Consider the following 57166-nt stretch of genomic DNA (forward strand, 5'->3'; position numbering starts at 1 on the left):
GAAGTGGCCTCAGCGCCGTTCCCGTGTGCTGCGAAGTTTCCTTCGTAGCGAGCCGCCCATTATGCCAGACTTTTTCAGTCCGTCAACACCTTCGTTCGATCATCTCGTTCGGCGGTGGTGGGCGCCCTGATGTCGCTGAAGCCCCTTGGTGGCGACCCCTGCGACGGGGGAGGAGAAGTATGTCCCTATTCCCACCGTTTGTGAAGGGGGTGTGGCGATTTTTTTCAACGGATGTTGCATCCATTCATCCATCGCGCTGCGGTAGGAACCCGCGAAGCGCAGCCAAGCATGGGCTTGGCTCTACAAGAGCATAAGGAAGGGCCGGCTGCGCCGGCCCTTCCTTTGTCTCAGGCAGCGACCAGGCGCACGCGGGCGAAGGTGCGCTTGCCGACCTGCAGCAGGCCTTCGAAGCCCGGCTGCAGCACCTGCTGGCCATCTTCGACCACTTCACCGTCCACCTTGACCGCGCGTTCCTTGAGCTTGCGGTTGGCTTCGGAGTTGCTCGGGGTCAGTCCGGCCGCGGTCAACAGTGCGGCGATACGCAGGCCTTCGGCCGGGATCGCCACGTCCTGCAGCGGCAGCTGGGTGATGTCGCCCTGCCCGGTCACCGCCGCTTCCCAGCCGGCAATGGCCTGCTCGGCCGCCGCGGCGTCGTGGAAGCGGGTCGCCAGTTCACGCGCCAGGCGCAGCTTGACCACGCGCGGGTTCAGGCCGCCATTGGCGACCTGCTCGCGCAGCTGCACGGCTTCGGCCTGGCTGATGTCGAAGGACAACAGCTCGATCCAGCGCCACATCAGGGTGTCGTCCACCTTCATGGTCTTGGTGACGATGTCGATGGCCGGCTCGCTGATACCAATGTAGTTGCCCAGCGACTTGGACATCTTGTTGACGCCGTCCAGGCCCTCCAGCAACGGCATGGTCAGCACCACCTGCGGCTTCTGGCCGTGGTGTTCCTGCAGGCCACGGCCCATCAGCAGGTTGAACTTCTGGTCGGTACCGCCCAGCTCGACGTCGGCTTCCAGGGCCACCGAGTCGTAGCCCTGCACCAGCGGGTACAGGAACTCGTGGATGGCGATGGACTGCTGGGCAGCGTAGCGCTTGGCGAAATCATCGCGCTCGAGCATGCGCGCCACGGTGTGCTGGCCGGCCAGGCGGATCATGTCGGCCGCGCCCATCTTGCCGAACCACTCAGAGTTGAAGCGGACTTCGGTACGGCTGCGGTCCAGCACCTTGAACACCTGCTCCTCATAGGTACGGGCGTTGGCCAGCACGTCCTCGCGGCTGAGCGGCTTGCGGGTGAGGCTCTTGCCGGACGGGTCGCCGATCATGCCGGTGAAGTCGCCGATCAGGAAAATGACCTGGTGGCCGAGGTCCTGGAACTGGCGCATCTTGTTCAGCAGCACCGTATGGCCCAGGTGCAGGTCGGGCGCGGTGGGGTCGAAGCCGGCCTTGATCCGCAGCGGGCGGCCTTCCTGCAGGCGCGCACGCAGATCCTCGAGCTTGAGGATCTCGTCGGCACCGCGGCCGATCAGGGCAAGGGCTTCTTCAATCGAGGACACGTGACTACTCCCGGCAACGCCGATTCTTGTGTGGGGTGTTAAAGCAAAGTTAACCCGATTGGCTTCACAAAAGCCAATGGGCACAAGGGTTTGACGCGGTTTTCTCAGGTGTCTATGGTAACCGGCGATCAGGCCCGCGCTCCCGGGCTGCCAGGAAAAAACCGCCGATGCACAATTCCGAACAAGGGCGCGCACGCAAGCAGCGCTTCCAGGAACGCCTCCACGTCCTGCACGACAACGCCCTGCATCGGAAGCTCAGGCAACATCTTCCCGCCGCCTTCAATGAACGCTGGACCCGGCGCCATTGGATGCACGCCAGCCTGTTCGCGACCATCGGCGCCCTGGTGGCGACCATCGTCCCGGGCTTCTCGCACACCATCGACGCCCCCTTTGCCGACAGCCATACCAGCCTGGCGCTGCCGTTGCCGCCGCTGACCATGGCCCGCCAGCAGCAGGTGCCCGGTGACAGCTGGCAGGTGCTGCGCGTGCAGCGCGGCCAGACCCTGAGCGATCTGTTCGACAAGGCTGGCATCCCGGCCACCACCCTGCACCGGGTACTGGACCACCCGGGCGCGCGTGAGGCGCTGACCAAGCTGCGCCCGGGCGCCGAGATTGCCTTCGACATGCCGCTGTCCGGCGACCTGCGCAGCATCCGCTTCGACCGCGATGCCGACCACCGGGTGGAGCTGAGCCTGGCCGGCGATGACATCAAGGAGAAAGTGACCCAGCGCGAGACCTCCACGCGTACCGTGGTCACCAGCGGCGAGATCACCAGTTCTCTGTATGCCGCCGCCCGCCGGGCCGGGCTGTCGCCGTCGGCGATCGCGACGATGACCGACGACATCTTCAAGTACGACATCGACTTCTCGAAGGACCTGCAGCCGGGCGACCGCTTCAGCGTGGTGATGGATGAAACCTGGCGCGAAGGCGAGAAGGTGGACACCAGCAAGATCCTGGCGGCGACTTTCACCACCGGTGGCAAGACTTATTCCGGCTTCCGCTTCGACCGCAACGGCAAGTCCGAGTACTACGACATCAACGGCCGTTCGCTGAAGAAGAGCTTCATCCGCATGCCGATCCCCTTCGCGCGCTTGAGCTCGACCTTCGGCGCGCGCAAGCACCCGGTGCTGGGCAAGATGCGCATGCACAAGGGCGTGGACTACGCCGCGCGCACCGGCACCCCGATCATGGCCGCCGGCGATGCCCGCGTGCAGTTCGCCGGCGTGCAGCGCGGCTACGGCAATGTGGTGATCCTCGACCACGGCCGTGGCCACACCACCCTCTACGGCCACATGTCGCGCTTTGCGAACATCAAGACCGGCCAGCGCGTGGCCCAGGGCACGGTGATCGGCTATGTCGGCTCGACCGGCCTGGCCACCGGCCCGCACCTGCACTACGAATTCCGCGTCAACGGCGAGCATCGCAATCCGCTGACTGTGACCATGCCACCGCCGGAGCCGCTGAAGGGCGCCGAGCTGGTCGCCTTCCGCTCGCAGACCGCACCGGCGATGGCCCGCATCCAGGGCATGGAGAAGCTGATCTACGCCGACGCCAGCCCGGCACCGACCAGCCGCGACGAGGCCGCCCCCGAGGTTGCCAGCGCCAAGGACAAGCAGCCGACCGGCCGCAAGCGCGGCTGAGCGCCCTGCGTTGACGAAGAAGGACGCGGCAGCCCAAGCTTGCCGCGTCCTTTTTTTATGCCTGCCATGAACACGACTGCCGACGCTGACGCCCCCCTGTACCTTGGCCTGATGTCGGGCACCAGCGCCGATGGCATCGATGCCGCGCTGGTGCAGTTCCCCGCCGGCGGTGGCTGCCGCTTCGTGCACGGGCTGACCGCCCGCTGGGAGCCGGTGCTGCGTGCGCGGCTGGTGGCGCTGGGCGAAGGCGGACCGCTGGACTCGCTGGAAGAACTGGGCGAGCTGGATGCACGGATCGCGATCAACTTCGCCGAAGCCGCCAATCAACTGCTGGCCGAGGCCGGCGTGGACCGCAGCCAGGTGCGCGCGATCGGCTCGCACGGCCAGACCGTGCGCCACCGCCCGCTGGCCAACCCCGCCTTCACCGTGCAGCTGGGCGATGGCAACCGCATCGCGGAGCTGACCGGGATCACCACGGTGTCCGACTTCCGCCGCCGCGACGTGGCAGCCGGTGGCCATGGCGCACCGCTGATGCCGGCCTTTCACCTGGGCATGCTGGGCACCGCCGACGAAGACCGCGCGGTGCTCAACCTGGGCGGCATCGCCAACCTGACCCTGATCCCGCGCGAAGGTGCGGTGCGTGGCTTCGATACCGGCCCGGCCAACGCGTTGATGGATGCCTGGTGCCAGCGCCATACCGGCCGCACCTTTGATGCCGACGGCGCCTACGCCGCCAGCGGCGCGGTGGACGAGGGCCTGCTGGCCGGCTGGCGCTCGGACCCGTGGTTCGCGCTGCCGCCGCCGAAGAGCACCGGCCGTGAGCAGTTCCACCTGGCCTGGGCCGAGGCCCACATGGGCGAAGGCCAATACGCTGCCGCCGATGTGCAGGCGACCCTGCTGGAGCTGACCGTGGCGACGGTGGCCGATGCGCTGCTGGCGCAGCAGCCGCAGACCCGGCGCCTGCTGGTCTGTGGCGGCGGGGTACGCAACCGGCAGCTGATGAAGCGCCTGGCGGCGCGGCTGCCGGGAGTGCAGGTGGAGTCCAGCGCGGTGCACGGGCTGGACCCGGAGTACGTGGAAGCGATGGGCTTTGCGTGGCTGGCGCAGCGGACGATGGACGGGCTGGCCGGCAACCTGCCGAGCGTGACCGGGGCGAAGGGGCCGCGGATCCTGGGAGCGATCCACCTGGCGTGAGGTGGCGCCATCCACGCATGGCGTGGATCTACCGGGCAGCCGAGCGTGGGCTCGGCCCTACAGCATTGCGGCACGGCCGCTAATCGAAGCCCTGCCCTGCGGGCAAGGCCTGCAGGGCCGCGATGGCGTCGGAGAGCGCGTCCACTTCGGGATCGCCGAAGCCGGAGCGAACCTCCAGTTCACTACTGAACAGGCCCTGCTCCAGCAAAGCGGCGCAGGTCTGTTCGTGGGTCCAGCCGCGGGCGACCGCGACACGTCGGATGCGTTCCAGCAGCAGCGGGTCCAGGTCCCGCAGCACAACGTCGGCCATGCTCACTTCCCCGTTCGCAAGGCACCGCCCCCTCGGCGCGTCGGGGGCGATGATCCCGCAGACGGGGCGGGCAGGCAATCAGGTCGAGCTGGCGGCCTGACGACGGCGCTGCTGCAGGATCAGCAGGGCGCAGAGGATCACCACCGGGATCGCCACCAGCGCGGTACCGACGAAGAACAGCGCGTAGCCTTCCAGCAGCGTCCGGCCCTGTGCGAGCGTCTGTACCGACCACCCCGAGAGCCCCTTGAGCGCCTTGCCGGGCATCGCGTAGAACGAGCTCAGCAGCGCGTACTGGGTTGCGGTGTATCCGATGCTGGTCAGGCTCGACATATAGGCGATCAGCGCCGTACCGGCGAAACCGCTGGCGAAGTTGTCGATTGCCATGGCCACGGCGAAATGGGTCGTGTCCGGGCCCGAATAGGCCAGCCAGGCAAACGCCAGGTTCGAGGCCGGACCCAGCACGGCACCCACCATCAGCGCCGCCAGCACCCCCCAGCGCACCGAGACCAGGCCCGCCGCAGCAATGCCGACGAAGGTCGCGACCAGGCCCACCGAGCCTCGCACAGCGCCAACGGTGTCCTCGTCCAGGCCGAGATCGACGTAGAACGGGTTGGCCATCGGCCCCATGACGAAGTCGGCCATGCGATAGACGCTGATGGCCACCAGGATCAGGATCGCGCCGCTGCGATGCTCGCGGACAAAGGCGATGAACGGCCCCGCCACGGCATCGAACAATCCGCGCGGCGTCCATAGGGAAGTCGCCTGTGCCTGCACGGCAGCCACTTCCCGCGCGGGTTCACGGGCCATGACCACGGCCACGACGCCAAGCGCCATCAGCACGGCCATGATCTCGTAGGAAACCTGCCAACCAACACGGGCTGCGATGATCAGGATCAGCGCATCGGTAACCAGCAATGCAGTGCGGTAGCCCAGTGCCGAGGATGAGGTCAGCAGTCCAAGCTGCTCGCTGTTGTCAGCACTTTCAATGCGCCAGGCATCGATGACGATGTCCTGGGTGGCCGAAGCAAATGCGACGATCACGGCCATCACGCCGAACACGACGATGTGCTGCCAGGCGATACCCAGGAACTGGATCTGGCCCCCCTTGGGCTGGACCAGCGCCATGCCGACAAGGCCCACCACCACAACCAGCTGCGACAGCAGCATCCAGCCGCGGCGGCGGCCAAAACGACCGAACAGAGGCACGTCGGTCTTGTCGACGATCGGTGCCCACAGGAACTTCATGGTATAGGCCAGCCCGACCCATGACAGGAAGCCAATCGTGCTCAGCTCGATGCCTTCCTTGCGCATCCAGAAGCCGAGCGTGTTGCCCACCAGATAGATCGGCAGGCCGGAACTGAAGCCGAGCAGCAGCATCGCCAGCACCTTGCGCTGGCTCAGGTTGGAAACCACCTGCTGCCATGGCCGGCGCGGCTTGGCAGCCTCGGTCACAGGTCGTAGTCCACGATGAACGGCGCGTGGTCGGAGAAGCGCTCGTCGCGGTAGATCGAGCAGCTGCGCAGGCGGTCACGCAGGCCCGGGGTGATGAACTGGTAATCGATGCGCCAACCGACGTTGTTGGCGCGGGCAGCGCCGCGGTTGCTCCACCAGGTGTAGTCCTCGCCGGTGGGGTTGAGCAGGCGGTAGGCGTCAGCCCAGCCACGGCCGGCGGCGACATCGGTGGCCTGGCCATGGTCGGCGCACAGGGCATTGAGCCAGTCGCGCTCTTCCGGCAGGCAGCCGGAGTTCTTCTGGTTGGACTTCCAGTTCTTGATGTCCAGCGCCGAACGCACGATGTTCCAGTCGCCGCACAGCACGTAGTCGCGGCCGCTGCGCGCCCATTCCTCGAGGATCGGCCGCAGCCATTCCATCACTTCGAACTTGAAGCCCTGGCGCAGGTCGCCCGAGCTGCCCGACGGAATGTAGAAGGAGACCACGCTGAGGTTGCCGTAGCGTGCCTCGATATAACGGCCTTCGTCGTCGAACGGGGCCCAGCCCAGCGAGGTGATGACCTGGTCCGGCTCGCGCTTGCTGTAGATCGCCACGCCGCTGTAGCCCTTCTTGGTGATGGCATCGCGGTAGAAGCAGTGGTGGCCATCCGGGCGGAACATCGGGTCGGTCAGCTGGTCTTCCTGGGCCTTGGTTTCCTGGATGCACAGGACGTCGGCGTCCTGGGACCGGAACCAGTCGAGGAAGCCCTTGGTCGCGGCGGAACGGATGCCATTGGCGTTGAAACTGATGATGCGCATGCGGGGGACCTACGGCGGGAAACCGGGCAAGCATACCGGTTGCCCGCGGGGCTGCGCAGTCCGCCAGGCCGGGCCGCGACGCCCTTCACACGGGCCCGGACGAGCGCGAAACGCCCAGCTGGATTAGGATTTGTGCTCCAAATGAAGATGAATCGAGTTTTGATGAGCGACCACCGCCACCGTTTCCTGCAGCTGGCCCTGACTGCCGACGCCCTGCGCTTCGGCCAGTTCACCCTCAAGTCCGGCCGGCTGAGCCCCTATTTCTTCAACGCCGGTCGTTTCGACTCCGGTTCGCTGCTGTCGCAGCTCGGCGCCTGCTACGCCGATGCCATCGACGCCACCGGGATCAAGTACGACGTGGTGTTTGGCCCGGCCTACAAGGGCATTCCGCTGGCCACCGCGATGGCCTGTGAGCTGGCCCAGCGTGGCCGCGACCTGCCGCTGTCGTTCAACCGCAAGGAAGCCAAGGACCACGGCGAGGGTGGCCAGCTGATCGGCGCCGACATGCAGGGCAAGCGCGTGCTGATCGTCGATGACGTGATCACCGCGGGTACCGCGATCCGCGAAGCGCTGGGCATCATCCGCGCCGCCGGTGGCACCCCGGCCGGCATCGTGGTGGCGCTGGACCGCCAGGAGATCGCTTCGGAAACCGATCGCCGTTCGGCGGCGCAGTCGGTGGCCGAGGAAGCCGGCATTCCGGTGATCGCCGTGGCATCGCTGGCCGATCTGCTTGATTTCGCCTCCGGCAACCCGGAACTTGTGGGTTACCGGCAGCCGCTGGAAGCCTACCGGGCCCAGTACGGCGTCCGTTCGATCCGCTGACCGACCCAGGGGAAAGGTCATGTCCCGAGTTCCTGCTGTGCTCTTTGCCGGCCTGCTGCTGGCCGTGCCGTTCACGCTGCCGGCGCAGTCGCGGGGTGGCGACAAGACGGAAAAGAAGCTGTACTGCTGGAACGAGGGCAAGGAGCGGATCTGCAGTGATTCGCTGCCGGCCGATGCGGTCAACCATGCCCGCGAGGAATTCAACGCGAAGAGTGGCCTGCGCAATGCGCAGGTCCAGCGCGCGTTGACCGACGAAGAGCGCGCCGCCGCCAGCACGGTGGCCGCGCAGCAGCAGCTGGACCTGATGGCCGAGCAGACCCGCCAGCGCACCGAGCAGGCGATGCTGACCACCTATGGCAGCGAGGACGACCTGCGCCGGGTGTTCGCCGAACGCCAGGAAGTGCTGGACAACAACCTGAAGACGGCCGAGTACAACGTCACCAGCCTGCGTGAGTCGCTGGTGGCCCTGTTGTCGGCGGCCGGCGACCGCGAACTGGCCGGTGCCAAGGTGGCCGACAAGCAGGCCGAGGCGATCCGCCAGCGGCACGTGCAGCTGCAGTCGCAGCAGCGCCTGCAGGCCGGGTTCCTGCAGCAGCAACAGGCGTTGAAGGCCGAGATCGACAGCACCCTGCAGCGCTATCGCGAGCTGAAGGGCGTGGCGCCGGCTGCCCCGGCGGGCTGACGACGCTCCTGCCGCCGGGCATGGCCCGGCGCTACCCGTGGCCTGGTTACGGCTTCGGACGATGAATTTATGCACTTTTTACGCGTCGGCCCAGTCCGGCGCGTAGTGCGTTTATGGGGGGCAGGACGACGATGACGGCCTGAGGTGGAGGGGTTCCACCAGGACGCTATTGCAATGTCCCCCTGGCTGTCGTTGTTGTGTGGCGTGCTGGTGCTGGTCGCCGCCGCCTATCTTCTTTATGTCGTGCTGCGGCCCGAGTCGTTCTGAGCGGAGCCGGCCATGACTGAGATGCTTGTGATTATTGCCGCCAGCCTGCTGCTGGCGTGGCCGCTGGGCCTGTACCTGGCCCGCGTGATGCGTGGCACGCCGATGAAGGTCGACGTGCTGTTCCACTGGATCGAGAAGCCGCTGTACAGGGTGTTCGGCGTCGATCCATCGCGCTCGATGTCCTGGCGCGGCTACGTGCTGGCCTTCGTACTGAGCAACGTGGTGGTCGCGGTCCTGACCCAAACGGTGTTCATGACCCAGGCCTGGCTGCCGCTGAATCCGGACCAGATCCCGAACATGCGCTGGGACACCGCGCTGCACACGATGATCTCGTTCCTGACCAACACCAACCAGCAGCACTATTCGGGCCAGGCGCAGCTGTCCTACCTCTCGCAGATGACCGGCATCACCGGCCTGCAGGTGGTGACGCCGATGATGGGTCTGGCGCTGGCGGTGGCGACGCTGCGCGCGTTGTTCTCGCGTGCGCCGCAAGCTGCGGCGGCCACCGGCAGCGGCGATGACCGCCAGATGGCGGTGGGCAACTACTACGTGGACGTGGTGCGCCTGTGCGTGCGCTTCCTGCTGCCGCTGTGCCTGGTGTGGACGCTGGTGCTGACCAGCCAGGGCGTGCCGTCGACGATGGCCGGTGGGCCACAGGCCACGCCGATCGATGCCAGCGCTGGCATGGCCGAACAGAAACTGCCGTTGGGCCCGGTGGCGGCGATGGTCGCGGCCAAGCAGCTCGGTGCCAATGGTGGCGGCTGGTACGGCCCGAACAGCAGCTTCCCGCTGGAGAACCCGACCCCGCTGTCGAACGCGCTGGAAATCGTCGGCATCCTGCTGGTGCCGATGGCGGTGATCTTCATGATCGGCGCGTTCACCGGCCGGCGCCGATTCGGCGCCCTGGTGTTCAGCTGCATGCTGGGCATGTCGCTGCTGTCCACCGGCGCGATGATGTGGAGCGAAGGGCATAGCGCCAGCGCCGCCACCCCGCTGCTGATGGAAGGCAAGGAAGTGCGCTTCGGCGCCGATGGCACTGCGCTGTGGGCGGCGGTGACCACCCAGGTCTCCAACGGCTCGGTCAACGGCATGCACGATTCGCTGGCGCCGCTGAGTGGCGGCATCGCGATGGTCAACATGCTGGTCAGCGCGATCTGGGGCGGCATCGGCTGTGGCCTGCAGCAGTTCATCGTGTACCTGCTGCTGGGCGTGTTCCTGGCCGGGTTGATGACCGGGCGTACGCCGGAACTGTTCGGCCGCAAGCTGGAGACGCCACAGGTACGCCTGCTGGCCCTGCTGGTACTGCTGCAGCCGATCACCTTGTTGGTGTTCACCGCGATCACCCTGGCCGTACCCGGCCTGGCGGGCACCTCCAACCCCGGTTTCCATGGCATCAGCCAGGTCTTCTACGAGTACGTCTCGGCTTACGCCAACAACGGTTCGGGCTTCGAAGGGCTGGGTGACGCCACGCTGTGGTGGAACCTGAGCTGCTCGCTGGTGCTGCTGCTGGGCCGCTTCCCGCTGCTGATCATCCCGCTGGTGGTGGCCGCACAGCTGGCCGCCAAGCGCCAGGCACCGGAGTCTGCCGGCAGCCTGCAGATCGAAACCCCGACCTTCGCCCTGACCCTGGTCTCGGTGATCGTCATCCTGACCGTGCTGCAGTTCATGCCGGCGCTGGTACTCGGCCCGATCGCCGACCACCTGAGCCTGGGACTGCACTAAGGACACCCCGATGAGTACCCAAGCAAGTTCCACCCGCAGTTCCCTTGCACCGCGCCCTGCCCTGCTCGATGGCGCCGGCCTGCGCCGTGCGCTGGTCGAGGCAGTGCGCAAGCTGTCACCGATGCACCTGGTGCGCAGCCCGGTGATGGCAGTGGTGATGGCCGGCACGATCGTCGCCGCCATCGTCACCCTGACTGGCAATGCACCGCTGGGCTTCGGCCTGGCGGTGACCGCGATCCTGCTGGTGACCGTGTTGTTCGGCAATTTCGCCGAAGCAGTGGCCGAGGCGCGTGGCCGTGGCCAGGCCGCGTCGCTGCGGCGTGCCCGCCAGGATCTGGTGGCACGCCGGCTGGCTGCGCCGCAGCCGGGGGCAACCGAAGCCCAGGTACCGGCCGCCGAACTGCGCCCGGGCGACCATGTGATCGTCAGTGCCGGTGAGCTGGTACCGGCCGATGGCGAGATCGTGCAGGGCCTGGCCACCATCAACGAAGCGGCGGTGACCGGCGAATCGGCACCGGTGCTGCGCGAGGCCGGTACCGACCGCTCCGGCGTGATCGGCGGCACCAAGGTGCTGTCCGACCAGATCATCGTGCGGGTGACCGCCGAGCCCGGCCACAGCTTCCTGGACCGGATGATCGCGCTGGTGGAGGGTGCCAACCGCCAGAAGACGCCGAACGAGATCGCGCTGACCCTGCTGCTGGCCGCGATGACGCTGACCTTCCTGGTGGTGGTGGCGACGCTGCCGGCGATCGGTGCCTCGGTGGGCGTCAAGGTCGACCCGCTGTTGCTGATCGCGCTGCTGGTGTGCCTGATCCCGACCACCATCGGCGGGCTGCTGCCGGCCATCGGCATCGCGGGCATGAACCGTGCGCTGGCCGCCAATGTGCTGGCCAAGTCGGGCAAGGCGGTGGAAGTGGCCGGCGACGTCGACGTGCTACTGCTGGACAAGACCGGCACCATCACCTACGGCGACCGCCAGGCCAGCCATTTCCACCCGCTGGCCGGCATCGACGCCAGCCAGCTGCGCGAAGCAGCACTGCTGTCTTCGCTGGCCGACCCGACCCCAGAAGGCAAGTCGATCGTGCGCCTGGCGCGCGAACAGGGCTGCGCCACCGCCGAACCGGACCATGCCGAGTATCTGGCGTTCAGTGCACAGACCCGCATGTCCGGCGTGGATCTTGAACATGGGCGGCAGATCCGCAAGGGTGCCGCCGATGCGATCCGTGCCCATGTACAGGCGCTGGGCGGCACGGTGCCGGCTGAACTGGCCGGCCGCGTCGAGCAGGTCGCACGCAATGGCGCCACCCCGCTGGTGGTGGCCGAAGGCCGCCATGTGCTGGGCGTGATCGAGCTGTCGGACGTGGTCAAGCACGGCATGCGCGAGAAGTTCGCGCAGCTGCGGGCGATGGGCATCCGCACGGTGATGATCACCGGTGACAACCCGCTGACCGCCGCTGCCATCGCTGCCGAAGCAGGCGTCGATGACTACATCGCCGAGGCCCGCCCGGAAGACAAGCTGGCACGCATCCGCCAGGAGCAGGCCGGTGGCCGCCTGGTGGCGATGGTCGGCGACGGCACCAACGACGCCCCGGCGCTGGCGCAGGCCGACATCGGCCTGGCGATGAACTCCGGCACGCAGGCGGCGAAGGAGGCCGGCAACATGGTCGACCTCGATTCGGACCCCGCCAAGCTGCTGGCGGTGGTGGAGGTGGGCAAGCAGCAGTTGATCACCCGCGGCGCGCTGACCACCTTCTCGCTGGCCAACGACGTGTCCAAGTACTTCGCGATCCTGCCAGCGCTGTTCGCCGCAGCCGTTCCGACCATGGCCGCACTGAACGTGATGCAGCTGTCGAGCCCGCGCAACGCGGTGCTGGCGGCACTGATCTTCAATGCCCTGGTGATTCCCGCCCTGATCCCGCTCGCCCTGCGTGGCGTGCGCTTCCGCCCGGCCACTGCAACCGCACTGCTGCGCCGGAACATGCTGGTGTACGGCCTCGGCGGCGTGCTGCTGCCGTTCGCAGCGATCAAGGCGATCGACCTCCTTCTTGTCCTGGTATTCGGCGCATGAACCGTTCCGCTTCCACCTCCACCTCCCTGTCCCGCGAAGCAAAAGCCGAGGCCCGTGTGGCCAGCCTGCAGGATGGCGCAAGCTGGCGCCCGGCCATCGGCCTGGGCCTGGCCACCCTGCTGCTGGCCGGCGCGGTCTACGCCGGCATCGCCACCGGCTTCGCCGGTCTGGCTTACCCGACCCAGGCCGAGGGCAGCCTGCTGCGCGATGGCAAGGGCCAGGTACGCGGCTCGGCGTGGCTGTCGCAGCCGTTCACCGGTGACGGCTACTTCCAGGCACGCCCGTCGGCCGCCAACTACGACCCGATGGCCGCGGCCGGTTCCAACCTGGCGCGCAGCAACCCGGCGCTGGCCGAGCGCGTTGCCGCCAGCACCGCGGCGGTGGCCGCACGCGAAGGCGTTGCCCCGGCGCAGGTGCCCGCGGATCTGGTCACCCAGTCCGCTGGCGGCCTGGATCCGCAGCTGTCGCCGGCGGCGGCACAGCTGCAGGTAGCTCGCGTGGCGCGTGCCCGTGGCCTGCCGGTGGAGCGCGTGCAGGCATTGGTGCAGGCGCATACCGAAGGACGCCAGTGGGGCCTGTTCGGCCAGCCGCGGGTGAACGTGGTGACGCTGAACTTCGCGCTAGACCACGCGGCCAAGGCGCCGTGATGCCGGCCTGCACCGGCTGCGCGCACAATGGCGGCCATGACAGCGGCACCCATGACTGATGCGCGTACCCGCCAGGCCGATGCCCTGGTCGAAGGCCTGCAACGCGAAGCCGGCGGCAAGCTGACCGTGTTCCTCGGTGCGGCGCCGGGCGTGGGCAAGACCTACACCATGCTGACCCGCGCGCAGGAACAGCTGCGCCGTGGCGTTGACCTGGTGGTCGGGCTGGTGGAAACCCACGGCCGCGCCGATACCCAGGCGCTGCTGGAGGGCCTGCCGCAGCTGCCGCTGAAGGCAGTGGCCTACCACGGCCACACCCTGCAGGAGATGGACCTGGATGCCGTGCTCGCGCGGCACCCGGCGCTGGTGCTGGTGGACGAACTGGCCCACCGCAATGCGCCGGGCAGCCGCCATGAGCGGCGCTGGCAGGATGTGATGGAGCTGCTGGATGCCGGCATCGACGTCTGGACCACGGTCAACATCCAGCATCTGGAAAGCCTCAACGATGTGGTGATGCGCATCACCGGCGTGCGCGTCAGTGAGACGGTGCCGGACGGTGTGCTCGACCGCCTGCACGACATCGTGCTGGTCGATCTGCCGCCGCGCGAACTGATCGCGCGCCTGCAGCAGGGCAAGGTCTATGTGCCCGAACAGGCCGCGCAGGCGCTGCAGGCGTTCTTCTCGCCGGCCAACCTGACCGCGCTGCGCGAGCTGGCGATGCAGGAGGCGGCCGACCGCGTCGACAGCAGCCTGCGCGAAGCACGTGCCGCGCGTGGCGAGAGCAACCTGCCGCTGCGTCGCGGCGTGCTGGTGGCCATTGATGGCGGCGGTCAGAGTGAATACCTGGTGCGGGTGGCGCGGCGCATCGCCGAACGCCGCGACGCACCGTGGACGGTGGTGACCGTACAGGGGCGACGCCAGGACGAGGCGACCCGGCGCGAGATCGATGCGGCCTTCGCATTGGCACGGCGGCTGGGCGGCGACGCCGAACTGCTGCACGGATCGAGCATCGCCGATGCCCTGCTCGACCATGCCGCACACAACGGCGTATCGACCCTGGTGCTGGGCCGGACCCGCGAACGTCCGCTGGCGCGGATGTTCAACCGCACCCTGACCCAGCAGCTGATCCAGCGCGGCGCGCATTACGAGATCACCATCATCAGCACGCCGCAGGCGCGGGCGCGCTCGCGCCGCGAGGGCCTGCTGCCGCCGATGCGTGGCATCAGCTACGAACCAGCACAGGCCCTGATCGCCACCGCACTGGCCTGCGCGGTGGCATGGCTGGCCGAGCGCTGGGTGGGCATGGCCGACCTGTCGATGGTGTTCATCGTGGCGGTGGTGTTGGTGGCCGCACGCACCCGCGCCAGTGTGGCGGTGATGGCGGCGATCCTGTGCTTCCTCGCCTACAACTTCCTGTTCATCGCGCCGCGCTTCACCTTCGCCATCGGTGCGCGCCAGGGCGTGATCACCGTGTTCCTGTTCCTGGCCGCCGCACTGGTGGCCGGACGCCTGGCCTCGCGCCTGCGCATGCAGGTGATCGCGCTGCGTGCGGCCAACCGCCATGCGCGTGCGCGCCAGCAGCTGGGCCGCCAACTGGCCAGTGCCGCCGGCAACGGCGAGGTGGCGCAGGCGGGTCGGCATGCACTGGAACAGGCCATGGACGTGCCGGCGTGGCTGCGCATCGGCGCCGATACCGCCACCGGTGGCCGCAGCCAGCCGGGCGATACCGACCTGGCCGCCGCCGACTGGGCGCTGCGCCACGGCCAGCCCAGCGGCCGCTTCACCGACACCCTGGCCGGTGCGCAATGGTGGTTCCTGCCGCTGCTCGACGGCGAGGATCGTGCGATCGGCGTAGCAGGCCTGTACCTGCCCGGCGCGCAGGCACGCCTGCTGCCCGAGCAACGGCAGCTGGCCGAAGCAATGGTCGATGACATCGCGCAGGCCGCGCTGCGTACGCGGCTGGTGGCCGAGCTGGAGCAGGCGCACGTCAGCAACGAGACCGAACGGCTGCGCTCGGCCCTGCTTTCTTCGGTGTCCCACGACCTGCGCTCGCCGCTGGCGGCGATGATCGGTTCGGCCGACAGCCTGGCCAGCTATGGCGCGGCGATGGATACGGCCGATCGCCGTGCCCTGCTGGACACCATTCTGGTCGAGGGCGAACGGCTGGACCGCTACATCCAGAACCTGCTGGACATGACCCGCCTCGGCCACGAAGGATTGAAGATCAACCGCGACTGGATCGGGGTGGACGAACTGATCGGCTCGGCGGCGCGGCGCCTGCAGCGCTACCAGCCCAAGGTACGGCTGGAGCTGGATATTCCGGCCACGCTGGCGCCGATCTGGGTGCATCCGGCACTGGTCGAACAGGCGGTGTTCAACGTGATGGAGAACGCGGCCAAGTTCTCGCCGCCCGACGCCGCCGTGCAGGTGCAGGCGCGCGAACTGGACGGCCAGCTGCGCATTGACGTGATCGATGCCGGCCCCGGCATTCCCGATGACGAGCGCGCGCGCATCTTCGACATGTTCTACAGCGTTGAACGCGGCGACCGCGGCCGCCACGGCACCGGCCTGGGCCTGACCATCTGCCAGGGCATGATCGGCGCGCATGGCGGCAGCGTGCAGGCGCTGCCCGGACGCGACGGTCGCGGTACCCTGATCCGCATCACCCTGCCCCTGCTCAAGCCAGCCTCCCACGATGAGCCCGACCCCGATTGATGCCAGCGTGCCGGCCGCGCGCGTGCTGGTGATCGATGATGAAACCCAGATCCGCCGGTTCCTGGACATCAGCCTGCGCGCGCAGGGCTACCAGGTGCGACAGGCGGCCACCGGCCAGGAAGGCCTGCAGCTGGCGGCCAGCGAGGACATGGACCTGGTGATCCTGGACATCGGCCTGCCGGACATGGAAGGCCATGAGGTGCTGGAGCAGCTGCGGCAGTGGAGCCAGGTGCCGGTGATCATGCTGACCGTGCGCGCCGGCGAAGCCGAGAAGGTGCGCGCACTGGATACAGGTGCGAACGACTACGTGACCAAGCCGTTCGGCACGCAGGAGCTGATGGCACGGGTACGGGCGCTGCTGCGCACGCGCAGCGTGCCAAGTGATGGCACGCCACCGGTGTTCGACGATGGCCACCTGCATGTGGACCTGGTGCGCCGTGAAGTGGCGCTGGACGGCGAGCCGGTGGCGTTGACCCGCAAAGAATACGCGTTGCTGTCGCTGCTGCTGCGCAACGCGGGGCGCGTGGTGACCCAGCCACAGATCCTGCAGGAAATCTGGGGCCCGACCCACCAGCACGACACCCACTACCTGCGCATCCTGGTCGGCAAGCTGCGGCACAAGCTGGGCGACTCAGCGCTGGATTCGCGCTACCTGTTCACCGAGCCGGGCGTGGGATTGCGTTTCAAGGGGTGAAGGTGTGCCGACCAACGGTCGGCACCCACGGTGTGTGGATGGACATCCATCGAAGCGCATCCACGCATGGCGTGGATCTACTGTGTCGACCAAGGTCGACACCTACCAACGGCGGTCCATGCCGTTCCGACAGATCGCGGAAATCTGTCGAAGGCGGGGTGGGTCCGGTTGCGGGGGCGTGAGCCGCATGGATGCGGCGACCGAGCTTACATGGACGTACTTGCAGCGTCCCCCGCAACCGGACCCACCCCGCCATCCCACGGATAGCCGGCCTTTGACGTTGACGTTGACGTTGACGTTGACGTTGACGTTGATTCGGCGGGTGCCGGGCGCAGCCCGGCCCCAGCTCAGAACCCCAGCGGGGTGTCGCCCAGCACCGGCTGCAGCTGGCTGCGGAACAACGCCTGGATGCGTTCCAGTGCCGCCTCGTCGTTGCCCTCGAAGCGCAGCACCAGCACCGGCGTGGTGTTGGAAGCTCGCACCAGGCCCCAGCCATCGGGGAAGTCCACGCGCAGGCCATCGATGGTCGACAGGCGACCGCCCACATACGGGTTGTCCGGCGACTGCGCCGCTGCCACCAGCATCGCCACCAGCGCGTGCGGCGTACCGTCGGCCACCGGCACCTTCAGTTCCGGCGTGGCCACCATCTCCGGCAGTTCGCCCAGTACCTCGTCCGGGGTCTCCTCGCGCTGGGCCAGGATCTCCAGCAGGCGCGCCGCCGCATACAGGCCATCGTCGAAACCGAACCAGCGCTCCTTGAAGAAGAAGTGGCCGCTCATCTCGCCAGCCAGCTCGGCGTCGGTCTCGCGCATCTTCGCCTTCATCAGCGAATGCCCGGTCTTCCACATCAACGGGCTGCCACCATTGCGCAGCACGTGGTCGGACAGCTTGCCGGTGCACTTCACGTCGTAGATCACCATCGCGCCGGGGTTGCGCATCAGCACATCAGCGGCAAACAGCATCAGCAGGCGGTCGGCATAGATGATCCTGCCTTCGCCGGTGACCACGCCCAACCGGTCGCCATCGCCATCGAAGGCGACGCCGAGGTCGGCGCCGAAGCGCTTGACCGTCTGCACCAGGTCTTCCAGGTTGGCCGGTTCGCTCGGGTCGGGATGATGATTGGGGAAGGTACCGTCGACATCGCAGTACAGCGGAATGACTTCGGCGCCGATCGCTTCCAGCAGCTGCGGTGCGAGCGCACCGGCAACGCCATTGCCGGCATCGGCCACGACCTTCAGCGGGCGGTCCAGCTGCACGTCATCGGCGATGCGCTGGATGTAGTCGGCACTGACATCGCGCTGCTGGTAGTCACCGGGCTCGGCGGCCTGCACGAGGCGACCCTCGACGATGCGCTGGTAGAGATCGGTGATGGCATCGCCGGACAGCGTCTCGCCGCCGATGACCACCTTGAAGCCGTTGTACTCGGGCGGGTTATGACTGCCGGTGACCGCCACGCAGGTGCCGGTACGCAGATGGAAGGCGGCGTAGTACACGACCGGGGTCGGTGCCAGGCCGATGTCGATCACAGCGCAACCGGCGCGCCTCAGGCCCTCGGCCAATCCTGCGGCCAGTTCCGGGCCGGACAGGCGGCCGTCGCGGCCGATCACCACCTCGCGCAGACCCTGCTCCAGTGCCACGGTACCGATGGCCTGGCCGATCAGCGCCGCCGTCTTCGGCGTCAGTTCGCTGCCAACCACGCCACGGATGTCGTAGGCGCGGAAGATACCGGCCGCCAGTTCCTCGGCCGGAACCGGCGGCGGAGGCGGCGGTGCACTTTCAGTTGTGCTGGCCTCGGCCACCGGCGGCGGCGCCATCTGCAGGCTCTCGCTCAGGGTCGGGCCATGATCCGCTTCCGCCACGGCCGCACGGCGCGGCAGCGGCAGCGACTTCGGCAGGCGGCCACGACCGACCACCAGCAGCACGGCGATGAACGCCAGCAGCAGCGCGACGATGGCGCTGGCCAGCGAACCCAGGCCCAGCGGACCGGGTTCGACATTGGGTACCGCGGCCACCAGCCGCAACGGCGTGCCCGGAATCGGCCGCGCCAATGCTTCGGCACTTTCTGCCAGGCCGGCATCGCCCTGGGCGACGAGGTCATGCGTGCCCTGGCGCAGGCCAAGGAAACCGGCCGATGGCGCACTCACCTGGTCCAGCGGCGAGGTCAGTCGCAGCAATGGCTGGCGCACGTAGAGCACTGCCGGGCCCAGGCTGCCCAGCTGCACCGGTGCCGCCAGGCCCAGGCGATTGCCACCACCATCGCGGACCACGCGCAGGCTGGGCTTGCCTTCGGCCAACGCCGCTTCCAGCAGCGCCAATCGGGCATAGCCGAAGGTCGCCGGGTCGGCATAGGCGCCGGCCAGATCGGCCGTCAATACTTCGGCGTGCTCGACGCCGGTCCAGCTCTCGCGGACAGCGAGTGCCGCCGCAGCGGCATCACCGGCCTGCAGCGCCTGCTGCACGCGCTCGTTCTTCAGCTGCTGCTGCAACTGCTTCAGCTGGCCAGCAGCAGCCTCCTGCAGGCCTTGCACGGCCTGGTCACGCGCAGCTTCCAGCGCCTGGCCGTTGGCCTCCTGGCGCCATTGCTGCACCGCGCTCCATCCGAACCAGCCGGCCAGCAGGACCAGCAGCACCCCCAGTAGTGGCGCACTGCGTCCCAACGACCGTCCCCGCTGTCCTTCCCCGATGCCGCTCATCGATGTCCCCTGTCAACGCACCCCGGTATGGCCGAATCCACCCGTTCCCCGCACGCTGTCGGTGAAAGTATCCACCACCTGCAGGCTGACGCGGGCAATCGGCACGACCACCAGCTGCGCGATGCGATCGCCCGGCTCGATGGTGAAGGCCTCGCGGCCACGGTTCCAGACGCTGATCAGCAGCGGGCCCTGGTAATCGGCGTCGATCAGGCCGGTACCGTTGCCGAGCACGATGCCGTGGCGGTGACCCAGCCCGGAACGCGGCAGGATCACCGCGCACAGGTTCGGGTCGGCGATGTGGATGGCCAGGCCGCTGGGCACCAGCGCGGTGTCGCCCGGCTGCAGGGTCAGCGCGGTATCCAGCGCCGCGCGCAGGTCCATGCCGGCGCTGGCTTCGGTGGCATAGGCCGGCAGCGGCCAGCTGTCGCCGAAGCGCGGATCGAGCAGCTTGACCTGCAGCGGTTGGGAAAGGGAAGCCTGGGTCATGCCTGGAGTCTCCGCGCGATCAGCGCCAGCAGTTGTTCGGCCAGCTCGCGCTTGGAGGTGGCCGGGAATACCTGTTCACCGTCCTGCCAGAAGGCAGTGGCGGCATTGTTGTCACTCTCGAAACCACCGCCGCTGATGCCGACCTGGTTGGCGATCACCAGGTCCAGGCGCTTGTCGACCAGCTTGCCACGCGCATATTTCTCCACGTCGTGGGTTTCGGCGGCAAAGCCGACCACCAGCTTCAGCGACTGCGTCTGCGCGGCAACTTCGGCAAGGATGTCCGGCGTGCGCACCAGCTCGATCACCAGCGACTGGCTCTCGGCGGTCTTCTTCAGCTTCTGCGGAGCCACCTGCCGTGGCGTGTAGTCGGACACCGCAGCGGCACCGATATAGATGTCTGCCGGCAACGACTTCAGCACGGCATCGCGCATCTGCGCGGCCGAGCGCACATCGACCCGCTGCACGCCGGGTGGCGTCGGCAGCTGTACCGGGCCGCTGACCAGCACCACCTGGGCGCCCATCGTCGCGGCGGCCGCGGCCAGGGCGAAGCCCATCTTGCCGCTGCTGCGGTTGCCGACGTAGCGCACCGGATCGATGTCTTCATAGGTCGGGCCAGCGCTGATCAGCAGGCGCAGGCCCTGCAGCGCGCGGGTTTCCGGCGCGGCAACGGTCGCGGCACTGCTGCCATTGGCGGCCAGCGCCGCCACGATGTCGCCGGGCTCGGCCAGACGACCCGGACCGGACTCGCCTTCGGCCAGCGGACCGTCGACCGGGCCGATCACCTGCGCGCCGCGCTGGCGCAGCAGGGCGATGTTGGCCTGGGTGGCCGGATGCAGCCACATGCGGTGGTTCATCGCCGGGCAGAGGGTCAACGGCGCGGTGCTGGCCAGGCACAGGGTGCTGACCAGGTCATCGGCGTGGCCCTGGGCCAGCCGTGCCAGCAGATCGGCGGTCCCCGGAGCGACCACGATGCGGTCGGCCCAGCGGGCCAGCTCGATGTGGCCCATGGCCTGTTCGGCGGCGCTATCCCACAACGTGGTGCGGGTCGGCTGCCCGGACAAGGCCTGGAAGCTGAGCGGAGTGACGAACTGCTGGGCACCGGCGGTCATCGCCACCTGCACCTGGGCACCGGCGTCGCGCAGGCGCCGCACCAGTTCCAGCGCCTTGTACGCCGCGATCCCGCCGCCGACGCACAACAGCAGTTTCTGACCTTCCAGCGCGCGGGCCGGCGCGGGGGAAGCGTTGGGGGAGTCAGCCACCTGGAATTCCTGTGCAAACGAGGGCGCTAGCTTACCCGATGGTCGGTAATGTCCCGGTGCAGGGCGCACATAGCGGGCGGCTATCAGCAGATGGAGTCCGCCTACGTTGACCCGGGATTCACCCGGTATCAGTTTCGGACCTTTCCTATACCTCTGCGGGTCTGCACTTTTGCAGAATCAGGCATTGGCTGCCGCCCGCCGTGGCCTGTTCGACCTTCGAGGAGCCGCGTGCATCCACGCATCATCATCGCCGACGACCATCCCGTGGTCCTGCATGGCATCCGTATCGTGCTGCAGACCTACCTGATGGACATCGTCGGCAGTGCGCGTGACGGCGCCCAGCTGCTGGAGCTGGTGGACCACCACGATTGCGATGCGGTGCTGACCGACCTGTCGATGCCGGGTGCCGGCCCGGACGGTCCGGAGCTGATCGACGCGCTGCGCATCCGCCGCCCTGGCCTGCCGGTGGTGGTGCTGACCGGCGCCCGCCATCCCGGCCTGCTGGACGGTCTGCTGCGGGAGGGCATCAGTGGCCTGGTCGACAAGTGCGCCGATTTCGCCGAGCTGCCCCACGCACTGAACGCCGCACTGGCCGGGCAGGTATTCGTCTCCCAGCAGCTGCGCCACCACCTCCAGGCGCGCGACCTGCTGTTTCCGCGCGAACCGGCGCCGCTGTCGGCACGTGAACAGGAAGTGCTGGAGCTGCTGGCGGCTGGTCTCAACGTGAACGAAGTCGCCGAACGCTGTGGGCGCAGCCCGAAGACCATCAGCCGGCAGAAGGCCGAAGCCAAGCGCAAGCTGGGCCTGCAGAACAACCAGGAGCTGTTCGACTACCTGCAGACCCGGCGCGGTTAGGGCATTGGGACTCAGCCAGCGGGAGCGGCGCAACCAGGGGCAGAAAGGACAATGGCTGCCAAGGGCACATCCGACGATACCCGCCAGGGAACCTGCTCCTCGCCTCCCTTGCGGTGCCCAAGGCCAACCAACACGCGTCCGTCCGGGCTGACCAGAGAGCCCTCCCAACGGGTATCTTCAGGGAGCTCCACAGGAAGTGCCCGCAGCCAGTCTTGCAGACGACACACGCCATTGCTGCGCGTCCAAATCAGTGCCTGATTCGAAAACGGCTCGCTTCCCAGCAAGATTCCGCCCTGCAGATCCATCCACACGATCGACATTGGCTCGTAGCGATCGATCCCTGCGGCCTGGAGCGACTGCTCCGAGGCGAACTGACCAATCTGGAGCGTGTCATCCGACATGGGTGCAAGCGAGGCAGGGTCGATTTCATCGTTTCGCCACCGGATCCGCATGGGCATCGCGGGATCGCCTGGTTCAGGCCCGTCGACAAAGAAAGTGCCATGAACGACAGCCGGATCCGGGTCGAAATGGGTAGGACGTGTACCGTCGGCTCCTTCAGGCGCCGGAAGAATGCGATAGCCCCCTGCCTCGCTCCACAGGTAGGGCTGCTCGCTATCCGGTGAGTGGTAAAGGTACTCCGCTCCCCCGACGACGGTCCCATCAGCGTTCATCGCCAGGCCTTGGTGGGATTCACTGACCGGGGTAACCGCAACCCGTTCGCCCCCAGGCAACCAGCGGAGAACCTGCATCGCGGTCGAGATTCGGGTCTCCACCAGGATGATCTGACCATCCCTGCTGATTGCCCGAGCCGAACTGTCCTCTGCCTCGTTCCGCGGTGACAGCCAACGGACGCCATCCTGACGGGACCATCGGAATGCCTGCGAGAAGCAGCATCCTCGACGCCCAGTCCCCGCCAGTACAGCGCCATCGAAGCTTGCCGCCACGACGGCAACTCCGCTGTTGGCCAACGAGGGCAGTTCCTCGTAGGTCGCCGCAGCGTCCCCAGCCCCCGCCGGACCAGGCAGCATCGAGGTTGAAAGAATCAGGATCAGGGAAAGTCGCTTCATCGGGTCTCCCAAGCACACCGTTGAAGTCTAGAGAAGGCGATCAGTGGATCCATTGAAGTTTGTTGCAAATCTGCCTGGTAGGCATCGACTGACCCCTCTCATCCCGGTTTCCTGATTTCGGTGGTGGGGCCAAACGTCCAGGATTGGGGCCATGCCCATCCACGACTGGCCCGAACAGGAACGCCCCCGCGAGAAGCTGATCGCGCGCGGGCCCACGTCACTTTCCGACGCCGAACTGCTGGCCCTGTTTCTTGGCTCCGGGTTCGGTGGCCGCGATGCCGTGCAGACTGCGCGCGACCTGCTGCAGGCGCATGGCCCGTTGCGGGTGCTGCTCGATCGCCCCGCGCGGGAGCTGGCCCGCCTGCCCGGGCTGGGCCCGGCGCGCAGCTGTGCGCTGGCTGCCGGGCTGGAACTGGCCCACCGCTACCTGGCCGCCGAGCTGGAACACGGCGAAGCGGTCGGCAACAACCCGGCCGCGGTCGGCCGCTATCTGCAGCACCGCCTGCGGGGGCAGGCCCGGGAAATCTTCATGGCCCTGTTCCTGGACAACCGCCACCGCCTGATCGCCTGCGAGGAACTGTTCCACGGCACCATCAACGCCGCACCGGTCTACCCCCGCGAAGTGGTGCGGCGCGCCCTGCTGCACAACGCGGCGGCGGTGATCCTCAGCCACAACCACCCTTCCGGCGACCCGGAACCCTCCAGCGCCGATACCCGCATCACCGACGAACTGCAGCAGGCCCTGGCGATGGTGGACGTGCGCCTGCTGGACCACTTCGTGGTCGGCGAGGGCCGTCCCGTTTCATTTGCTGAACGGGGCCTGCTGTCCCCGCCCCAGCCACGCCTGTTCGGCTGAGCGCGGCCCCTTCAGGCGCCATCGGCCGCCCCCACAGGCATGTTCTGGTCAGCGTGGGCGCGGGTATCTGCGCTAAAATGGGCGATTCCGCCGCTCATTCTCACAGCAGGCCTCGTGAAAAATCTCCTCCGCGCCCTGATCAGCCAAGGCATCGAAGCCTTGCGCGCCAATGGCACCCTGCCCGCCGACTCCCTGCCGCCGGACTTCGTGGTCGAGCGCCCGAAGACCCGCGACCACGGCGACTTCGCCACCAATGCCGCGATGCTGCTGGCCAAGGCCGCGCGCAGCAATCCGCGCGCACTGGCACAGGCATTGGTCGAGGCGCTGCCGCGCAGCGAGGACGTCAGCAAGGTCGAGATCGCCGGCCCCGGCTTCATCAACTTCCACCTGGCCCCCGCCGCGTACCAGCGCGAAGCCGCCTCGGTCATCAAGGAAGCCCACGACTACGGCCGCAACCTGTCCGGCAATGGCCGCACGGTGGGTGTGGAGTACGTGTCGGCCAACCCGACCGGTCCGCTGCATGTCGGCCATGGCCGCGCGGCGGCGATCGGCGACTGCGTGGCACGTGTGCTCGATGCCAACGGCTGGAACGCCAAGCGTGAGTTCTACTACAACGACGCCGGCGTGCAGATCGAGAACCTGGCGCTGTCCACCCAGGCGCGGATCAAGGGCATCGCGCCGGACCAGGACGGCTGGCCGGAAGGTGGCTACCGCGGGGAGTACATCGCCGACGTCGCCCGCGCCTACATGGCCGGCGCCAGCGTCGATCTGGAAGGCAGCACCGTGGTCGGCGCCAAGGACCCGGACGACATGCAGGCGATCCGCCGCTTCGCCGTGGCCTACCTGCGCAACGAGCAGAATCTGGACCTGGCCGCGTTCGGCGTCGACTTCGACATCTATTTCCTGGAAAGCTCGCTGTACGCCGACGGCAAGGTAGCCGAAGCGGTGGCCAAGCTGCAGGCCTCGGGTCATACCTATGAAGAAGGTGGCGCGCTGTGGCTGCGCAGCACCGACTTCGGTGACGACAAGGACCGCGTGATGCGCAAGTCCGACGGCACCTTCACCTACTTCGTGCCGGACGTGGCCTACCATCTGTCCAAGTGGCAGCGCGGCTACGAGCGCGCGATCACCGAACTGGGTGCCGACCACCACGGCTCGCTGGCACGCGTGCGCGCCGGCCTGCAGGCGATGGAAGTGGGCATCCCGCAGGGCTGGCCGGAATACGTGCTGCACCAGATGGTCACCGTCATGCGTGGCGGCGAGGAAGTGAAGCTGTCCAAGCGTGCCGGCAGCTACTTCACCCTGCGCGACCTGATCGAGGAAGCCGGCCGCGATGCCACCCGCTGGTTCCTGATCGCGCGCAAGCCCGATTCGCAGCTGACCTTCGACATCGACCTGGCCCGCCAGCAGAGCAACGACAACCCGGTGTTCTACGTGCAGTACGCGCATGCCCGCGTCTGCAGCCTGCTGCGCCAGGCGCAGGAGAAGGGCCTGGTGTACGAACAGGGCAACGGCCTGGCCAACCTTGGCCGCCTGGCCGACGACGCTTCGCTGCTGCTGATGAACGAGATCTCGCGGTACCCGGAAGTGGTGGAAGCGGCTGGCGTGGCGCTGGAACCGCACCTGGTGGCGCAGTACCTGCGTGAATTGGCGCACGCCTTCCACACGTGGTATCACGGGACGCCGGTGCTGGTGGAAGACGCCGCCGATCGCAACGCCAAGCTGACCCTGGCCTGCGCCGCGCGCCAGGTGCTGGCCAACGGCCTCGAACTCCTGGGCGTCAGCGCCCCGGAAAAAATGTAAGCATCAGGAGACGCAGTACACATGGCAGCACGACGCGGCAAAAACCAGGCACGACGCAACAGCAGCAGCCAGGGCACACCCGGATGGGTGTGGCTGGTCGCTGGCGTGGCGATTGCGGCCGTGGTGTTCCTGGCGGCGCCGAACCTGTTCAAGGGCGAAGGCGATGGCTTCCTTCGCGCCGGTCCGCAGCCGAACCCGAACGCGCAGCCGGCCCCGGTCGCGGATGCCGACAGCGATGTGGGCACCCAGCCGGCCGCGCAGCCGGCCACGCCGAAGCCGGCCGAACCGGAAAAGCCGGCCGCCACCCAGTACGACTTCTACACCCTGCTGCCGGGCAAGGAAGTTGAAATGTCCGACGCCGAACTGGCCGCCAGCGCGCGTGCCGAAGACCAGCGCCGGGCCAAGGCCGAAGCGCAGCGCGCGCAGGCGGCACTGGAAGGCAAGCCGGTTCCGGCCGCCGCCGCTACGCCGGCACCGACGGCAACCGCCAGCGTGGCCAGCACCGCACCGGTAACCGCCACCAGCCGTCCGCTGCCGGCACCGCTTAGCGAACGCCCGGCTGCAGCAACGCCGCCGGCCAGCACGCCGACGGCGTCGACCAGCACCGCCGCTGCCACTCCGGCGGCGCGTGCGGAAACCCCGCCGACCGCGGCCAGTACCCCGGCCGCTGCTGCACCGGCGGCCGCCGACAACGCCCGCTACATCCTGCAGGCGGGTGCTTTCGGTGCCTCCGGCGATGCCGAGGCCACCAAGGCCAAGCTGGCGATGATGGGCCTGGCGGCACGCGTGGAGTCGGCGCAGATCAACGGCAAGACCGTGTACCGCGTGCGCATGGGGCCGTATGGCAGTGCCGGCGAGTTGTCCGAAGCCAAGCAGAAGCTGGATGGCACCGGCCTGCAGGCAATGGCGATCAAGGCGCAGTAAGCCTGCCGATGTGAATGAAAAAGCCGGGCATTGCCCGGCTTTTTTTGTTTCTGTGGAGTCGAGCATGGCTCGACTGGGGGTAGAACAACAGTCGAGCAAGCTCGACTCTACAAACGGCCGTCAGCCTTCGCGGGCGACCTGGAAACCGGCGAACGACTGGCTGACCGGCATCAGCTCCAGGCGATTGATGTTCAGGTGCGGCGGCAGGCTGGCCACCCAGAAGATCTGTTCGGCGATGTCTTCGGCGGTCATCGGGTTGGCGCCGGTATAGAGCTTGTCCGACGCCGCCTGGTCGCCATGGGTACGCACCACGGTGAACTCGGTCTCGGCCATGCCCGGCTCGATCGTGGTCACGCGCACGCCGGTGCCGTGCAGGTCCGAGCGCAGGCCCAGCGAGAACTGGCTGACGAAGGCCTTGGTGCCACCGTAGGCGTTACCGCCCGGGTACGGATAGACGCCGGCCACCGACGAAATGTTGATGATCGCGCCCTTGCGCTCCACCAGCTGCGGCAGCAGGCGGTGGGTCAGGGTCACCAGCGCGGTGATGTTGGTGTCGATCATCGTGGTCCAGTCCGACAGCTTGGCGCTCTGTGCCGGCGCGGTGCCCTGCGCCAGGCCAGCATTGTTGACCAGCAGATCGATCTCGCCGAAGGCCGGCGGCAGTGCCAGCAGCGCGGCTTCCATCGCGACCGGATCGCGGATGTCGAAGGCGGCCGCATGCACCACGTCCTTGCCGTAGCGCTCGACCAGCGGCTGCAGGCGTTCACTGCGGCGGCCGGTGGCGATCACCTTCCAGCCTGCCTGGGCGAAGCGGTGGACGGCGGCGGCGCCGAAGCCGGACGTGGCGCCGGTAATCAGGACAGTGCGGGTCATCAGGCAACTCCAGGGGGAAAACCAGACCCCCATTCTGGCACCGTCGGCCGGGGGTTGCGTTGCCTGATCGGCCAGATCCGGCCCCGCCTGCCGGGGTGACCGGTACAATTGGGCCATGATCAACAACGATGTCCTGCGCAGCGTGCGCTACTCCCTGGACCTGGGCGACCACCACGTGGTCACCCTGTGCCAGATGGCCGACCCGGCCTTCGCCGTGGATCCCGAACAGGTGAAGGCCTGGCTGCGCCGCGAGGACGAAGCCGGTTTCGAAGCGATGAGCGACAGCGCGCTGGCGCACTTCCTCGACGGCCTGATCGTGCACCTGCGCGGTCGCGACGAGAGCCAGCCGCAGCGCGCGGTGGAAACCCGCATCGACAACAACCTGGTGCTGAAGAAGCTGCGCGTGGCGTTCCAGCTGCGCGACGTCGATCTGATGGAGATCTTCGCCAGCGCCGGTTTCAACGTGTCCAAGTCGGAAGTGGGCGCGCTGTTCCGCCAGCCCGGGCACACCAACTACCGGCGTTGCCTGGACCAGATGCTGCGCAACTTCCTCAAGGGCCTGAGCCTGCGCCTGCGCGGCTGAGCACGGCCTCGACGAACGCCCGCGCCGCCGGTGTCGGCAGCCGCTGCCAGACCAGGTGCACGCGGCGGGTCGGGGTTGGCTGCAGAGGAATCTGCACCACGCTCTGGAAGCCTTCGGCGATCAACGCCGGCACGATGCCAACCGCCAGCCCATGGCGGACGAAGCGCTCGATCAGTTCCATCAGATTGACCTCGAAGCGCACCGTGTGCGGCAGGCCAGCGGCGGCGAAGGCATCGTCGGTCTGCCGCCGCGCACCGGTGCCGCGCGGGAAATCGACCAGCGCCTCGTCCTGCAGTTCGGTCAATGGCAGCCGCTTGCGCCGGGCCAAGCGATGCGACGGCGCCAGCACCGCCACCAGGTCTTCTTCCAGCAGCATCTGGTGGCAGACCCCGTCCAGGCCGGCCGAGGGTGACAACCCGACCAGCGCCACATCCAGGTCACGCGACTGCACCTGCGCGATCAGGTCCTCGCTCTTGTCGACCCGCAGCTGGAACTCCACCTGCGGGTGTGCCTGCTGAAAAGCTGCCAGCATCGCCACCACATCGATATCGGTCAGCGAGGAGATCTGCCCGATCGCCAGCAGACCACGCACCTCGCCACTGACCGCGGCCACGTCGGCGCGCAGGTGACGCAGGCTGACCAGCACCTGGCGTGCGTGCACCAGCAGCGCCTCACCCGCTGCCGTCGCCCGCACCTGCCGCGGCAGGCGCTCGAACAGGGGCGTGCCCAGTTCCTGCTCCAGGTAGGCAATCTGGTGGCTCAACGCGGACTGCACCACATGGCAGCGTTCGGCGGCACGGGTGAAATTGCCCTCCTCGGCCAGGGCGACGGCAAATTCAAGCTGCTTGAGATTCATCCAACTATCTTGTTTCAAGATGACATGGATGATGATGATTCATTTCCATCATGACCGCAGCAGGCGGACACTGTGCACCCCGCTTTCTGGAACACCGCGTGAGTCCGTCCCTCCCCCCTCTGCACCGCTGGCAGGTGCTGCTGATGTCGGTGGCTACCGGCGTGGCCGTGGCCAGCAACTACTATGCGCAGCCGCTGCTGCACACCATTGCCGATGCCTTCGGTGTGCCATTCGGCCAGGTTGGCATGGTGGTCACTGCCGCACAGCTGAGCTATGCCGCCGGACTGATCCTGCTGGTGCCGCTGGGAGACCTGTTCGAACGCCGCCGCCTGATCGTGGTGATGAGCCTGCTGTCCGCCGGCGGGCTGGTGATCAGTGCCTGCGCGCCGTCGCTGACCTGGCTGCTGGTGGGCACCGCGATCACCGGCCTGTTCTCGGTGGTGGCACAGGTGCTGGTGCCGTTCGCCGCTACGTTGGCCGCGCCGGAACATCGCGGTCGCGTGGTCGGCACGTTGATGAGTGGCCTGCTGCTGGGCATCCTGCTGGCACGTACCGTGGCCGGCCTGCTTTCCAGCCTGGGCGACTGGCGGCTGGTGTACGCGATCGCCGCCGGCACCCTGGTGCTGACCGCACTGGCACTGCAGCGCGGCCTGCCGCGCTTCCACCACAGCGCCGGCCTTGGCTACTTCGCATTGCTGCGCTCGATCGGCGTGCTGTTCGTGCAGGAGCCGGTGCTGCGCCAGCGCACGCTGCTGGGCGCCTGCAGCTTCGCCATGTTCGCGATCTTCTGGACGCCACTGGCGTTCCTGCTGGCACAACCGCCCTACGCCTACAGCGACGCCACCATCGGCCTGTTCGGACTGGTCGGTGCCGCCGGTACGCTGGCGGCCGGCCTGGCCGGCCGCATGTCCGACCGCGGCCAGACCGGACGTGCAACCGCCATCGCGCTGGTGCTGTTGCTGCTCTCGTGGCTGCCGCTGGGGCTGTCGGCACACTCGCTGCTGGCGCTGCTGGTCGGCGTAGTGGTGCTGGATCTGGCCGCGCAGCTGCTGCACGTCAGCAACCAGAACCTGATCTATGCGCTGCAGCCTGCGGCACGCAACCGCCTCAATGCCGGCTACATGACCGGCTACTTCATCGGCGGTTCGCTGGGTTCGCTGCTGTCGGCACAGGTCTACCAGCGCTTCGGCTGGACCGGCGTCTGCGTGGCCGGTGCCGCCGTGGCCGTGCTGGCACTGCTGCTGTGGCTGCCCGGCGCGCTGCGCGCGCGCCAGGCCTCGGCTGCCAACTAGAAGCTGCCCTGCAGTGCCAACTCCCATCGGCCACCGGCGTTGCCCGGGAACAGGCGCTTGGCCGCGTTGTCGGTGTCATGCACGGTGGCGCGCAGCTCCCATGCCGGGGCCAGCGTGGCGACGGCACTGAGCTGTCCATGCAGGTAGTCCGGCCCCTGCGCGGTGGCCAGCCAGTACTGGCCCACCGCGGCTTCCAGGCGGAAGCGCTCGTGCAGCGGCACACGCACGCCCAGCTGGGCATAGGTACCACGATGGCCACCGGCCAGCGCGTCGTTGGAATGCGCGACCTGCAACCAGGCGCGCTGCTTCCAGGTCACGGTGGTACTGAGTTCGGTCCAGTCCAGCGCGCGGCCAGTGCCCGGGTACACGTAGCGGGTCAGGTTGGCATCCAGTGTCCAGTCCGGGGCCAGCGCACCGGACCAGCCCGCCACCAGATCGAACTCGCTGCGCGCGCCGTTGTCCGGCTTGAACGAAACGTTGGAACCCCACACGCTGGCGTACCAGCCCGATGGGATCGAAACCTTCGCGCCCGCCTGCACCGCCGGGTCGCCGTCGCTCTGCGAGCTGCCGCGCCACACGTAGTCACTGGTCAATGCGGCACTGCCACTGACCTGCACCTGTGCCTGCGCGCTGCCGATCCCGAGCAGCCCTGCCAGGGCGGCCACCACCGCCGCCATCATCCCCTTGCTGTTCACTGCACTGTGTTCCTCGTCGAAGGCGGTCATGCCGCCGGGAACGCAGTGTCGAGGCGGTGGCCGTAACGGATCGAGGGTGCTACCGGGCCCGTGGCGCAAATTCGGCGTAAATCCCGTGAATCGGGGCCACATGCCAGCAGCGCGGTATCATGGCGCCCTGTTTCCAGGAACCAACCGCGTGGACGCTATCCTGACCCCGGTATCGATCGGCGAGCTGATCGACAAGATCACCATTCTCCAGATCAAGGCCGAGCGCATCGACGATGCGGCCAAGCTGGCCAACGTGCGCACCGAACTGGACGGCCTGCTGCCCTTGTTGCAGCAGCAGCTGCAGGCACAGCCGGCCCTGGCCGCGCTGCAGCAGCAGCTGAAGGCGATCAACGAGCGCATGTGGGACATCCAGGACCAGCTGCGCGACAAGGAAGCGGCCCAGGTGTTCGACGATGCGTTCATCCAGCTGGCACGCGGTGTCTATGGCACCAATGGCGAGCGCGTGCAGGTGAAGAACGAGATCAACCGTGTGGCCGGTTCGGCGCTGGTGGAAGAGAAGCAGTACCAGGGCGAATAAGCCCGCTCATCCGCATTCGAGCAGGTGCCGGATGCGGAACAGCTCACCATCGCTGTGGATGCCCAGCTTCTCGTAGGCCGTCCGCTTCTGCGTGCTGACCGTACTGGCCGTGCGCCCGAAGCGCCGCGCCACCTCCCCGGTGGTGCAGCCCTGCAGGACCAGCCGCAGCACCTCGCGCTCACGTCGGCTCAAGGGCGTGAGCACCGGCGCCGGTGTGCGCCGCATGCGCGATCGGCTCAACTGCGTGCGCAACTCCGGGGGCACGAAGCGGCCCCCACGCGCCAGTACGTCAACTGCGCGCCGCAGCATCTCCGGCGTGGTTCCCTTGGACAGAAAGCCGCGCGCGCCGGCCTGCATCGCCATGGTCACCGTGCTGGCATTGCAGTGCGCAGACAGCACCAGCACCGGCAGCAGCGGCCAGCGCCGCGACAACAGCCGCAACAGGGACAGGCCCTGTTCGGGTCCGCACGGCGCCAGCAGGTCGATCAACAACAGGTCGATGCCATCCGGCTGGCGCTGCAGCAGATCGAGCAGATCACCTTCGCGGGTGAAGCTGCCACAGACCTGCACGCCACCGTGCTGGCAAAGCACCACCTCCACCCCCAGACGCAGCACGGGATGCGGCGCCAGCATTGCCAGGCGGCGGGGCCGATCGAGGGGCAGAGCGGGAACGGCAGGCGGCATCACACGGATCCGACGATACGAAGTGCCCACCGTAGGCCCGCGCCGGGAGCAGCGGAATCCAATTTATTGCAACGCAGCAGCGGCCCCGGAACATGCTCAGCTGCGGTTTCGGGTCGTCACAACGCAACAGGCCCGGCATGGGCCGGGCCTGTCGAGGCATCTTCAGCGCGCACGCGCGCCGAGGAAGCAATTACCAGCTGAAGCGCGGGCCGACGGTGTATTCCTTGTCGCCGTCGCGGTTCATCTTCAGCTCGCCGTTCAGGCCCCAGTTCTGGTTCAGCTTGACCTGACCACCCAGGCGGCCGTACCACTGGCCTTCCGGATTGATGCCGTGCTTCTTCGAGAAATCTTCGTAGCCGACCATGCCGTAGACTTCGGCGTGGGCACCGAAGGCGGTGCGGATACCGGCTTCAGCGCTGTAGCCGTTGAAGTCCAGGCCGTGCTTCTGGTCGCGCTTCTGGTAAGCAACGCGGGCAACGAAGTCGGTGGTCGGAGCGATTTCAACGTTGTAGCCGGCGCCGATCTTCCACTGGTCCAGCTTGATGTTGGTGTGGTCGATTTCCTGACGGCTGTACTCACCGAAAGCGTGGAAGTTCGGCAGGAAGCCGTACGAACCCTTCACGCCCCAGCCGTCGGCCTTGAACGCGTCGATGTCGGTCTTGGCGTAGTCGGCTTCGGCGTAGTTGTACGACAGGTTCTCAGCAGCCGAGGCGGTGAACGGCAGGGCAGCGGCCAGGGCCAGAGCAATCAGCGAATTCTTCATGGGGGTACACCTTTACTTTCTTATGGTGTGCAGCAGCGCCAGGGCGCCATCGCATCGGGAATGTAAATTCTCCGTTATTCGCCACAACGCTCCCTGAAAACAGCGGTCTTCGCATTGCTGAATTTTTTGGCTTGATTCAGGCTGTCTCTGGCATACGCGCGCGGTGCGCGTGCATTTGTGATTCGTCGTCGATTGCAACAGGAGGTTGCCTTGCACGTTTCCGATCCGCTGCTGATGCCTGTTCGCGCCGCGCTCCTGGCCTGCGCGGCTCTGTTCCCGATCCACGCTGCGCACGCGCTGCAGGCGGCTGACTACCAGCGCGCTGAACGCGTGCATGACAGTCATCTGCGCGGTGCGCTGCGCAATGCTTCGGTCCTGCCCCACTGGCTGGCCGATGGGCGCTTCTGGTACGAACGCGAAGACACACAGGGCCGGCGCCAGGCGGTACTGGTCGATCCCGTCCAGGCTACGCGCCAGATCCTGTTCGAACCCGATGCGCTGGACACTGCAGTTGCACCTCTCGGTGCCGGCGGGCCACGCCTGCGCTTGAACCGCGTGCAGGTCCTGGATGATGGCCTGCGCCTGCAGTTCAACGGCGAGGCGGCGATCAACTGCCAATGGCCACGCCTGCAGTGCACGGCCGCGCAACAGGCGTCGCCGCCAGCCGATGCATTGCCTTCGCCCGGGGCTGACGCCTGGCTGCAGGTACGCGATCACAACCTGTGGCTGCAGCGCTCTGGAGGAACGGCGCCGCAGGTACTGACCCACGGCGGTGAAACCGGTCATGGCTATGGCGTACTGCCGGACTTCACCCTGCGCGGCATTCCACGTCGCCAGGGCAGGATGCCAGCACGACCGTTCGCGGTGAGCTGGTCCCCCGATGGCCGCTACGTGGCCGGCATCCGCTACGACGAACGCGCGCTGCAGGACTACCCCTATCTGGAAAGCAGCCCGACCCACAGCGCGCGGCCGCGCGTGCATACCGTGAAGCTGGGTGTGCTGGGCGATGCACAGCAGGTCCGCGACAGCCTGTATGTGATCGATATCCTCAGCGGCAGGCAGCATGACATCGTGCTGCCCGAGGGCTGGAACACGCTCAGTGAGGCCGGCATCCTGGGTTGGGACGGTGATCGGTTGTATGCCGTGATCGCGCACTTTGGCACACCGCGCAGGCTGCGCCTGGTGGAGATCAATGCCAACAGCGGTGCATTGCGTACGGTTCTGGAAGAAGCCAGCGACACTCGCCTGCAGCTCAACGTGTATTCCTACAACCGGCCCGCGGTGGCCATCCTGCCCGGGCAGGACACCGCCGTGTGGTTCTCGCAGCGCGATGGCTGGGGCCATCTGTACCGGGTGCGCCTGTCCGATGGCAAGGTGCTGCGCCAGCTCACCCGCGGCAAATGGGTGGTGCGTGACCTGCTGGGTGTGGACTCTGCGGGTGGCTGGGCGTACTTCAGCGCCGGTGGCGTCGACGGTGGCGACCCCTACGTGCGCGGCCTGTACCGGGTATCGCTGCAGGGCGGCCCGGTCCAGCGCCTGGCCGCCGATGGCAACGACCACATGGCCGATGCCGGTACCGGCGCGCTGTTCGGCGCGCGCGCCCCCCAGGCGCTATCGCCTGGTGGTGGCTATCTGGTAGATACCGTTTCCCGTCTCGACCAGCCACCACGCACCGTGCTGCGGGCCAGCGATGACGGCCGTGAAGTGATGGTGCTGGAAACAGCCGATGACAGCGCGATCGTTGCTGCCGGCTGGCGTCCACCACGGCGCGAGCGGCTGCTGGCCGCCGATGGGCGCACGCCGATCTTCGCCACCGTCTACCTGCCCCGTGACTATCGCGATGACGGCAGCTTCCCGGTGATCGATGCGATGTACGGTGGTTCCTTCATCAGCAATGCGCCGGTGACCTACGCCGAGGCGGTGTCTGCCTTGAACCCGGTGTCACGCGCCAGCCTGGCCGAACTCGGCTTCATGGTGGTCAGCATCGATGCGCGCGGCACCGGTGGCCGCGACAAGGCGTTCCATGACAGCAGCTTCCTGCACGCCGCCGATGTGCAGCTGGATGACCATGTGGCCGCGCTGCGCCAGCTGGGCGAACGCTACCCGGGCATCGAGCTGCAGCGGGTCGGCATCTACGGGCATTCGTTCGGCGGCTACAGTGCAGCGCGCGCCCTGCTGCGCTATCCGGCGCTCTACAAGGTGGGCGTGGCCTCGGCCGGCAGCCACAATTTCCAGGGCATGTACGGCGGCGCCCTGCACGGCATGGACCGGCTGTTCGGTGGCGTGCTGCCAGCTACGGCCATGGCCGATGGCGTGCCGGCGCCCTTTGCCGGGCTCGACAATGCGGCACTGGCCGGCAACCTGCGCGGGCATCTGCTGCTGGTCTATGGCGAATTGGACGAGAACGCGCCACCGGCGCTGACCCTGCAGCTGGCCGCCGCCCTGAACAAGGCCCAGCGCCGCTACGACCTGCTGTACCTGGCCCGGCAGGACCACGAACTGTTCCGCAACGACGCCACCTACACGCACCGCATGTGGGACTACTTCGTGCGCCACCTGGCCGGCCAGCAGCCACCGGATACGGTGCTGGCACCGCTGCCCGGTGGCCCGGGCTGAACAGGCGCACACAGGATGTCGATCCCCGACGCCCTGGTTCGTCGGGTACTTGAAGGCCGTGCATGCGGCACGGTCCATCCGGAGGCAGGCAATGAGCTACATCGATGGTTTCGTCCTGGCGGTGCCCACCGCCAACAAGGAGAAGTTCCTCGCCCATGCACGCACAGGGGATCCCGTTTTCATCGAGTACGGCGCGCTGCGCGTGGTCGAGTGCTGGGGTGACGACGTACCGCACGGCAAGACCACCGATTTTTTCGGCGCGGTGAAAGCCACGCCGGATGAGACGGTGGTGTTTTCCTGGATCGAATGGCCGGACAAGCCGACCCGCGACGCCGGCATGAAGAAGATGATGGAAGACCCGAGGTTTGATCCGGCAACGAATCCGATGCCATTCGACGGCGCGCGGATGATCTACGGTGGCTTCGTGCCGATCTACGAACTGACCCGCTGAACCGGGCGGACGTGCTCAGCGCGCGTCCGTTTCATCGCTGGCGGAGGCATGGCCGGCGCCCAGTGCGGCGCCGGCGCCGAGGCCCACACCGCCCGTGCCGGCCCCCATTCCGCCACCGCCACCGCCGCCTCCACCCGCACGACCGCCCTTGGCATCGCCGTCGTTGCGGCCCTTGCCACCGCCACTGGCACCGCCCGGCCGGGTCGGCCCCTGCGGCGGTATCTGCAGGTCGGCCGGAATCGGCGCCAGGTCCAGCGCTTCGCGCACGAAGTCGCGCAGCGAGACCACCAGTTCGTGGGTGTGCACCGGTCGCCCCTGTGCAAGATCGTTGGCAGCGCGCGCAGCCAGCCGCACCTGTTCGTCGGTGCCCAGCAGCAGGATGTCCGACAGCGCCGCTTCAACGGCATCGCGGATGCGGCGCGCGCGATCCGAGCGGGGTTCGGCAATGCCTTCGGCATCTTCGCGCTGGCGCAGGTCACGGCGGTGGCTGGGATCCACGCCCAGTTCACCGGTGAACGAACCGCCCAGGGTCTTGTAGGCCGCCATCAGCGTGCGCAGCCGCTCGTTGATCTGTCGGTTCTCGCGCTCGCGGCGCTGCTGCAGGGTCTGCATCACCAGCAGGCGGATGCCCACGCCCAGCAGGGTGATCAGGACCAGGCCGGCCAAGGTGGACAGCACGCCCTGCCAGGAACTGAAGTCGATACCACGCATGCCCGGGGCTCCGGCGGGAAGAACCTGCATCTTGCCCCAGACCGCGCCCCAGAAACGCGAAAGGCCCCACCACCCGGTGGGTGGCAGGGCCTTCGGTCACGGCGCGATTACTTGCGCTTGGCGACCTTGCGCACGGCCTTCTTGGCCGGAGCCTTCTTGGCGGCGGCCTTCTTCAGCGGGGCAGCCTTCTTGGCAACCGTCTTGCGGGTGGCGGCAACCTTCTTGCCAACTGCCTTCTTGGCAACAGCGGTCTTCTTGCCGACAACCTTCTTGGCAGCCGCGGTCTTCTTGCCGACGGCCTTCTTGGCCACAGCAGCCTTCTTGCCGACAACCTTCTTGGCGGCGGCGGTCTTCTTGGTGGCGACCTTCTTGGTGGCGGCAACCTTCTTGCCGACAACCTTCTTCGCAGCCACGGCCTTCTTGCCAGCGACCTTCTTGGCGGCGACGGTCTTCTTGGCCACAGCCTTCTTGGCGGTGGCGACCTTCTTGCCGACAACCTTCTTGGCGGCCGCGGTCTTCTTGGCAACGGTCTTCTTCGCGACGGCAGCCTTCTTGGTGGCAGCCTTCTTCACGGTAGCGACCTTCTTGCCGGCAGCCTTGGTGGCAGCCTTGGTGGTCTTCTTGGCAGCGGCGGCCTTCTTGGTCACAGCCTTGCCTGCAGCCGCCTTCTTCTTGGCCACTTCCTTCTTCAGGGCAGCGGCTTCGGCCTTGGCGTTCTTCTTGGCGGCTTCCAGCTTCTTCTTGGCGTTGGCAACAGTCTTGCCGACCGACTTGGCAGCCTTTTCGGCCTTCTTGGCAACGGTCTTCTCGACCTTGGCCACAGCCTTCTTGGCCTTGGCAACGCGGGTACCGGCAGCCTTGGTGGCGCGCTTGACGGTCTTCTTGACCGACTTCACTGCGTCTTCGGCAGCGTGGGCGATGGTCTCGCCAACGTTGGTGGCGGTTTCTTTGACGTTCTCGACGGCGTCGGTCACGACCGACACACCATTACCGTTGCTCATGTTGCCCTCCTGCGGGCCTTAAGTATCAAAACGGGGCGATGCTATACCGACATTGACGATCGTGGAACGGGGCATGTGCCAGCAATCGCATCTGCTGCGACGGCGATGGTGTAGCCGAGCACCCTCACCAGCACAGCGGGTTGACAGGAAACCCCTTTTTTTCAGTGCTGCGCCGCACGATCCGGGTGGCGGCAGATGCTGCCTGCGCGCACCTGCCCGAATGCGGCGAAAGGCGTGCGATATGGCGCATCGCGGCACCAGGATGCGCAGAACTGCGCAAGTATCGGCCTGTATCCACACGCGCTTCGGCCGACGTCGGCACGTTGAGAAGCACGCCCGATGTTGTCGCCACCGCCCCACAGAGGGCGATGCCGAACCGCGTTCCGGGCGCCGGGTTTTCATGGCGCATTTATCCAGATCGCGACACACTCATTCAGCTTGTTTTACCGTAGGGCCGAACCGCCCCCACCCACGCCAGCGAACCGACTCCCATGCGACCGCTTCCCACCCTGCTCACGCTCGCAATCGCCGCCGCCTTCGGTGGCTTCGTTGCCACCGGCATCAATGCCCACCTGGGCAACCGTGCCGACGCCGCGCCGCTGCCAGCGGTACTGCCGACGACGGCGGCATTGCCGGCCTCGGCAGCCGGACAGGCGGTGCCGTCGCTGGCACCGATGCTGGAAAAGGCGATGCCGGCAGTGGTCAGCGTCAACACCAAGCAGGTGGTGCGCGTACGCAATCCCTTCTTCAACGACCCGTTCTTCCGCCGCCTGTTCCCGGACATCCCGCAGGAACGCATCAACGAATCGCTGGGTTCGGGCGTGATCATCGACGCCAAGGAGGGCCTGGTGCTGACCAACCACCATGTCATCGACAACGCCGATGACGTACAGGTGACACTGGCCGACGGGCGCACGGTCAAGGCCGAGTTCCTCGGTTCGGACCGCGATACCGATATCGCGCTGATCCGCATTCCGGCGCAGAACCTGACCGACATCAAGCTCGGCAACAGCGACCAGCTGCGCGTGGGCGACTTCGTGGTGGCGATCGGCAATCCGTTCGGCTTCAGCCAGACGGTCACCTCGGGCATCGTCTCGGCGGTAGGCCGCAGCGGCATCCGCGGGCTGGGCTACCAGAACTTCATCCAGACCGATGCATCGATCAACCCGGGCAACTCGGGTGGCGCACTGGTCGATCTGCAGGGCCAGCTGGTCGGCATCAATACCGCCAGCTTCAACCCGCAGGGCAGCATGGCCGGCAACATCGGCCTGGGCCTGGCGATTCCCTCCAACCTGGCACGCAGCGTGGTCGACCAGCTGGTCAAGCACGGCGTGGTGGTGCGCGGCACGCTGGGCGTGGAAAGCCAGAACCTGACCGCGCAGATCGCGCAGGGCCTGGGCCTGGGCGAAACCCGCGGCGCGCTGGTCACCCGCGTGCTGGCCGGTTCGGCCGCTGCGACTGCCGGCCTGAAGCCGGGCGACGTGGTGGTCTCGGCCAACGGCCAACGCGTGGACAGCGCCGAAGCCCTGCACAACGTGGAAGGCCTGGCCGCGGTCGGCAGCGCACTGACGCTGGACGTACGCCGCGAAGGCAAGCCGCTGCAGATCAAGGCAACGCTGAAGGAACAGGCGCGCGCGGTCACCGGTGAGAGCCTGGACCCGCGCCTGACCGGGGCCACCTTCGTCGACCTGCCCGAGTCGCTGCGCCAGTCCGGTGTCGGCGGCGTGCTGGTCAGCGAGGTCAAGCGCGGCAGCCGCGCGGCCACCAACGGCCTGCAGCAGGGCGACATCATCACCGATGCCACGGTGGGCGAATTCGCCGACCTGGCCAGCTGGCGCGCCAACTTCCAGCAGCGCCCGCCGACCCTGGTGATACGCGTGCTGCGCAACAATGGCCAGCAGCAGGGCCAGCTCGTGATGCGCTGATCGCCCTGCCGTAACACCCCCTATACCCCGGCAATGCTATTGCTGTCAGTCCAGGTCGGCACCGCCGACACCCGTTCCCCCATCGCAACAGGAGTGATTCGATGAGCCCCACCAATACCGAGAACCTGAAGGAACACCTGGGTGAAGCCGGTTCCCACCTGAAGCAGGCCGCGTCGGCCGCCGGCGGTGCGATCAAGGGTGCAACCGGCGCAGCCGGCGACGAACTGCGTATCGGCAAGGCCAACGTCAAGGCTGAACTGTCCGACAGCGCGCTGTCCGGCCTGGCCGCCGCCGAATTCGGTGGTGCCGCCGCCAAGGAACAGGTCGACGCGCTGATGGACAAGGGCAAGGATCTGATCGACAGCGCCGCTGAGCTGATCCGTGAACGTCCGTTGGCCTCGTTCGGTGTTGCCTTCGCTGCCGGCTGGATCATCGCCAAGCTGGCCCGCGGCAGCAGCGACAAGTAAGCCGCGGCGTGAGCGAAGACAACGCGCAAGCCCCTGATCCAGCGGCCACCCCGCCGCTGGATGAGAGCATCCGACAGGTCGGTGCGGCCGGTCGTGCCGCTGCCGATTCGGCCAAGTACACGCTGCGCTCGCTGCGCCGGTTGGCCTCGGCCGACTTCGCGATGGCACGCAGTGCGTTCGGTCGTGCGCTGGCCTGGGCTGGCGTGGCGATCGTGTTCGGTGCCTCGGCCTGGTTGCTGATGGCCGCCACCCTCATCGCCCTGCTGCAGAGCTGGGGCCTGAGCTGGCTGCAGGCCCTGCTGATCACCTCGCTGCTGAGCCTGGCCGTCACCGGTTATGCGATCTGGCGGGTGTCCTACTTCTTCCACCACACCGGCATGCACGCTACCCGGCGCCAGCTGTCACGCCTGGGCCTGTTCGACGAGCCCAGCGAAGACGATCCCGATGCCGAGGTGCAGCTGCCCGAGGGCAAGCCATGAAGTTCGGCGCGCTGCAACGGCGGGTGAAACGCTGCGAACAGGTGGTGACGGTTCGCCTGGGCGAAACCCAGGACCACTGGTCCACGCTCAGCGACGTCTGGCGAAAAGGCTGGTCGCCGCTGCGCATCGTGGTGGTCGGCCTGGCCGGTGGCTTCATCGCCGGCAAGCTGGAAGTGCCGGGCAAGGTCAACGGTGCCCGCTGGCTGCAGATGGTGGGTTCGGTCTCGAACCTGTTCGCCAGTGCGCAGGCGGCGTTCGCCACGGCGATGGCGGCGCAGGCCGCAGCCAGCGCCGACGACGCGGCCGAAGAAGCCGACGATGCCAGCGAACAGGCACAGGCGGCGGCCTCCGCTGCCGACGCACGGCCGGCACCGGCACCACGCTCCGTGCCGGAGCCAGAACCGGAACTGGACCTGCGCGGACCGCGTCCGGCCGAAGCGGCCACCGAGCTGTCCGAACGTTGATCCATGGAATCCGCCGCGCCGATCGCGGCCGGCGGATAATGCGCTCCCCTTCCCGGTTGGTGCGTCGATGAGCGAGTCCCTCCTGTCCCCGTCACCGGCCGGCCCCGAACAACCGGAGGCACCGCTGCCGCCCCCCTCGCGCCCGCGCGGGCCGATGTCGCTGGTGGTGCTGGCGACCCTGGCGGTGGGCTACACGCTGTGGGCAGCGCAGGACATCATCCTGCCGGTGCTGCTGGCGATGTTCTTCGCGCTGGTCGGCAACCCGATCCTGCGCCTGCTGCAGAAGCTGTGGATTCCGCGTGCGCTGGGCGCACTGCTGATCCTCGGTGCCGGCCTGGGCGTGACCGGTTCGCTGGCGGTGCAGTTGATCGGCCCGGCAATGGAATGGGCACAGGAAGCACCGCAGCAGCTGCGCAAGATCGCCCGCCAGGTGCAGGACCTGACCAAGCCGGTGCAGCAGGCCAACCAGGCCGCGGAGAACTTCGCCCGCGTTGCCGGTGGCGACAGCAACCGCAAGGTGCAGGTGATCCGCGCCCAGCTCGACGACCCGTACCGCATGCTGACCCGTGCGCCGCGGCTGGCCGCCTCGGTGCTGGCGGTGGTGCTGCTGACCCTGTTCTTCATGATCTACGGGCAGAGCCTGCAGCGCGCGGCGATCGCGCTGTTCCCGAACCGCCAGCAGCAGCGCTTCACCAGCGACATCCTGCGTTCGATCGAGCGCGAGGTTTCGCGCTACGTGCTGACCATCAGCGTGATCAACACCCTGGTCGGGCTGGTGTTCGCCGGCGTGCTGATGCTGCTCGGCATCGGCCTGCAGGAAGCGTTGCTGTGGGGCACGGTGGCCGCGCTGCTGAATTTCGCTCCCTACGTGGGCCCGCTGATCGGCGTGGCGCTGATGCTGCTGATGGGCTTCGTCGAGTTCCGCGACCCGTTGCAGGCGCTGCTGCCGGCGGCCGCCTACCTGGGCCTGCACACCCTGGAAGGGCAGATGGTGACCCCCATCGTGCTGGGCCGGCGCATGAAGCTGTCGCCACTGGTGCTGATCCTGGCGCTGATGGTGTTCGGCTGGGCCTGGGGCATGATCGGGCTGCTGCTGGCGGTGCCACTGCTGGTCTGCATCAAGCTGGTGCTGGCACGGCTGGACGGCATGCAGGGCTGGGCACGCCTGCTGGAATGAAAGCCCGCGCGGGCAGGGGTAGAATGGCGGGGTGAATTTCCCCGTCCAAGCCATCACCCTCGACCTTGACGACACGCTGTGGCCGTTCGCTCCGATCGGCGCCCGCATCGACCTGGTCCTGCATGAGTGGATGCGTGAACACAGCCCCGCCACGGCCGAGATGTATCCGGTGGCGGCGATGCGCGAACTGCGCGAGCGCCTGTACCACGCCCATCCGCACCTCCATCACGACCTGAGCGCACTGCGCCGGCTGACCCTGCACGAAGCGCTGCACACCAGTGGTGCCAGCCTGGATCTGCTGGAGCCGGCGTATGAAGTGTTCTTCGCCGCGCGCAACCAGGTCGAGTGCTACCCCGATGCGATCGATGCGCTGGCGCGGATTGCCGCGCGGGTGCCGGTGGCAGCGCTGAGCAACGGCAATGCCGATCTGGAGCGGATCGGCCTGGCCCATCATTTCGTCTTCCAGCTGGGCGCGCGCGAACACGGCGCGGCCAAGCCGGAAGCGAGCATCTTCCACGCCGCCTGCACCCGACTGGGTGTTGCGCCGGCACAGGTACTGCACGTCGGCGACCACGCCGAGATGGACGTGGCCGGGGCGATCGCCGCCGGCCTGCGCGGCTGCTGGATCAACCGCGAAGCAGCCACCTGGACCCATCCGCAGCTGCAGCCGGACCTGCAGTTCGACACCCTCACCGGCCTGGCCGACTGGTTGGATGCCAACCTCGACGCTGCCGCACCCCGGAGTACCTGACGCATGAGCGAGATCACTGGATTCACCGCAGACACCGCCGCAGCACTGCCGCTGTACGTGCTGGACCGCGAGCAGTTCGCGGCCTGGAAGGACGGGCAGCCGGCCGCCACCCAGGCATGGCTGGCGTCGCAGGGCTTCACCGCCGGTGCCTTCACCACGGCGTTGCTGCCCGGCGCCGATGGCCTGGCCGGTGCGGTGATCGGTGTCGGTGATCGCGCCGATGCCTACAGCTATTCGCATGCCCCGCATGCCCTGCCGGAAGGCAGCGTGTGGCAGCTGGCCAGCGAACTGCCGGCCGCCGAACTGGCGCTGCTGCAGCTGGGCTGGGGCCTGGGCAGCTACCGCTTCGACCGCTATCGCAAGCGCCACCGTGCGCCGGCGCGCCTGGTGGCTGAGCCGACCGGCGAAGTGGCCGACCTGATCGCCGCCAGCCTGCGCGTACGTGACTGGGTCAACACCCCGACCGAAGACATGGGTCCGCAGCAGCTGGAAGACGCCGCGCGCGCGCTGGCCGATGCGCACGGCGCGCAGGTCGAGGCGATCACCGGCGATGAGCTGCTGAAGCAGAACTTCCCGGCCATCCACGCCGTCGGTCGTGCCTCGCACCGCGCACCGCGCCTGGTCGTGCTGCGCTGGGGCAAGGACACCGATCCGGCACTGGTGCTGGTCGGCAAGGGCGTGTGCTTCGATACCGGCGGTCTGGACATCAAGCCGGCCGACGGCATGCGCAACATGAAGAAGGACATGGGCGGCGCCGCGCATGCACTGGCCCTGGCCGGCCTGGTGATGGCACGCGGGCTGCCGGTACGGCTGACCCTGCTGGTGCCGGCGGTGGAAAACGCGATCGGCCCGGATGCGTTCCGCCCGGGCGAAGTGATCGCCACCCGCAAGGGCCTGAGCGTGGAGATCGACAACACCGACGCCGAAGGCCGCGTGATCCTGTGCGATGCACTGACCTTCGCCAGCGAGCAGAAACCGGACCTGGTGCTGGACTTCGCCACCCTCACCGGCGCCGCGCGCATCGCGCTGGGCCCGGATCTGCCGGCGCTCTTCAGCAATGACGACAGCGTGGCGCAGCAATGGCTGCAGGCCGGTGATGCGACCCGCGACCCGGTCTGGCGCATGCCGCTGTGGCGCCCCTACCTGCGTTACCTGACCAGCGGCATCGCCGATCTGGCCAATGCCGGTTCGCGCATGGCTGGTTCGGTGACCGCCGCGCTGTACCTGGAGCGCTTCCTGGAAGACGGCCAGCGCTGGGCGCATCTGGACGTGTACGCCTGGAATGATGGCGAACGCCCGGGCCGTCCGGCCGGTGGCGAAGCGCTGGCGCTGCGCTCGGCGTGGGCGATGCTGAAGCAGCGCTACAGCTGATCGGGTGGGTGCCGACCGTTGGTCGGCACGCCGTCCCCGCCAAATCTGACGAAAATTTGAATACCGGGCCTGGAAGGGTTCTGCGAGGATGTGTGCGTCGACCACCCACACGCTCCGTGAAGGCAGGAACCCGACCATGTCGCTCTTCCGCTACACCCGCGCCGGCCAGACACCGGGCGCACCGCGCAAGCATTCCCCCCTGCCCTGGATCGCACTGATCGCGCTCATTCTGGGCGCCGTCGCGCTGGCCTTCGCCTGGCTGGCCGGCTGGATCGGCGACCGCCTGACCGCGCAGCGCTTCACCGACACCATCGAAGCTACCGGCCCCGCCCATCCCGGGTTCCGTCGTGCGCACAGCAAGGGCATCTGCGTAAGCGGTTGGTTCGAACCCAGTGCGCAGGCCCCTACCCTGTCCAGCGCCCGCGTGTTCTCGCAGGCCCGTGTGCCGGTGATGGGCCGCTTGTCGATCGGCGGCGGTGATCCCTACGGCGCCGACAACACCGCACGCGTACGCAGCCTGGCGGTGCAGATGGTCAGCGATGACGGCCAGGAATGGCGGATGGCGATGAACAGCTTCCCGTTCTTCGCCGTGCCCAACGCCGAAGCCTTCTTCGAACAGACGCGCGCCTCCATTCCCGACCCGGCCACCGGCAAGCCCGACCCGCAGAAGATGGCGGCAGTGCTGGCCAAATACCCCAGTGCGCAGGCCTTCCAGCAGTGGGCCAAGACGGCACCGTGGACCAGCAGCTGGGCCGACACCACCTTCAACAGCGTCAACAGCTTCTGGTTCACCAATGCGCAGGGCCAGAAGCGCGCGGTGCGCTGGCGCTGGCAGCCGCAGGCGCCGGTGGTGGAAATGGAGGCGGAAACGCGCAAGCAGGCCAGCGTCGATTTCCTCAGCCAGGAACTGCAGCAGCGCCTGGCCAGCGGCCCGGTGCGCTGGAACCTGGTCGTGACCACCGCCGAGCCCGGCGATGCCATTGATGATCCGTCAGTGCCGTGGCCCGAGTCGCGTGATCAGGTGGTGGCCGGCGTGCTCAGCCTGGACCGCATGCAGTCGCAGGAACAAGGCGCGTGCGGCCAGATCAACTTCGATCCGCTGATCCTGCCCAGCGGCGTGCGCGGTAGTGACGATCCGATCCTGGCCGCCCGCTCGGCGGTGTATTCGCAGTCCTTCAACCGCCGCGAACGCGAGCGCGCCACCGGCAACGTCGAGCAACCGAAGGAGGCCGCACGATGAGCACCGGCAACGGCCACTTCAACCTGCTGGCGCGGGTGCTGCACTGGTCCATGGCACTGATGATCATCGCCATGCTGTTCATCGGCGTGACCATGGTCGCCTCGCTGCATCTGCGACCGATGCTGATCGACCTGCACCGCCCACTGGGCATCGCCATCGGCGTGCTTGTGCTGCTGCGCCTGTACAACCGGCTGCGCCATCGCCCACCGCCGCTGCCTTCCGACCTGCCCGCCTGGCAGGTGCTGGCAGCGAAGGCCTCGCACTGGATGCTGTACGCACTGATGCTGGCGATGCCATTGATCGGCTGGGCGATGCTGTCGGCTGGCGGTTACCCGATCGTGCTGTGGGGTGGCCTGCATCTGCCGCCGATCGTGCCGCACACTCCGGCGTTGTATGCCGCGCTGCGTAATGCGCACAGCCTGCTGGCGTATGTGTTGTTCGCCACGGTGCTGATGCACGTGGGTGCGGCGTTGTTCCACCTGTGGGTACGGCGCGATGGCGTGTTCCAGGCGATGGCGCGCGGGAAGGATTGAGAGCGAGCTCCTCTGCGCCCACGCATGAGTGGCGCCGGGCCATGCCCGGCGGATCGTTTCCGCGCCCGCGGAGGGGTGTCACTTTCTTTGCGCGCAAAGAAAGTAACCAAAGAAACGCTCCGCCGGCCGCGAGCCGACGTGCTTTGTACGCCGGTGCCCTGCGCTCCTCGGTCCGTCAAGGGACGGTGCGGAAAGCCAGCCGACTAGCAGTCGGCTCTACAGGACAGCGGTGCCTCTTCGCCCTCGCCGGACCTGCGGTGCTCGGCTCGCTTGAAGGCGGACTGGAAGGGCAAGATCAACGGCTAGAGCATCCACGCATGGCGCGGTTCTACTGAGTGCAGCTGCGGCTTTTGCTCTTGGGTCCGCCTTGAGCGAGCCGAGCATCGCAGGGGAATCAGGGGCGCAGAGGCGCCGGTGTCTGAGCGAAGCGAGTTCGGCGCCGTCCCCTGATTCACCGAGAAGCGCAGGGAACCGGTGCGCAGCACCGGCTCGCGCTCTGGCGGCGTGTTTCTTTGGTTACTTTCTTTGCACGAGCAAAGAAAGTGACACCCACCCGCGGTCGCGGAAACGACATCACCGGGAACAGCAGGCCGCCCCTACAACCATCCCTTCTGCCTTGCCAGCCGGTACGCCTCGATCCGGTTGGCCACACCCAGCTTGCCGATGCACTCGGACAGGTAATTGCGCACCGTGCCGTGCGACAACCCCAGCTGTTCGGCGATCTCGCTGGCGGTACGGCCCTCGCCCGCCAGCCGCAGCACGCGGCGCTCGCGGTCGCTCAGCGGGTCGGCCTGCGACCACGCATCCAGCGCCAGCTGCGGGTCGATCGCACGGATGCCCTGTTTCACCTTGCGCAGGGCATCAGCCAGGTTCTCGGCCGGTGCGTCTTTCAGCAGGTAGCCCAGCACGCCCGCTTCCAGCGCGCGGCGCAGGAAGCCGGCACGGGCGAAGGTGGTCACGATCACCACCTTGATCGGCAGCTCATGGCGGGCGATGCGCTGCGCCAGCTCCAGCCCGGACAGGCCGGGCATTTCGATGTCAGTGACCAGGATGTCCGGCTGCAGCTGCTGCAGCATGCGCCACGCCGCCTCGCCGTCAGCAGCGCTGCCCAGCACCTCGATGTCAGGCTCCAGGCCCAGCAGCGCCGACAATGCACCGCGCACCATCGCCTGGTCTTCGGCCAGCAGGATGCGGATCATGCGGCACCATCCTGCGCCAGTGACGCTGGCGACAGCGACGTGGTCGCGGCCACCAGTGGCACGCGCACGGTCACTACCGTGCCTTCTCCGCGCGGCGACTGCAGTGACAACTGGCCGCCCAGCGCCATCGCCCGTTCGCGCATGCCACACAATCCATTGCCCTCGGCCTGTACGCCACCGCGGCCGTCATCGCGTATCTGCATCACCAACTGTCGTTCCTCAAGCATGAAATCCACCTGCACGCGGGTCGCCTGTGCGTGGCGCACGATGTTGGTCGCGGCCTCGCGCAGCACCAGCGCCAGCCCACGTTCCACGTCGACCGGCATCGGCGGCGGCGGCGTGTACTGCAGGTGTACCTGCTGGCACTCCAGCAGCAGGCGCGCCGATGCCAGCTCGCCGGCCAGGTCGCTGGCGCGGATGCCGGTCACCGCACTGCGCACCTGGGCCAGCGCCTCGCGGGCGATGGCCTCGGCCTCACCGATCTCCTGCCGTGCACGCGCGTCATCGCGGTCGTACAGCTTGCGTGCCAGTTCCAGCTTCAAGGTGATCAGCGAGAGGGTGTGACCGAGCAGGTCGTGCAGGTCGCGGCCGATGCGTTCGCGCTCGGCGGTGGTGGCCAGCCGCCGCACCTCGTCCTGGGACAGCTGCAGGGCAACGTCCCGTTGATGGCTCAAGGCTTCTACGTTCACCACCAGGCCGACGATGAACGACACGGCCGGCATCCACACCATGGCTTGCCACGGATAGCCGACGTAGAGCGCAGCGCCGCAGAACAACAGGTTCAGGCCGGTGAGCTGCAACAGGTACACCCACCAGCCGCCACGGCTGCTCATGCGGATCATCACGCAACCGAACACGAAGTAGCTCAGTCCCGACGGATACCACGGCAGCAGCACCAGAGCCATCAGGATCATGCCCAGCGCGTAGCGCCATGCGTGGTGCCGTGGCGCCAGCATCACCTTCGCATAGAGCAGCAGGAACAGCGGATAGCTGGCCACGGTCAGCAGCAGCCAGCGCACCGTGAAGCCGTTGCCGAGCACCGGGGTAAGGAAGATCCAGACCGACCACAGCAGGTGGATCGCACCACTCCAGGGCGACTTGCCACGCCTCAGCAGGTCGGCCACCGCCGAATCCGGTGCGGGGCGCAGCAGGGACGCAAGCCAGCTCGACGACACGGAAGAATCCAGGCGGGAATGATCGCTGCCGATCATGCCAGTTCAGCCGATCCGGCGCAGGCGGCGGCGCGCCAGCAGCAGCGCCACCACCGTGACCGCCAGCAGCACCAGCAGATGGCCGGCCATGCTGCCCACCGACGGCAGCCCGACCACCGGCAGCGCCAGCTGCGCCAGATGCCAGGTCGGCCACAGTGGGGCCATCGTCGAGAAAAGCTTCGGCAGCGCCGACAGCGGCAGCCACAGGCCCGACAGCAGGGCCAGCGGCAGGTAGACCAGGTTGACCATCGCCGGTGCCGCGCTGGCACTGACATGACTGCCGATCAGCAGGCCGATCGCGCCCAGCGGCAGCGCTGCCAGGCCCGCCACCGCCAGCAGCTGCAGCACCTGCAGGGCGTGCAGCTGCACACCACCCAGCACAGATGCCACGCCGATCAACAACGAGGCCACCAGCAGCGCGAACATCACCGCCATCGCCAGCCGTGCCAGCAACGGTGCCGCCGGCGGCATCGGCAGCGCGCGCTTGAGGGTCAGCAGGCCGCCTTCGCGGTCCAGCGCCAGCTGCACGCCGAAGCCGAACAGCGCCGGGGCCATCGCGCCGAACACGCAGTAGGTGGCCAGCAGGTACAGCGGCGCGTGACCGCGCCCGAGCAGCACGCCGAACAACAGATAGAACAACACCGGGAACAGCAGCGAGGGCACCGCGAAGGCCGGCGTGCGCCAGGCGCGGCGCAGTTCGGCCACCAGTTCAGCGCGGTACGGACGCAGGGCCTGGCGCCAGGCAGATGGCGGCGCGGGTGTGGTGCCGGTACAGGTCATCGTGTTCATGCGGCCTCCCGGGTCATGTCGAGGAAGGCGTCGGCCAGTGCCGCGCCCTGTACTTCCAGCTCACGCAGCAGTGCATCGGCGGCCAGCAGACGCGCCACCACCGGCTCGGCCGGGCTCGCCAGCAGCTGCAGGTGCTCGCCGTCGCGCTGCACCTGCTGCACACCCGGCCACTGCTGTACATCTTCAACAGTCAGCACGCTGCGGCAGCGGATGCGGCGCGGCCGATCGGCCAGGCGCAGCTCGCTCAACGGTGCATCGGCCAGCACCCGGCCCTGCTCCAGCACCACCACCTGCTGCGCCAGCGCTTCGGCCTCCTCCAGATAGTGGGTGGTCAGCAGCACGCCGCAGCCTTCGGCCACCAGCTCCCGGATCGCCTGCCACATCGCCTGCCGCGCCTGGATGTCCAGGCCGGTGGTGGGCTCGTCTAGGAACAGCACGCGCGGGCGGCCACACAGTGCGATGGCGAACTGCACCGCGCGCTGCTGGCCACCGGACAGCTGACCGTAGCGGCGGCGTGCCAGTGCCTGCAGGCCTGCGCGCTGCAGCACCTCCTGCAACGGCATCGGGTCCGGATAGCAGGCGCTGGCCTGCGCCACCAGTTCGTCCACCTGCAGCATCGGTGGCAGGCTGGTGCTCTGCAGCATCACACCCAGGCCGAGGCGGCTGCTGAGCTGCTGCGGGTCACCGCCGAGCAGCTCGACCTGGCCGGCATCGGCGCGGCGCAGGCCCAACAGCACGCTGATCGCGGTACTCTTGCCGGCACCGTTGCGGCCCAGCAATGCCAGCACCTGGCCAGCGCGGACCTGCAGGTCGATGCCATGCAGGGCGGTATGGTCGCGGTAGCGCACCTGCACCTGCTGCAGGCGGGCCAGCGACGGGGCGATCGGATCCATGGGCGGTACCGGTAGCGGGGACGTTGCCATCCTGTGCCGCCGTGGTCACATTTCGCAGTTGCCGCCGTCAGTGTCATCGGATGACAGCTGTCACTGCCGTCATCGCTGTGCCTGCCTTCATGCTGTGCCGCACGCTCCACCGCCGGAACCGCCGCCGTCCGCTCTTCCGGCCACACCCGCCCGAACGCCTGTGATGGAACGAATGAACGCTTCTGCCGAGCTGTTGAAGGAACTCCGTATCGACCGCAAATCGCCGCCGCCCGCCTCCGGTGGTAGCAATGGCGGTGGCCGTCGTTGGCTGTGGATCGCGATCATCGTGGTCGTGCTGCTGATCGCCGCCGCCGTGGCCTTCCTGTTCGGCCGCGCGCCGGCCGTGGAAGTGGAAACCGTGCCCGCGGTGGCCATCCAGCAGGGCAACGCCAGCAGCTCGGTGCTCGACGCCAGTGGCTACGTGGTCGCCCGGCGCATGGCCACGGTCTCGGCCAAGATCACCGGCAAGGTGCGCGAGGTGATGATCGAGGAAGGCATGCGCGTGGAGCAGGGCCAGATCATGGCCACGCTGGACCCGATCGATGCCGATGCCCAGCGCAGCCTGTATGCCTCGCAGCTGCAGGCCGCACGCAGCCAGGTGGCCGGGCTGGAGGCACAACAGAAGCAGGCCGCCGCTGAGGCCAGCCGCCTGCAGGCGCTGATCGGCCAGCAGCTGGTGTCGCGCTCGCAGTACGACCAAGCCGTGGCCCAGCGCGACAGCCTGCGTGCGCAGCTGGAGACCGCCCAGCGCAACGTCAAGGTCGCCAACGACCAGCTGGCCATCGCCGACCTGGGCGTGGACAACAACATCGTGCGCGCGCCGTTCTCCGGGGTGGTCACCGCCAAGGCAGCGCAGCCTGGCGAAATCGTCTCGCCGCTGTCGGCGGGCGGCGGCTTTACCCGTACCGGGATCGGCACCATCGTCGACATGGATTCGCTGGAGATCGAAGTCGAGGTCGGCGAGGCCTTCATCGGCCGCGTGCAGCCGAAGATGCCGGTGGAAGCCACGCTCAACGCCTACCCGGAGTGGAAGATTCCGGGCGAGGTGATCGCCATCATCCCCACCGCCGACCGCGGCAAGGCCACGGTGAAGGTGCGCGTGGCGCTGAAGGTGAAAGACCCGCGCATCGTGCCGGAGATGGGCGTGCGGGTCAGTTTCCTGGAACAGGCGCAGCCGCAGGCGGCCGCCAAGCCGCAGGGTGTGCGCGTGCCGGGCGGCGCCGTGGTCCAGCGCGAGGGCGCCTCGGTGGCCTTCGTGCTGGGTGACGAGAGCCGGGTGCAGCAGCGCACGGTCGAGGCCGGCCAGGCAATGGGCAAGGACCGCCAGATCCTCAAGGGCGTGAGCGCAGGTGAATCGGTGGTGGTGAACCCGCCGGACACCCTGCGCGATGGCGCCAAGGTGCAACAGAAACAAGCGCAGTAACGGCCTGGCGCCCACGGGCGCCGCCGGCAACACCGCTCGACGCACGCCTGCGGCCACCGCAGGTGCGCTTCCCTGTTTCCCGCCTTCCGTGGAGAACCACCCATGTCGACCCTGGTTTCACTGCGCAACATCACCAAGACCTACCAGCGTGGCCCCGAGAAAGTGCAGGTGCTGCACGGCATCGACCTGGACATCGCCAGCGGCGATTTCGTCGCGCTGATGGGCCCATCCGGCTCGGGCAAGACCACTCTGCTCAACCTAATCGGCGGCCTGGACAACCCCAGCGGTGGCGAGATCAGCATCGAAGGCGAGCGCATCGACCAGATGAGCGGCGGCCAGCTGTCGACCTGGCGCAGCCACCACGTCGGCTTCGTGTTCCAGTTCTACAACCTGATGCCGATGCTGACCGCGCAAAAGAACGTGGAACTGCCGCTGCTGCTGACCCACCTCAATGCTGCACAGCGCCGGCGCAATGCGGAGATCGCACTGACCCTGGTCGGTCTGGCCGACCGCCGCAGCCATCGCCCCAATGAGCTGTCCGGCGGCCAGCAGCAGCGCGTGGCGATCGCGCGGGCAATCGTCTCGGACCCGACCTTCCTGATCTGCGACGAACCCACCGGCGACCTCGACCGCCAATCGGCCGAAGAGATCCTCGGCCTGCTGCAGCAGCTCAACCGCGAGCACGGCAAGACCATCATCATGGTCACCCATGACCCGAAGGCCGCCGAGTACGCCACGCACACGGTGCACCTGGACAAGGGCGAGCTGGCCGACGCGCCGCTGGCCCACTGACGGAGGCCACGGCGATGAAATACTTCTCATTGGTGTGGGCACAGCTGTTCCGCAGCCGCACGCGCACCCTGCTGACCCTGCTCTCGGTGGTGGCCGCGTTCCTGCTGTTCGGCATGCTCGACTCGGTGCGCGTGGCGTTCACCTCCGGTGGCAGCGTGGAAGGCGCCAACCGCCTGGTGGTTGCTTCGCGGCTGTCGATCACCCAATCCCTGCCGATCCGCCTGGAAACGCAGATACGCCAGGTCGCCGGCGTGCGTGATGTGGCCTATGGCATGTGGTTCGGTGGCATCTACCAGGACCCGAAGAACTTCTTCCCGAACTTCTCGGTGTCACCCAACTACTTCGATGTCTACCGCGAACTGCAGATCGACCCGGCGCAGCTGGAAGACTGGAAGCAGACCCGCACCGGCGCCATCGTCGGCGAAACCCTGGCCAAGCAGTTCGGCTGGAAGATCGGCGACACCATCCCGCTGCAGGCCACCATCTTCCCGCGGGGCGGCAGCAACGACTGGCCGCTGGAGCTGAAGGGCATCTATCGTTCCAGGGATCCGGCACAGGCTTCCAACGAAGAACGCCAGTTGATGATGAACTGGAAGTACTTCGATGAATCCAACGACTACATCAAGAACCAGGTGAGCTGGTACACCGTGACGCTGGACAACCCGGACCAGTCCTCGCGGGTGGCGCAGGCGATCGATGCGATCTCGGCCAACTCCGACCACGAGACCAAGACCCAGACCGAATCAGCCTTCCAGCAGGCCTTCGTCAAGCAGTTCGCGGACATCGGCATGATCGTCACTTCGATCATGGGTGCGGTGTTCTTCACTCTGCTGCTGTTGACCGGCAACACCATGGCGCAGGCGGTGCGCGAGCGCGTGCCCGAACTGGCCACGTTGAAGACGCTGGGCTTCAAGGACAGCACCGTGCTGACCCTGGTGATGGTGGAGTCGGTGTTGCTGATCGGCCTGGGTGGCCTGATCGGCATGGGCCTGGCCGCGCTGATCCTGCCGGCGATCGGCCCGAAAAGCATGGGCATGCTGCCGCCGCACGTGCCAACGCCGACCTGGCTGATGGGGCTGGGCCTGATCGTGGTGATCGGCATCATCGTCGGCCTGTTGCCGGCGCTGCGTGCCAAGCGCCTGAAGATCGTCGACGCACTGGCCGGCCGCTGAGGAGGACACCCACATGTTCAAGAGCAAACTCAAGAAGTGGCTGGGCAACGGCGTGACGGTGCTGCTGCTGGTGATCGGCCTGGTGCTGTGGATCAGCCTGCCGTGGTTCGGCGTGCTGGCCTTGGCCGCGCTGGTAGCGCTGTGGCTGCTGCTGACCCGTGGCGGACGGCTGGCGCTGGCCGCCACCCGCATCGGCGTGGCCAGCCTGCCGCAGCGCTGGGGCGCGTCCTCGGTGATCGTGGTCGGCATCGCCGGCGTGGTCGGCGTGCTGGTGGCGATGCTGGCGATGGGCGAAGGCTTCCAGGCCACGCTCAACAACACCGGCGATGACACCACCGCCATCGTGTTGCGCGGCGGCTCGCAGGCCGAGACCAACTCGGTGATCACCCGCGAGCAGGTACCGACGCTGTCCACCCTGCCCGGCATCACTCGCGATGCCGAGGGCCGGCCGCTGCTGTCACCGGAGCTGTCGCAGGTGGTCAACCTGGTGTCGAAGTCCGATGGCACCGACGTCAACGCGCAGTTCCGCGGCGTCGGCCCGCAGGCGTGGGCGGTGCATGACAAGGTCAAGATCGTCGAAGGCCGCAGGTTCGCCACTGGCCTGCGCGAGATCGTGGTCGGCCAGGGCGCCAGGGGCCAGTTCCGCGATCTGGATGTGGGCAAGACGCTGACGCTCGGCAACCAGACCTGGACCGTGGTCGGCGTGTTCGCCACCGGTGATGCACATGATTCGGAACTGTGGACCGACGCCGATACGCTGGCCACGACCTACCAGCGCAGCGCCTGGCAGTCGATCAGCGTGCGCACCGATGGCAAGCCCGGCTTCGAGCAGTTCAAGGCCGCCGTCGCCGCCGACCCGCGCCTGAAGCTGGACGTGGAAACCACCCGCGCCTACTACAGCAAGCAGGGCGGCGGGCTGACCAAGCTGATCGACATCCTCGGCAAGGTGATCGGCACGATCATGGCGGTGGGTGCGGTGTTCGGCGCGCTCAACACCATGTATGCCGCAGTGGCCACGCGTGCGCGCGAGATCGCCACCATGCGCGCGATCGGCTTCCGTGGCCTGCCGGTGGTGACGGCGGTGATGTTGGAAACCATGCTGCTGGCGCTGCTCGGTGGCCTGCTGGGGTGTGCGGTGGCGTGGCTGCTGTTCAATGGCTACAGCGTGTCCACCATCGGCAGCAACTTCAGCGCGGTGGTGTTCAAGTTCCATGTGTCGCCGGAACTGCTGTGGACCGGACTGAAATGGGCGCTGGGTATCGGCCTGGTCGGCGGCCTGTTCCCGGCGCTGCGCGCGGCACGTTTGCCGATCACCACGGCGCTGCGCGAAACCTGAGCATCACGCAGCGGCGGACTGCGCATCACGCAGGGGGACGGAGCGAAGGCTCCGTCCCTTTTCTTTTGCGCGCCATCCACGCATGGCGTGGATCTACTGATGCGGCGCATCCACGCTTGGTGATGAGCCAGGACGTCCGGTAGATCCACGCCATGCGTGGATGGATGCCGGCCCACGCGCACGGCTACAGATTGCGGGAAATACGCCGCTATCGATGCCTCTGCCCATCGCAAACGCAACGCGCGTGACGTTGCGCACATCGCATCTGTGGATTGTTGGTTGCGATTCATTTTCGCGCCCATCCGCGGCGCAGAGACAAACAGTTACGAATGGAAACATTCTAGAATCGCGCCCCCCACGTTGGTTTGCAGCACCCCACGCGTCCATAGAACGGGCGCTTGTTTTTCCTGAAACACGAGATTTCACGGATGTCCCTGAAAACCAATCCGCTGCGCAACGCGATCGTCATCGCGCTGGCCGCCAGCTGCACCACCCCCGCCTTCGCACAGAGCGCCGGCGATACCCCGACCAACCTCGACCGCATCGAAATCACCGGCTCGCGCATCCGCCAGGCCAGTGTCGAGACCGCACAGCCGGTCGTCGCGCTCAGCCGCGCCGAGATCGAGAAGAAGGGTTACATCAACGTCGCCGACATCCTGCAGGACGTCACCGCCGCCGGCGCTCCGAGCCTGAGCCGCTCGTCGTCGCTGAGTTCTTCGCGCGACTTCGGCGGCACGTACGTCAGCCTGCGCAACCTCGGCCCGGAACGCAGCCTGGTGCTGATCGACGGCCGCCGCATGGGCGTCAGCGCCGGCGGCTACTCCGACCTGGCTTCGATTCCCTCGGCGATTGTCGAGCGCGTTGAAGTGCTGACCGACGGCGCCTCCGCGCTGTATGGCTCGGACGCCATCGCCGGTGTGGTCAACATCATCACCCGCAAGAACTTCGACGGTGGCGAAGCCAGCGTCTACGTCGGCCAGTACGGTGAAGGCGACGGCCAGAAGCGCTCCTACAGCGCCACCTTCGGCAAGACCTTCGACCGCGGCTGGTTCAGCGTCGGTGCCGAGCGCACCAAGGAAGACGAGATCCTCGGCAGCGAGCGCGAGTTCAGCCGTTACCCGGGTGGCCCGCGCCACGCCGATGACGTCGACGCACTGAGCCCGACCACCCAGTGGGGCACCGTCACCGTCGGCGGCAAGCCGCTGACCGTGGGCCCGGGCGGTGATCCGAGCCTGGCTGGCAACTTCCACACGCCGGACCCGGCTGATGGTGCCAACGCCAAGACCAACATGAGCCTGCTGAGTGGTCTGGAGCGCACCTCGGTGTTCGCCAACGGTGGTTTCTCGATCACCGACAACCTGCGCATCGTGGCCGACGCGCTGTACAGCAAGCGCGAGTCGACCAAGCACCTGGCCGGCTACCCGTACTCGGTATCGGCCGCACAAGCCCGCAATGGCACCCGTGCCGCCCTGTCCAAGGACAGCGCGTTCAACCACTGGGGCCAGGACGTGCTGTTCTCGCACCGCACTGAAGAACTGCCGCGCGGCACCGAGAACAACCTGGACACCAAGCGCGCCAGCGTCGGCCTGGAAGGCAGCTTCGAAACCGGTTCGCGTTACTGGGACTGGAACGTCAGCTACATGTACAACCGCAATGAAGGCGAGCGCATCGGTACCGGCAGCATGTACCAGCCGCACGTCGACCTGGCAGTCGGCCCATCCTTCATGGATGGCACCGTGGCACGCTGCGGCACCCCGGGTGCGGTGATCGCCGGCTGCGTGCCGTGGAACCCGGCCGCACCGATGGGCTATGCGGGCCCGGGCTCGCTGAGCAACCAGGACGTGCAGGACTACCTGTTCACCCGCTTCGTCGACAAGATGAAGAGCACCACCAAGGTCGCCAGCGCCAACATCTCCGGTTCGGTGTTCACCCTGCCAGCCGGCGACGTGATGGCCGCGATGGGCTTCGAGCACCGCAGCGAAGAGGCCAGCTACACCCCGGACCTGATGGTGCAGAAGGGCCAGATCGCCGGCACCACCGGCCAGCCGACCCGTGGCGACTACTCGCTCAACGAGGTCTACCTGGAACTGCAGGTACCGCTGCTGGCCGACATGCCGTTCGCGCGTGAACTGTCGCTGGACCTGGCCGGCCGCTACACCGACTACAACACCTTCGGTTCGACCACCAACAGCAAGTTCGGCCTGAAGTGGAAGCCGATCGACAGCCTGCTGGTGCGCGCGACCTACGGTACCGGCTTCCGTGCACCCACCGTGGACGATCTCTACGGCGGCGCAGTGTCCAGCCGCGATTCG

52 protein-coding genes (1 of these 52 cut by a window edge) are annotated in these 57166 nt (G+C 67.6%); 33 read left to right on the forward strand and 19 right to left on the reverse strand.

What is annotated here, in order from left to right; genetic code table 11:
- Positions 1-347: 347 nt before the first annotated feature.
- The gene (gene tyrS / locus AC13GF_RS10230; protein WP_049431058.1) at positions 348-1559 is read right to left on the reverse strand and encodes a tyrosine--tRNA ligase; all 1212 of its coding nucleotides are present in this window, start codon (positions 1557-1559) and stop codon (positions 348-350) included.
- Positions 1560-1726: 167 nt separating this feature from the next.
- Between tyrS and AC13GF_RS10235 the strand changes: the two genes are divergently transcribed.
- Both AC13GF_RS10235 and AC13GF_RS10240 read left to right on the forward strand, forming a co-directional pair.
- Entirely contained in the window at positions 1727-3199 is a 1473-nt protein-coding gene (locus tag AC13GF_RS10235; RefSeq protein ID WP_483004534.1) for a peptidoglycan DD-metalloendopeptidase family protein, read from the forward strand.
- A 66-nt stretch (positions 3200-3265) separates the two neighbouring features.
- Positions 3266-4393 carry an anhydro-N-acetylmuramic acid kinase gene (locus AC13GF_RS10240; protein ID WP_164158157.1) on the forward strand — a complete coding sequence of 376 codons (1128 nt, stop codon included), beginning with the start codon at positions 3266-3268 and terminating at the stop codon, positions 4391-4393.
- A gap of 79 nt (positions 4394-4472) precedes the next feature.
- On the opposite strand, the gene AC13GF_RS10245 is transcribed toward AC13GF_RS10240, so the two are convergent.
- From AC13GF_RS10245 to AC13GF_RS10255, 3 genes are all read right to left on the reverse strand, one after another.
- Entirely contained in the window at positions 4473-4703 is a 231-nt protein-coding gene (locus AC13GF_RS10245; RefSeq protein ID WP_005420465.1) for a hypothetical protein, read from the reverse strand.
- A gap of 78 nt (positions 4704-4781) precedes the next feature.
- On the reverse strand, positions 4782-6155 hold the full coding sequence (locus AC13GF_RS10250) for a muropeptide MFS transporter (protein ID WP_049435222.1): 1374 nt from the start codon (positions 6153-6155) through the stop codon (positions 4782-4784).
- Positions 6152-6952, reverse strand: a complete 801-nt coding sequence (locus AC13GF_RS10255; protein ID WP_032128444.1) for an exodeoxyribonuclease III — start codon at positions 6950-6952, stop codon at positions 6152-6154. The genes AC13GF_RS10250 and AC13GF_RS10255 overlap by 4 nt, the downstream gene beginning before the upstream one ends.
- Positions 6953-7114: 162 nt before the next feature.
- Between AC13GF_RS10255 and pyrE the strand changes: the two genes are divergently transcribed.
- From pyrE to AC13GF_RS10295, 8 genes are all read left to right on the forward strand, one after another.
- The gene (gene pyrE / locus AC13GF_RS10260) at positions 7115-7774 is read left to right on the forward strand and encodes an orotate phosphoribosyltransferase (RefSeq protein WP_049448676.1); all 660 of its coding nucleotides are present in this window, start codon (positions 7115-7117) and stop codon (positions 7772-7774) included.
- Positions 7775-7793: 19 nt separating this feature from the next.
- Positions 7794-8456, forward strand: a complete 663-nt coding sequence (locus AC13GF_RS10265; protein WP_483004535.1) for a hypothetical protein — start codon at positions 7794-7796, stop codon at positions 8454-8456.
- A gap of 174 nt (positions 8457-8630) precedes the next feature.
- Positions 8631-8723, forward strand: a complete 93-nt coding sequence (locus AC13GF_RS10270) for a potassium-transporting ATPase subunit F (RefSeq protein ID WP_005407770.1) — start codon at positions 8631-8633, stop codon at positions 8721-8723.
- Between the two features lie 12 nt (positions 8724-8735).
- Positions 8736-10445 carry a potassium-transporting ATPase subunit KdpA gene (kdpA, locus tag AC13GF_RS10275; protein ID WP_483004536.1) on the forward strand — a complete coding sequence of 570 codons (1710 nt, stop codon included), beginning with the start codon at positions 8736-8738 and terminating at the stop codon, positions 10443-10445.
- 10 nt (positions 10446-10455) lie between these two features.
- Complete coding sequence (kdpB, locus tag AC13GF_RS10280; RefSeq protein WP_483004537.1) at positions 10456-12513, forward strand: potassium-transporting ATPase subunit KdpB; 2058 nt, start codon at positions 10456-10458, stop codon at positions 12511-12513.
- Positions 12510-13160, forward strand: coding sequence for a potassium-transporting ATPase subunit KdpC (gene kdpC / locus AC13GF_RS10285; protein WP_483004538.1), 651 nt, complete (start codon positions 12510-12512; stop codon positions 13158-13160). Before kdpB ends, kdpC begins: the two co-directional genes overlap by 4 nt.
- A gap of 51 nt (positions 13161-13211) precedes the next feature.
- A complete protein-coding gene (locus tag AC13GF_RS10290) occupies positions 13212-15872 on the forward strand; it encodes a sensor histidine kinase (protein ID WP_049448686.1) in 2661 nt (886 codons plus the stop codon).
- Entirely contained in the window at positions 15853-16566 is a 714-nt protein-coding gene (locus tag AC13GF_RS10295; protein WP_004153862.1) for a response regulator transcription factor, read from the forward strand. The genes AC13GF_RS10290 and AC13GF_RS10295 overlap by 20 nt, the downstream gene beginning before the upstream one ends.
- Positions 16567-16913: 347 nt before the next feature.
- Here AC13GF_RS10295 and AC13GF_RS10300 read toward each other — a convergent pair whose 3' ends face one another.
- The 3 genes from AC13GF_RS10300 to coaBC are packed head-to-tail and all read right to left on the reverse strand — an operon-like array spanning position 16914 to position 21004.
- Positions 16914-19259 carry a phosphomannomutase/phosphoglucomutase gene (locus tag AC13GF_RS10300; protein ID WP_483004539.1) on the reverse strand — a complete coding sequence of 782 codons (2346 nt, stop codon included), beginning with the start codon at positions 19257-19259 and terminating at the stop codon, positions 16914-16916.
- A 12-nt stretch (positions 19260-19271) separates the two neighbouring features.
- Positions 19272-19745 carry a dUTP diphosphatase gene (gene dut, locus AC13GF_RS10305; protein WP_005420510.1) on the reverse strand — a complete coding sequence of 158 codons (474 nt, stop codon included), beginning with the start codon at positions 19743-19745 and terminating at the stop codon, positions 19272-19274.
- Complete coding sequence (coaBC, locus tag AC13GF_RS10310) at positions 19742-21004, reverse strand: bifunctional phosphopantothenoylcysteine decarboxylase/phosphopantothenate--cysteine ligase CoaBC (RefSeq protein WP_295554384.1); 1263 nt, start codon at positions 21002-21004, stop codon at positions 19742-19744. The genes dut and coaBC overlap by 4 nt, the downstream gene beginning before the upstream one ends.
- Before the next feature lie 228 nt (positions 21005-21232).
- On the opposite strand from coaBC, the gene AC13GF_RS10315 reads away from it, so the two are divergent.
- The gene (locus AC13GF_RS10315) at positions 21233-21859 is read left to right on the forward strand and encodes a response regulator (protein WP_126929932.1); all 627 of its coding nucleotides are present in this window, start codon (positions 21233-21235) and stop codon (positions 21857-21859) included.
- Between the two features lie 11 nt (positions 21860-21870).
- Here the strand turns inward: AC13GF_RS10315 and AC13GF_RS10320 are convergent, their stop codons facing one another.
- Positions 21871-22926: a hypothetical protein gene (locus tag AC13GF_RS10320; RefSeq protein WP_483004540.1), complete on the reverse strand. Its 1056-nt coding sequence runs from the start codon at positions 22924-22926 to the stop codon at positions 21871-21873.
- A gap of 151 nt (positions 22927-23077) precedes the next feature.
- Between AC13GF_RS10320 and radC the strand changes: the two genes are divergently transcribed.
- From radC to AC13GF_RS10335, 3 genes are all read left to right on the forward strand, one after another.
- Positions 23078-23782, forward strand: coding sequence for a RadC family protein (radC, locus tag AC13GF_RS10325; protein WP_483004541.1), 705 nt, complete (start codon positions 23078-23080; stop codon positions 23780-23782).
- Positions 23783-23896: 114 nt separating this feature from the next.
- Positions 23897-25585, forward strand: a complete 1689-nt coding sequence (gene argS, locus AC13GF_RS10330; RefSeq protein ID WP_012478915.1) for an arginine--tRNA ligase — start codon at positions 23897-23899, stop codon at positions 25583-25585.
- Between the two features lie 21 nt (positions 25586-25606).
- Complete coding sequence (locus AC13GF_RS10335) at positions 25607-26509, forward strand: SPOR domain-containing protein (RefSeq protein ID WP_483004542.1); 903 nt, start codon at positions 25607-25609, stop codon at positions 26507-26509.
- A gap of 120 nt (positions 26510-26629) precedes the next feature.
- Here AC13GF_RS10335 and AC13GF_RS10340 read toward each other — a convergent pair whose 3' ends face one another.
- Positions 26630-27382, reverse strand: coding sequence for an SDR family NAD(P)-dependent oxidoreductase (locus AC13GF_RS10340; protein WP_049448698.1), 753 nt, complete (start codon positions 27380-27382; stop codon positions 26630-26632).
- 115 nt (positions 27383-27497) lie between these two features.
- Between AC13GF_RS10340 and AC13GF_RS10345 the strand changes: the two genes are divergently transcribed.
- Positions 27498-27965, forward strand: coding sequence for a YehS family protein (locus tag AC13GF_RS10345; RefSeq protein WP_005411992.1), 468 nt, complete (start codon positions 27498-27500; stop codon positions 27963-27965).
- Here AC13GF_RS10345 and AC13GF_RS10350 read toward each other — a convergent pair.
- Positions 27934-28821 carry a LysR family transcriptional regulator gene (locus tag AC13GF_RS10350; protein WP_483004543.1) on the reverse strand — a complete coding sequence of 296 codons (888 nt, stop codon included), beginning with the start codon at positions 28819-28821 and terminating at the stop codon, positions 27934-27936. The genes AC13GF_RS10345 and AC13GF_RS10350 overlap by 32 nt on opposite strands.
- 143 nt (positions 28822-28964) lie before the next feature.
- Here AC13GF_RS10350 and AC13GF_RS10355 point away from each other — a divergent pair, with 143 nt between their 5' ends.
- On the forward strand, positions 28965-30113 hold the full coding sequence (locus AC13GF_RS10355) for an MFS transporter (RefSeq protein ID WP_483004738.1): 1149 nt from the start codon (positions 28965-28967) through the stop codon (positions 30111-30113).
- On the opposite strand, the gene AC13GF_RS10360 is transcribed toward AC13GF_RS10355, so the two are convergent.
- A complete protein-coding gene (locus tag AC13GF_RS10360; RefSeq protein ID WP_483004544.1) occupies positions 30110-30838 on the reverse strand; it encodes a TorF family putative porin in 729 nt (242 codons plus the stop codon). The genes AC13GF_RS10355 and AC13GF_RS10360 overlap by 4 nt on opposite strands.
- Before the next feature lie 100 nt (positions 30839-30938).
- Between AC13GF_RS10360 and AC13GF_RS10365 the strand changes: the two genes are divergently transcribed.
- The gene (locus AC13GF_RS10365; RefSeq protein ID WP_049403467.1) at positions 30939-31376 is read left to right on the forward strand and encodes a DUF6165 family protein; all 438 of its coding nucleotides are present in this window, start codon (positions 30939-30941) and stop codon (positions 31374-31376) included.
- A gap of 6 nt (positions 31377-31382) precedes the next feature.
- Here the strand turns inward: AC13GF_RS10365 and AC13GF_RS10370 are convergent, their stop codons facing one another.
- Together AC13GF_RS10370 and AC13GF_RS10375 are read right to left on the reverse strand one after the other, a co-directional pair.
- Positions 31383-32060, reverse strand: coding sequence for a response regulator (locus AC13GF_RS10370; RefSeq protein ID WP_483004545.1), 678 nt, complete (start codon positions 32058-32060; stop codon positions 31383-31385).
- A 190-nt stretch (positions 32061-32250) separates the two neighbouring features.
- A complete protein-coding gene (locus tag AC13GF_RS10375) occupies positions 32251-32823 on the reverse strand; it encodes an OmpO family porin (protein ID WP_032130335.1) in 573 nt (190 codons plus the stop codon).
- Between the two features lie 210 nt (positions 32824-33033).
- Between AC13GF_RS10375 and AC13GF_RS10380 the strand changes: the two genes are divergently transcribed.
- On the forward strand, positions 33034-35439 hold the full coding sequence (locus tag AC13GF_RS10380) for a S9 family peptidase (protein ID WP_483004546.1): 2406 nt from the start codon (positions 33034-33036) through the stop codon (positions 35437-35439).
- 91 nt (positions 35440-35530) lie between these two features.
- Positions 35531-35890, forward strand: a complete 360-nt coding sequence (locus AC13GF_RS10385) for a DUF1428 domain-containing protein (protein WP_005407745.1) — start codon at positions 35531-35533, stop codon at positions 35888-35890.
- Between the two features lie 15 nt (positions 35891-35905).
- Here the strand turns inward: AC13GF_RS10385 and AC13GF_RS10390 are convergent, their stop codons facing one another.
- Complete coding sequence (locus AC13GF_RS10390; protein ID WP_483004547.1) at positions 35906-36601, reverse strand: hypothetical protein; 696 nt, start codon at positions 36599-36601, stop codon at positions 35906-35908.
- 107 nt (positions 36602-36708) lie between these two features.
- Positions 36709-37602, reverse strand: a complete 894-nt coding sequence (locus AC13GF_RS10395; protein WP_483004548.1) for a histone — start codon at positions 37600-37602, stop codon at positions 36709-36711.
- Positions 37603-38093: 491 nt separating this feature from the next.
- Here AC13GF_RS10395 and AC13GF_RS10400 point away from each other — a divergent pair, with 491 nt between their 5' ends.
- From AC13GF_RS10400 to AC13GF_RS10440, 9 genes are all read left to right on the forward strand, one after another.
- Entirely contained in the window at positions 38094-39527 is a 1434-nt protein-coding gene (locus AC13GF_RS10400) for a Do family serine endopeptidase (RefSeq protein ID WP_483004549.1), read from the forward strand.
- Positions 39528-39628: 101 nt separating this feature from the next.
- Positions 39629-39994, forward strand: coding sequence for a hypothetical protein (locus tag AC13GF_RS10405; RefSeq protein ID WP_032128158.1), 366 nt, complete (start codon positions 39629-39631; stop codon positions 39992-39994).
- An 8-nt stretch (positions 39995-40002) separates the two neighbouring features.
- A complete protein-coding gene (locus AC13GF_RS10410; protein WP_483004550.1) occupies positions 40003-40473 on the forward strand; it encodes a phage holin family protein in 471 nt (156 codons plus the stop codon).
- Entirely contained in the window at positions 40470-40937 is a 468-nt protein-coding gene (locus AC13GF_RS10415) for a protein sip-5 (RefSeq protein WP_126928214.1), read from the forward strand. The genes AC13GF_RS10410 and AC13GF_RS10415 overlap by 4 nt, the downstream gene beginning before the upstream one ends.
- Positions 40938-41004: 67 nt before the next feature.
- The gene (locus AC13GF_RS10420) at positions 41005-42114 is read left to right on the forward strand and encodes an AI-2E family transporter (protein WP_483004551.1); all 1110 of its coding nucleotides are present in this window, start codon (positions 41005-41007) and stop codon (positions 42112-42114) included.
- A gap of 31 nt (positions 42115-42145) precedes the next feature.
- Positions 42146-42865, forward strand: a complete 720-nt coding sequence (locus AC13GF_RS10425) for an HAD family hydrolase (protein ID WP_483004552.1) — start codon at positions 42146-42148, stop codon at positions 42863-42865.
- A gap of 3 nt (positions 42866-42868) precedes the next feature.
- Positions 42869-44236 carry a leucyl aminopeptidase family protein gene (locus AC13GF_RS10430; protein ID WP_483004553.1) on the forward strand — a complete coding sequence of 456 codons (1368 nt, stop codon included), beginning with the start codon at positions 42869-42871 and terminating at the stop codon, positions 44234-44236.
- A 136-nt stretch (positions 44237-44372) separates the two neighbouring features.
- Positions 44373-45476, forward strand: a complete 1104-nt coding sequence (locus AC13GF_RS10435) for a catalase family peroxidase (protein WP_483004554.1) — start codon at positions 44373-44375, stop codon at positions 45474-45476.
- The gene (locus AC13GF_RS10440; protein WP_075675584.1) at positions 45473-46009 is read left to right on the forward strand and encodes a cytochrome b; all 537 of its coding nucleotides are present in this window, start codon (positions 45473-45475) and stop codon (positions 46007-46009) included. Before AC13GF_RS10435 ends, AC13GF_RS10440 begins: the two co-directional genes overlap by 4 nt.
- Before the next feature lie 596 nt (positions 46010-46605).
- Here AC13GF_RS10440 and AC13GF_RS10445 read toward each other — a convergent pair.
- Genes AC13GF_RS10445 through AC13GF_RS10460 form a run of 4 tightly spaced genes read right to left on the reverse strand, consistent with a single transcriptional unit; the run spans position 46606 to position 50101 of the window.
- Positions 46606-47208, reverse strand: coding sequence for a response regulator transcription factor (locus tag AC13GF_RS10445; RefSeq protein ID WP_483004555.1), 603 nt, complete (start codon positions 47206-47208; stop codon positions 46606-46608).
- Positions 47205-48419 (reverse strand): sensor histidine kinase, encoded by a 1215-nt coding sequence (locus tag AC13GF_RS10450; protein WP_483004556.1) that lies wholly within the window; start codon positions 48417-48419, stop codon positions 47205-47207. Before AC13GF_RS10450 ends, AC13GF_RS10445 begins: the two co-directional genes overlap by 4 nt.
- A gap of 6 nt (positions 48420-48425) precedes the next feature.
- On the reverse strand, positions 48426-49208 hold the full coding sequence (locus AC13GF_RS10455; protein WP_483004557.1) for an ABC transporter permease: 783 nt from the start codon (positions 49206-49208) through the stop codon (positions 48426-48428).
- Entirely contained in the window at positions 49205-50101 is an 897-nt protein-coding gene (locus tag AC13GF_RS10460) for an ABC transporter ATP-binding protein (protein ID WP_483004558.1), read from the reverse strand. Before AC13GF_RS10460 ends, AC13GF_RS10455 begins: the two co-directional genes overlap by 4 nt.
- Before the next feature lie 202 nt (positions 50102-50303).
- Between AC13GF_RS10460 and AC13GF_RS10465 the strand changes: the two genes are divergently transcribed.
- From AC13GF_RS10465 to AC13GF_RS10485, 5 genes are all read left to right on the forward strand, one after another.
- A complete protein-coding gene (locus AC13GF_RS10465; RefSeq protein WP_483004559.1) occupies positions 50304-51554 on the forward strand; it encodes an efflux RND transporter periplasmic adaptor subunit in 1251 nt (416 codons plus the stop codon).
- A 102-nt stretch (positions 51555-51656) separates the two neighbouring features.
- Entirely contained in the window at positions 51657-52346 is a 690-nt protein-coding gene (locus tag AC13GF_RS10470; protein WP_004137569.1) for an ABC transporter ATP-binding protein, read from the forward strand.
- Between the two features lie 14 nt (positions 52347-52360).
- A complete protein-coding gene (locus AC13GF_RS10475) occupies positions 52361-53518 on the forward strand; it encodes an ABC transporter permease (RefSeq protein ID WP_126928225.1) in 1158 nt (385 codons plus the stop codon).
- A 13-nt stretch (positions 53519-53531) separates the two neighbouring features.
- Positions 53532-54854, forward strand: coding sequence for an ABC transporter permease (locus AC13GF_RS10480; protein WP_483004560.1), 1323 nt, complete (start codon positions 53532-53534; stop codon positions 54852-54854).
- Positions 54855-55282: 428 nt separating this feature from the next.
- Positions 55283-57166, forward strand: the 5' portion of a protein-coding gene (locus AC13GF_RS10485) for a TonB-dependent receptor plug domain-containing protein (RefSeq protein ID WP_483004561.1). The gene runs 975 nt beyond the window's last position; 1884 of the gene's 2859 nt are visible here — the first part of the coding sequence; its start codon is at positions 55283-55285; its stop codon lies off the right edge, out of view.

The sequence above is a fragment of the Stenotrophomonas sp. 22LJNL06-5-1 genome (assembly GCF_056861455.1).

Coding starts and splice junctions, on each gene's coding strand:
- pyrE (WP_049448676.1), top strand. CDS start 7,115: ATGAGCGACCACCGCCACCGTTTCCTGCAGCTGGCCCTGACTGCCGAC.
- AC13GF_RS10415 (WP_126928214.1), top strand. CDS start 40,470: ATGAAGTTCGGCGCGCTGCAACGGCGGGTGAAACGCTGCGAACAGGTG.
- AC13GF_RS10300 (WP_483004539.1), bottom strand. CDS start 19,259: ATGAGCGGCATCGGGGAAGGACAGCGGGGACGGTCGTTGGGACGCAGT.
- kdpA (WP_483004536.1), top strand. CDS start 8,736: ATGACTGAGATGCTTGTGATTATTGCCGCCAGCCTGCTGCTGGCGTGG.
- AC13GF_RS10445 (WP_483004555.1), bottom strand. CDS start 47,208: ATGATCCGCATCCTGCTGGCCGAAGACCAGGCGATGGTGCGCGGTGCA.
- AC13GF_RS10440 (WP_075675584.1), top strand. CDS start 45,473: ATGAGCACCGGCAACGGCCACTTCAACCTGCTGGCGCGGGTGCTGCAC.
- AC13GF_RS10470 (WP_004137569.1), top strand. CDS start 51,657: ATGTCGACCCTGGTTTCACTGCGCAACATCACCAAGACCTACCAGCGT.
- AC13GF_RS10395 (WP_483004548.1), bottom strand. CDS start 37,602: ATGAGCAACGGTAATGGTGTGTCGGTCGTGACCGACGCCGTCGAGAAC.
- AC13GF_RS10270 (WP_005407770.1), top strand. CDS start 8,631: ATGTCCCCCTGGCTGTCGTTGTTGTGTGGCGTGCTGGTGCTGGTCGCC.
- kdpB (WP_483004537.1), top strand. CDS start 10,456: ATGAGTACCCAAGCAAGTTCCACCCGCAGTTCCCTTGCACCGCGCCCT.
- AC13GF_RS10235 (WP_483004534.1), top strand. CDS start 1,727: ATGCACAATTCCGAACAAGGGCGCGCACGCAAGCAGCGCTTCCAGGAA.
- AC13GF_RS10455 (WP_483004557.1), bottom strand. CDS start 49,208: ATGAACACGATGACCTGTACCGGCACCACACCCGCGCCGCCATCTGCC.
- AC13GF_RS10255 (WP_032128444.1), bottom strand. CDS start 6,952: ATGCGCATCATCAGTTTCAACGCCAATGGCATCCGTTCCGCCGCGACC.
- AC13GF_RS10405 (WP_032128158.1), top strand. CDS start 39,629: ATGAGCCCCACCAATACCGAGAACCTGAAGGAACACCTGGGTGAAGCC.
- AC13GF_RS10480 (WP_483004560.1), top strand. CDS start 53,532: ATGTTCAAGAGCAAACTCAAGAAGTGGCTGGGCAACGGCGTGACGGTG.
- AC13GF_RS10370 (WP_483004545.1), bottom strand. CDS start 32,060: ATGCCGCCTGCCGTTCCCGCTCTGCCCCTCGATCGGCCCCGCCGCCTG.
- AC13GF_RS10335 (WP_483004542.1), top strand. CDS start 25,607: ATGGCAGCACGACGCGGCAAAAACCAGGCACGACGCAACAGCAGCAGC.
- AC13GF_RS10240 (WP_164158157.1), top strand. CDS start 3,266: ATGAACACGACTGCCGACGCTGACGCCCCCCTGTACCTTGGCCTGATG.
- AC13GF_RS10290 (WP_049448686.1), top strand. CDS start 13,212: ATGACTGATGCGCGTACCCGCCAGGCCGATGCCCTGGTCGAAGGCCTG.
- AC13GF_RS10355 (WP_483004738.1), top strand. CDS start 28,965: ATGTCGGTGGCTACCGGCGTGGCCGTGGCCAGCAACTACTATGCGCAG.
- AC13GF_RS10360 (WP_483004544.1), bottom strand. CDS start 30,838: ATGACCGCCTTCGACGAGGAACACAGTGCAGTGAACAGCAAGGGGATG.
- radC (WP_483004541.1), top strand. CDS start 23,078: ATGCCCATCCACGACTGGCCCGAACAGGAACGCCCCCGCGAGAAGCTG.
- AC13GF_RS10385 (WP_005407745.1), top strand. CDS start 35,531: ATGAGCTACATCGATGGTTTCGTCCTGGCGGTGCCCACCGCCAACAAG.
- AC13GF_RS10460 (WP_483004558.1), bottom strand. CDS start 50,101: ATGGATCCGATCGCCCCGTCGCTGGCCCGCCTGCAGCAGGTGCAGGTG.
- AC13GF_RS10320 (WP_483004540.1), bottom strand. CDS start 22,926: ATGAAGCGACTTTCCCTGATCCTGATTCTTTCAACCTCGATGCTGCCT.
- AC13GF_RS10375 (WP_032130335.1), bottom strand. CDS start 32,823: ATGAAGAATTCGCTGATTGCTCTGGCCCTGGCCGCTGCCCTGCCGTTC.
- AC13GF_RS10365 (WP_049403467.1), top strand. CDS start 30,939: ATGCCAGCAGCGCGGTATCATGGCGCCCTGTTTCCAGGAACCAACCGC.
- dut (WP_005420510.1), bottom strand. CDS start 19,745: ATGACCCAGGCTTCCCTTTCCCAACCGCTGCAGGTCAAGCTGCTCGAT.
- AC13GF_RS10245 (WP_005420465.1), bottom strand. CDS start 4,703: ATGGCCGACGTTGTGCTGCGGGACCTGGACCCGCTGCTGCTGGAACGC.
- AC13GF_RS10345 (WP_005411992.1), top strand. CDS start 27,498: ATGATCAACAACGATGTCCTGCGCAGCGTGCGCTACTCCCTGGACCTG.
- AC13GF_RS10465 (WP_483004559.1), top strand. CDS start 50,304: ATGAACGCTTCTGCCGAGCTGTTGAAGGAACTCCGTATCGACCGCAAA.
- AC13GF_RS10435 (WP_483004554.1), top strand. CDS start 44,373: ATGTCGCTCTTCCGCTACACCCGCGCCGGCCAGACACCGGGCGCACCG.
- AC13GF_RS10475 (WP_126928225.1), top strand. CDS start 52,361: ATGAAATACTTCTCATTGGTGTGGGCACAGCTGTTCCGCAGCCGCACG.
- AC13GF_RS10420 (WP_483004551.1), top strand. CDS start 41,005: ATGAGCGAGTCCCTCCTGTCCCCGTCACCGGCCGGCCCCGAACAACCG.
- AC13GF_RS10340 (WP_049448698.1), bottom strand. CDS start 27,382: ATGACCCGCACTGTCCTGATTACCGGCGCCACGTCCGGCTTCGGCGCC.
- AC13GF_RS10265 (WP_483004535.1), top strand. CDS start 7,794: ATGTCCCGAGTTCCTGCTGTGCTCTTTGCCGGCCTGCTGCTGGCCGTG.
- AC13GF_RS10350 (WP_483004543.1), bottom strand. CDS start 28,821: ATGAATCTCAAGCAGCTTGAATTTGCCGTCGCCCTGGCCGAGGAGGGC.
- AC13GF_RS10400 (WP_483004549.1), top strand. CDS start 38,094: ATGCGACCGCTTCCCACCCTGCTCACGCTCGCAATCGCCGCCGCCTTC.
- AC13GF_RS10390 (WP_483004547.1), bottom strand. CDS start 36,601: ATGCGTGGTATCGACTTCAGTTCCTGGCAGGGCGTGCTGTCCACCTTG.
- AC13GF_RS10430 (WP_483004553.1), top strand. CDS start 42,869: ATGAGCGAGATCACTGGATTCACCGCAGACACCGCCGCAGCACTGCCG.
- AC13GF_RS10450 (WP_483004556.1), bottom strand. CDS start 48,419: ATGATCGGCAGCGATCATTCCCGCCTGGATTCTTCCGTGTCGTCGAGC.
- AC13GF_RS10295 (WP_004153862.1), top strand. CDS start 15,853: ATGAGCCCGACCCCGATTGATGCCAGCGTGCCGGCCGCGCGCGTGCTG.
- kdpC (WP_483004538.1), top strand. CDS start 12,510: ATGAACCGTTCCGCTTCCACCTCCACCTCCCTGTCCCGCGAAGCAAAA.